Source organism: Blastocatellia bacterium (genome assembly GCA_016713405.1).
Taxonomy (GTDB): Bacteria; Acidobacteriota; Blastocatellia; order Chloracidobacteriales; family JADJPF01; genus JADJPF01.
Map to the genome: position 1 here is coordinate 403,700 of JADJPF010000020.1, position 57,671 is coordinate 461,370.

General features: G+C 34.8%; 45 protein-coding genes and 2 pseudogenes (1 of these 47 cut by a window edge). 22 read left to right on the forward strand and 25 right to left on the reverse strand.

Features of this window, described 5'->3' with window-relative positions; all coding sequences use genetic code 11:
- The 6 genes and pseudogenes from lspA to rpsT all read right to left on the reverse strand — a co-directional run.
- Positions 1 to 81 carry the 5' portion of a signal peptidase II gene (gene lspA / locus IPK14_20085; protein ID MBK7995587.1) on the reverse strand. 426 nt of this gene lie to the left of the window's left edge, so only the first 81 of its 507 coding nucleotides appear in the window; it begins with the start codon at positions 79 to 81; the stop codon falls past the left edge of the window.
- 97 nt (positions 82 to 178) lie between these two features.
- Positions 179 to 2,970, reverse strand: a pseudogene (ileS, locus tag IPK14_20090) (isoleucine--tRNA ligase).
- 101 nt (positions 2,971 to 3,071) lie between these two features.
- Positions 3,072 to 3,788 (reverse strand): hypothetical protein, encoded by a 717-nt coding sequence (locus IPK14_20095; protein MBK7995588.1) that lies wholly within the window; start codon positions 3,786 to 3,788, stop codon positions 3,072 to 3,074.
- 32 nt (positions 3,789 to 3,820) lie between these two features.
- A complete protein-coding gene (locus IPK14_20100) occupies positions 3,821 to 4,231 on the reverse strand; it encodes a YtxH domain-containing protein (GenBank protein ID MBK7995589.1) in 411 nt (136 codons plus the stop codon).
- A gap of 197 nt (positions 4,232 to 4,428) precedes the next feature.
- Positions 4,429 to 5,325, reverse strand: coding sequence for an alpha/beta hydrolase (locus IPK14_20105; protein ID MBK7995590.1), 897 nt, complete (start codon positions 5,323 to 5,325; stop codon positions 4,429 to 4,431).
- Positions 5,326 to 5,442: 117 nt separating this feature from the next.
- Positions 5,443 to 5,718 carry a 30S ribosomal protein S20 gene (rpsT, locus tag IPK14_20110; protein MBK7995591.1) on the reverse strand — a complete coding sequence of 92 codons (276 nt, stop codon included), beginning with the start codon at positions 5,716 to 5,718 and terminating at the stop codon, positions 5,443 to 5,445.
- A gap of 197 nt (positions 5,719 to 5,915) precedes the next feature.
- Between rpsT and IPK14_20115 the strand changes: the two genes are divergently transcribed.
- The 4 genes from IPK14_20115 to IPK14_20130 all read left to right on the forward strand — a co-directional run bounded on the left by IPK14_20115 (position 5,916) and on the right by IPK14_20130 (position 10,779).
- A complete protein-coding gene (locus IPK14_20115; protein ID MBK7995592.1) occupies positions 5,916 to 7,835 on the forward strand; it encodes a histidine kinase in 1,920 nt (639 codons plus the stop codon).
- 5 nt (positions 7,836 to 7,840) lie between these two features.
- Positions 7,841 to 8,620, forward strand: a complete 780-nt coding sequence (locus IPK14_20120; GenBank protein ID MBK7995593.1) for a response regulator transcription factor — start codon at positions 7,841 to 7,843, stop codon at positions 8,618 to 8,620.
- A gap of 78 nt (positions 8,621 to 8,698) precedes the next feature.
- Positions 8,699 to 9,748, forward strand: coding sequence for a hypothetical protein (locus tag IPK14_20125; protein MBK7995594.1), 1,050 nt, complete (start codon positions 8,699 to 8,701; stop codon positions 9,746 to 9,748).
- A 5-nt stretch (positions 9,749 to 9,753) separates the two neighbouring features.
- Positions 9,754 to 10,779 carry a hypothetical protein gene (locus tag IPK14_20130; protein ID MBK7995595.1) on the forward strand — a complete coding sequence of 342 codons (1,026 nt, stop codon included), beginning with the start codon at positions 9,754 to 9,756 and terminating at the stop codon, positions 10,777 to 10,779.
- A gap of 12 nt (positions 10,780 to 10,791) precedes the next feature.
- On the opposite strand, the gene IPK14_20135 is transcribed toward IPK14_20130, so the two are convergent.
- The 3 genes from IPK14_20135 to IPK14_20145 form a co-directional block, all read right to left on the reverse strand.
- A complete protein-coding gene (locus IPK14_20135) occupies positions 10,792 to 11,907 on the reverse strand; it encodes a hypothetical protein (protein MBK7995596.1) in 1,116 nt (371 codons plus the stop codon).
- Positions 11,883 to 12,983 (reverse strand): hypothetical protein, encoded by a 1,101-nt coding sequence (locus tag IPK14_20140; protein MBK7995597.1) that lies wholly within the window; start codon positions 12,981 to 12,983, stop codon positions 11,883 to 11,885. The genes IPK14_20135 and IPK14_20140 overlap by 25 nt, the downstream gene beginning before the upstream one ends.
- Before the next feature lie 157 nt (positions 12,984 to 13,140).
- On the reverse strand, positions 13,141 to 16,107 hold the full coding sequence (locus IPK14_20145; GenBank protein MBK7995598.1) for a hypothetical protein: 2,967 nt from the start codon (positions 16,105 to 16,107) through the stop codon (positions 13,141 to 13,143).
- 517 nt (positions 16,108 to 16,624) lie between these two features.
- On the opposite strand from IPK14_20145, the gene IPK14_20150 reads away from it, so the two are divergent.
- The 3 genes from IPK14_20150 (at position 16,625) to IPK14_20160 (ending at position 18,541) form a co-directional block, all read left to right on the forward strand.
- On the forward strand, positions 16,625 to 17,086 hold the full coding sequence (locus IPK14_20150; protein ID MBK7995599.1) for a rhodanese-like domain-containing protein: 462 nt from the start codon (positions 16,625 to 16,627) through the stop codon (positions 17,084 to 17,086).
- Between the two features lie 249 nt (positions 17,087 to 17,335).
- A complete protein-coding gene (locus IPK14_20155) occupies positions 17,336 to 17,740 on the forward strand; it encodes a MerC domain-containing protein (GenBank protein ID MBK7995600.1) in 405 nt (134 codons plus the stop codon).
- Positions 17,741 to 17,758: 18 nt separating this feature from the next.
- Positions 17,759 to 18,541 carry a response regulator gene (locus IPK14_20160; GenBank protein MBK7995601.1) on the forward strand — a complete coding sequence of 261 codons (783 nt, stop codon included), beginning with the start codon at positions 17,759 to 17,761 and terminating at the stop codon, positions 18,539 to 18,541.
- A gap of 49 nt (positions 18,542 to 18,590) precedes the next feature.
- Here IPK14_20160 and IPK14_20165 read toward each other — a convergent pair whose 3' ends face one another.
- Together IPK14_20165 and IPK14_20170 are read right to left on the reverse strand one after the other, a co-directional pair.
- Positions 18,591 to 18,941 (reverse strand): hypothetical protein, encoded by a 351-nt coding sequence (locus IPK14_20165; protein MBK7995602.1) that lies wholly within the window; start codon positions 18,939 to 18,941, stop codon positions 18,591 to 18,593.
- 13 nt (positions 18,942 to 18,954) lie between these two features.
- Positions 18,955 to 19,264 (reverse strand): annotated as a pseudogene (locus tag IPK14_20170) (helix-turn-helix transcriptional regulator).
- A gap of 844 nt (positions 19,265 to 20,108) precedes the next feature.
- On the opposite strand from IPK14_20170, the gene IPK14_20175 reads away from it, so the two are divergent.
- The 8 genes from IPK14_20175 (at position 20,109) to IPK14_20210 (ending at position 36,140) form a co-directional block, all read left to right on the forward strand.
- A complete protein-coding gene (locus IPK14_20175) occupies positions 20,109 to 20,561 on the forward strand; it encodes a serine/threonine protein kinase (protein MBK7995603.1) in 453 nt (150 codons plus the stop codon).
- A gap of 32 nt (positions 20,562 to 20,593) precedes the next feature.
- Positions 20,594 to 22,549, forward strand: a complete 1,956-nt coding sequence (locus IPK14_20180) for an ankyrin repeat domain-containing protein (protein ID MBK7995604.1) — start codon at positions 20,594 to 20,596, stop codon at positions 22,547 to 22,549.
- A gap of 341 nt (positions 22,550 to 22,890) precedes the next feature.
- On the forward strand, positions 22,891 to 25,251 hold the full coding sequence (locus IPK14_20185; protein ID MBK7995605.1) for a TonB-dependent receptor: 2,361 nt from the start codon (positions 22,891 to 22,893) through the stop codon (positions 25,249 to 25,251).
- A 270-nt stretch (positions 25,252 to 25,521) separates the two neighbouring features.
- Positions 25,522 to 27,840: a serine/threonine protein kinase gene (locus IPK14_20190; GenBank protein ID MBK7995606.1), complete on the forward strand. Its 2,319-nt coding sequence runs from the start codon at positions 25,522 to 25,524 to the stop codon at positions 27,838 to 27,840.
- A 57-nt stretch (positions 27,841 to 27,897) separates the two neighbouring features.
- Complete coding sequence (locus tag IPK14_20195; protein MBK7995607.1) at positions 27,898 to 31,074, forward strand: hypothetical protein; 3,177 nt, start codon at positions 27,898 to 27,900, stop codon at positions 31,072 to 31,074.
- 269 nt (positions 31,075 to 31,343) lie between these two features.
- Positions 31,344 to 32,573 (forward strand): cation:proton antiporter, encoded by a 1,230-nt coding sequence (locus IPK14_20200; GenBank protein MBK7995608.1) that lies wholly within the window; start codon positions 31,344 to 31,346, stop codon positions 32,571 to 32,573.
- A 19-nt stretch (positions 32,574 to 32,592) separates the two neighbouring features.
- Positions 32,593 to 34,494: an APC family permease gene (locus tag IPK14_20205; GenBank protein ID MBK7995609.1), complete on the forward strand. Its 1,902-nt coding sequence runs from the start codon at positions 32,593 to 32,595 to the stop codon at positions 34,492 to 34,494.
- 83 nt (positions 34,495 to 34,577) lie between these two features.
- Positions 34,578 to 36,140: a Na+/H+ antiporter gene (locus IPK14_20210; GenBank protein MBK7995610.1), complete on the forward strand. Its 1,563-nt coding sequence runs from the start codon at positions 34,578 to 34,580 to the stop codon at positions 36,138 to 36,140.
- Between the two features lie 9 nt (positions 36,141 to 36,149).
- On the opposite strand, the gene IPK14_20215 is transcribed toward IPK14_20210, so the two are convergent.
- The 3 genes from IPK14_20215 to IPK14_20225 form a co-directional block, all read right to left on the reverse strand.
- Positions 36,150 to 36,713 (reverse strand): hypothetical protein, encoded by a 564-nt coding sequence (locus IPK14_20215; GenBank protein MBK7995611.1) that lies wholly within the window; start codon positions 36,711 to 36,713, stop codon positions 36,150 to 36,152.
- A gap of 101 nt (positions 36,714 to 36,814) precedes the next feature.
- Entirely contained in the window at positions 36,815 to 37,204 is a 390-nt protein-coding gene (locus IPK14_20220) for a hypothetical protein (GenBank protein ID MBK7995612.1), read from the reverse strand.
- Between the two features lie 121 nt (positions 37,205 to 37,325).
- Positions 37,326 to 37,937 (reverse strand): HD domain-containing protein, encoded by a 612-nt coding sequence (locus tag IPK14_20225; GenBank protein MBK7995613.1) that lies wholly within the window; start codon positions 37,935 to 37,937, stop codon positions 37,326 to 37,328.
- A gap of 235 nt (positions 37,938 to 38,172) precedes the next feature.
- On the opposite strand from IPK14_20225, the gene IPK14_20230 reads away from it, so the two are divergent.
- Genes IPK14_20230 through IPK14_20240 form a run of 3 tightly spaced genes read left to right on the forward strand, consistent with a single transcriptional unit; the run spans position 38,173 to position 40,595 of the window.
- The gene (locus tag IPK14_20230; protein MBK7995614.1) at positions 38,173 to 38,970 is read left to right on the forward strand and encodes a hypothetical protein; all 798 of its coding nucleotides are present in this window, start codon (positions 38,173 to 38,175) and stop codon (positions 38,968 to 38,970) included.
- 23 nt (positions 38,971 to 38,993) lie between these two features.
- Positions 38,994 to 40,235: an endonuclease/exonuclease/phosphatase family protein gene (locus tag IPK14_20235; GenBank protein ID MBK7995615.1), complete on the forward strand. Its 1,242-nt coding sequence runs from the start codon at positions 38,994 to 38,996 to the stop codon at positions 40,233 to 40,235.
- Positions 40,236 to 40,256: 21 nt separating this feature from the next.
- Positions 40,257 to 40,595 (forward strand): hypothetical protein, encoded by a 339-nt coding sequence (locus IPK14_20240; protein MBK7995616.1) that lies wholly within the window; start codon positions 40,257 to 40,259, stop codon positions 40,593 to 40,595.
- Between the two features lie 83 nt (positions 40,596 to 40,678).
- Here IPK14_20240 and IPK14_20245 read toward each other — a convergent pair whose 3' ends face one another.
- From IPK14_20245 to IPK14_20285, 9 genes are all read right to left on the reverse strand, one after another.
- Positions 40,679 to 41,626, reverse strand: a complete 948-nt coding sequence (locus tag IPK14_20245; protein ID MBK7995617.1) for a branched-chain amino acid transaminase — start codon at positions 41,624 to 41,626, stop codon at positions 40,679 to 40,681.
- Positions 41,627 to 41,712: 86 nt separating this feature from the next.
- A complete protein-coding gene (locus IPK14_20250) occupies positions 41,713 to 42,954 on the reverse strand; it encodes a PLP-dependent aminotransferase family protein (GenBank protein MBK7995618.1) in 1,242 nt (413 codons plus the stop codon).
- A gap of 26 nt (positions 42,955 to 42,980) precedes the next feature.
- Complete coding sequence (locus IPK14_20255) at positions 42,981 to 43,250, reverse strand: GntR family transcriptional regulator (GenBank protein MBK7995619.1); 270 nt, start codon at positions 43,248 to 43,250, stop codon at positions 42,981 to 42,983.
- 153 nt (positions 43,251 to 43,403) lie between these two features.
- Positions 43,404 to 43,907 (reverse strand): MogA/MoaB family molybdenum cofactor biosynthesis protein, encoded by a 504-nt coding sequence (locus IPK14_20260; protein MBK7995620.1) that lies wholly within the window; start codon positions 43,905 to 43,907, stop codon positions 43,404 to 43,406.
- Positions 43,908 to 43,910: 3 nt separating this feature from the next.
- Positions 43,911 to 45,143, reverse strand: a complete 1,233-nt coding sequence (locus IPK14_20265; protein MBK7995621.1) for a molybdopterin molybdotransferase MoeA — start codon at positions 45,141 to 45,143, stop codon at positions 43,911 to 43,913.
- 108 nt (positions 45,144 to 45,251) lie between these two features.
- The gene (locus IPK14_20270) at positions 45,252 to 48,014 is read right to left on the reverse strand and encodes a hypothetical protein (protein MBK7995622.1); all 2,763 of its coding nucleotides are present in this window, start codon (positions 48,012 to 48,014) and stop codon (positions 45,252 to 45,254) included.
- On the reverse strand, positions 47,950 to 49,284 hold the full coding sequence (locus tag IPK14_20275) for a hypothetical protein (GenBank protein MBK7995623.1): 1,335 nt from the start codon (positions 49,282 to 49,284) through the stop codon (positions 47,950 to 47,952). Before IPK14_20275 ends, IPK14_20270 begins: the two co-directional genes overlap by 65 nt.
- Before the next feature lie 51 nt (positions 49,285 to 49,335).
- A complete protein-coding gene (locus IPK14_20280) occupies positions 49,336 to 51,084 on the reverse strand; it encodes a hypothetical protein (GenBank protein ID MBK7995624.1) in 1,749 nt (582 codons plus the stop codon).
- A gap of 8 nt (positions 51,085 to 51,092) precedes the next feature.
- A complete protein-coding gene (locus IPK14_20285; GenBank protein MBK7995625.1) occupies positions 51,093 to 51,449 on the reverse strand; it encodes a hypothetical protein in 357 nt (118 codons plus the stop codon).
- A gap of 351 nt (positions 51,450 to 51,800) precedes the next feature.
- Here IPK14_20285 and IPK14_20290 point away from each other — a divergent pair, with 351 nt between their 5' ends.
- Entirely contained in the window at positions 51,801 to 53,951 is a 2,151-nt protein-coding gene (locus IPK14_20290; protein MBK7995626.1) for a hypothetical protein, read from the forward strand.
- 115 nt (positions 53,952 to 54,066) lie between these two features.
- Here IPK14_20290 and IPK14_20295 read toward each other — a convergent pair whose 3' ends face one another.
- Both IPK14_20295 and IPK14_20300 read right to left on the reverse strand, forming a co-directional pair.
- On the reverse strand, positions 54,067 to 54,861 hold the full coding sequence (locus IPK14_20295) for a uroporphyrinogen-III synthase (protein MBK7995627.1): 795 nt from the start codon (positions 54,859 to 54,861) through the stop codon (positions 54,067 to 54,069).
- 14 nt (positions 54,862 to 54,875) lie between these two features.
- Entirely contained in the window at positions 54,876 to 56,225 is a 1,350-nt protein-coding gene (locus IPK14_20300) for an FAD-dependent oxidoreductase (protein MBK7995628.1), read from the reverse strand.
- Positions 56,226 to 56,407: 182 nt separating this feature from the next.
- Here IPK14_20300 and hypA point away from each other — a divergent pair, with 182 nt between their 5' ends.
- Genes hypA through IPK14_20315 form a run of 3 tightly spaced genes read left to right on the forward strand, consistent with a single transcriptional unit; the run spans position 56,408 to position 57,661 of the window.
- Entirely contained in the window at positions 56,408 to 56,755 is a 348-nt protein-coding gene (hypA, locus tag IPK14_20305; GenBank protein ID MBK7995629.1) for a hydrogenase maturation nickel metallochaperone HypA, read from the forward strand.
- Positions 56,752 to 57,414 carry a hydrogenase nickel incorporation protein HypB gene (gene hypB, locus IPK14_20310; GenBank protein ID MBK7995630.1) on the forward strand — a complete coding sequence of 221 codons (663 nt, stop codon included), beginning with the start codon at positions 56,752 to 56,754 and terminating at the stop codon, positions 57,412 to 57,414. Before hypA ends, hypB begins: the two co-directional genes overlap by 4 nt.
- A gap of 4 nt (positions 57,415 to 57,418) precedes the next feature.
- Positions 57,419 to 57,661 (forward strand): HypC/HybG/HupF family hydrogenase formation chaperone, encoded by a 243-nt coding sequence (locus tag IPK14_20315; protein ID MBK7995631.1) that lies wholly within the window; start codon positions 57,419 to 57,421, stop codon positions 57,659 to 57,661.
- Positions 57,662 to 57,671 lie beyond the last annotated feature (10 nt).

Consider the following 57,671-nt stretch of genomic DNA (forward strand, 5'->3'; position numbering starts at 1 on the left):
ATTGTAAGCCCAATACTTAGTTATTTGATCAAGCGAAATTACTAGTAGAGACAAAGGTAAATACTTAAGTATTTGTTTCAAAGTCCCTCCATAATTTTAAGAAATTTTTGTTTGATGAATTGTAACACAGGGATTGCACGATCTTGGCACTAACATGCCATCCCTAAAACCAAAATTTTTAATTAGACCAACCTGCAAGAATATTACTAGCACAACGACCACATACAGTTGGATAATGGGAATCTGTTCCTACAGTCTCGGTAAAATGCCAACAACGTTCACATTTTTGACCGCTGGCTGCTTCTACTTTAACTTGTAGGTCTTCTACAGATTCATCTGCTATTACTTCTGCTTGTGAAGTAATAAAAATAAAATGCAGTTGTGACTGATAAGCTTGTAAAAAGGCTAAATCGTCACCTTTAGCGTGTAATGAAACCTTTGCTTTTAAGGATGAACCACCACCAAAACCACCAGATTCTAAAGCTTTTTTAACTTGATCTCGCACAGCAAAAAGTTTTTCCCATTTAGCTAATAATTCTTTGTCTACTAATGCTTCATCATAGCTAGGAAACTCTGATAGGTGAATGGACGCGCTTTTTGCTGAAGTTTCTGGAAGAAAATCCCAAATTTCATCAGCGGTAAAAGCAATTAATGGAGCAGAAAGTAAAGCTAAAGTTTTGATAACTATATAGATAGCCGATTGAGCAGAACGACGCTCAAAAGATTTTGGGGGATATGTATAAAGTCTATCTTTCAAAATATCAAAATAAAGTGTGGATAGCTCTATAGAACAAAAACTTAGTAATTCTCTATAGCAAACATAGGAAAATCATAGCTATCATAAGCTTGACGAACTTTTTTAATTAACTGCTGAGTTGCTGAGACCGCCCATTTATCGATCTCTAGCATATCGCTAAAGGCTACTGTATCGGTGCTAGGAGAAAAATTAGCTAAATTTCCTAAAGCATATTTAGCAGTATTTCTAATTTTGCGGTAGCTTTCTGAGATGCGTTTAAGTATCTCATCAGAAATACTCATATCTTCTGTATAATCAATACTTGCGGCCCAAAGTCTAAGAATATCAGCCCCATGTTGCTGCATTATTTTCCCTGGTTCTAGCACATTACCTTTAGATTTAGACATTTTGTCAAAGTTTTTATCTAAAACATAACCGTGTGTAATACAGGTTTTATAAGGTGAGGAGTTTTGCATCTCCAAACAACAAACTAAAGAGCTATTAAACCAGCCTCGATATTGGTCAGAGCCTTCTAAATAAAGGTCTACAGGGATTGGAAAACCGCGTCGGCTCATCACCATCCAGCTAACGCCTGAATCTAGCCAAACGTCTAAAATGTCCATCTCTTTCTTAAACTTAGTGCTTTGACACTTAGGGCATTTTGTATCTGCTGGAAGCATTTCTTCTATTGGCCGTGAATACCAAGCGTCGGCTGTCTCTTTTTCAAAAATTGTTGCAATGTGGTCAAGTAAATCTGCTGAGATTATTTCTTGCTCACAATCTAAACAATACATTGCTGCAATTGGCGCTCCCCAAGTACGTTGACGAGAAATACACCAATCAACACGATCTACAAACATATTGTGCATTCGGTCATCGTTCCAGGCTGGCTTCCAATTAATTTCTCTAATTGTTTTTAATGCACGTGCGCGTAAATTGGTTTTATCCATAGATATAAACCATTGTGGAGTAGCACGAAAGATTACAGGTTTATTACATCGCCAGCAATGCGGATATTCATGTTCATAATCTTCATGCTTAAGTAAAACATTTAATTCTTTTAATAACTGGACAATTTCTTTATTGGCAGCAAAAACTTGCTTATCAGCAAATTTTTCTACATCAGCCTTAAATTTACCTCGATCATCAACAGGGCAATAAACTTCCAATCCATAATGTTTACCAATTACATAGTCATCATGTCCGTGTCCTGGTGCAGTATGGACGCAGCCTGTACCAGCTTCCAAAGTGACGTGATCGCCAAGCATAAATAGAGATTCTCGGTTAATAAATGGATGATGTGCAACCAGTTTATCTAGTTTTGTTCCCTTAAATTGGGCTAAAACCGTTGGTTCGTTCCATCCTAGCTTTTCACTTACACCTTTTAACATCTCGCTAGCAACAATATAAACTTCCAAGTCAATTTCAACTGCACTATAGTCAAAATTAGCATTAAAAGAGACTCCTAAATTGGCGGGTAGTGTCCAAGGGGTAGTTGTCCAAATAATGACATTAACTTTTTTGCCTGCTAAAGCTTCATCAATGCTTGCAGGGTCACTTTTTAGAGGGAACTTTACATAAACTGATGGGCTAACATGTTTACTACGTTGGACTTCCGCTTCGGCCAGTGCAGTTTTACAATTGATACACCAATGAACAGGCTTAAATCCTCGGTAAACGCTACCTTGGCGAATAAAATTAGCCAAAGCTCTTAAGGTGTCAGCTTCATATTGATGACTCATAGTTTGATAAGTATCTTCCCACTCACCAAGTACACCTAGGCGGGAAAAATCTTGATTCATATCAGCAATATGACGATCAGCAAAAGCACGGCAACGTTTGCGAATTTCTAAAGCTGAAAGGTCTTGTTTCTTTAGACCTGCTTTTTCAAGTTCTTCTTCTACCTTTTTTTCTATTGGTAGTCCGTGACAATCATAACCAGGAATATAAGGTGTGTCATAGCCCATCATAGCGCGAGATTTTACAACAAAATCTTTTAGCAACTTATTAAGAGCCGTTCCCATATGAATCTTGCCATTAGCATAGGGTGGGCCATCGTGTAGGTTAAAAATTGTTCTACCTGCGCGAGACTCACGCAATTTTTTATAAAGGTCTATCTCTTTCCATTTTGCTAGACGGGCCGGTTCAGCCTGTACTAGATTTCCTTTTTGTGGAAAATTATTATCAGGTAAATTTACAGTTGATTTTAAGTCACTTGGAGCTTGTGTTGACATTTCTTAAATCCTCACTTTATTTTCATAGAAAATAGAAAAGCACCTGAACTAACGACAAGCGTTATCAGGTGCTTTAGTGCTGGCCCACCATTGGCCCGCGATTAAATGAACATTTCTTCGTCTTGATATGCTTCATCAATTTGTTTGCGCTCTTGAGCAAACAGAACCCCTAAAAATGTCTGTACAGCAGAAAGTACAGCAGAAATTTCATGAATTGGTTTAAGAACTCCAGTTTGAACCATTTCTGCTGTTTGGTCTAATCTATCAGTTGTGCGTGTCACCATTTTGTCTACACGTTGAACTTGTAGGTCTGTACGCTCTCTTATACTACCAACCAAAACACGCATTTCTTCAGCTTCTTCTTTAGTTAATTGAGCTAGTTCTTGAGTTGTAGTTTTAATTGCTGCTAAACAGCTTTCAGATTCAACTTTGATAGTTTTGGCTGCTTCTTTAGTTAATTGCGCTGTCTCTTTAGCTAATTGGGTAGCTACATAAGCTTCTGCCAAAATAGGCTTAGCTAATACTAACAACTCATTTATTTGTTCCATTGCTGGACGTGCAGCAATAATTAATTTATGAGTTTCCTCTAGTATTGGTTTACCTTCTGTTTGCAAAAGTTGTAGTTTTTGACGAGCATCTTCTAAAAGTGGCTCTGTGCGAGATTGTAGGCGTTTTAAGTTTTCTTCTACTTTTGCTTGCATTAATGTTGCTTGTGCCATTAGTTGTTTAGACACAACATATAGCTTAAATACTGCAACTAGCAGTACAACAGTAAACATTGCAATAGTAGTAATTAGTATTAACTCTAAATAATTCACCGCCGTAACCCCACCAGGTTTAATTTTTCAGTTTAGCTTTCTTCTGATGATTCAACTAAAGCTGCATTGGCTTCTGCTTCAGCGGCTGCGGCAGCCTTTTTTTCCTGATAAGCACGTTTGCCAGCTTCAATAGCAGCAGCAACACGATGCTTTTGATCAGAAATAACGCTACGACCAGCTTCTACTAAACCAGAAGTTTTTTCTTTGCTTAATCCATAAAGCTCATTTGCTTTTTCTCTACTGCTACTATAAACAGTGGAAGCTTTTTGACTAATAGTTTTAGCACTAGTATTAGCGTAGTCTATACCACGCTTAGTTGCTCCAGAAATATCTTCACGTAGTTCACGCCCAGCTTTAGGGGCAAAAAGTAAAGCTATAACTGCTCCCACTCCAGCACCGACTAAAAAATAACTAAGTTTGGAGCTAGTATCGTTGTCGCCCATTGTTACAACCTCCTAAAAGAGTATGGTAGTTTTTGTTTTATTTGCGACTTTAGAAATTATGACTAATCGCATAACATTTTCTTAATGATCTTAATTAATTGAAAAGCAATGTCCAATATACATCACAAGGGTAATCTCATCAAGGCAGAGAGACAGACTTAACAGCAGATTTGATTTTTAACTATAACTAAAATAACTTATTTATTTAATGATAATTCTTTTATAAAGATTTCAATATCTTTATACCAAAGATTTGGATTTTCAATTACTAAATGCCCATTTAGATTTTTATCTAAAGAGTAAGTAAGAAATTTTCCTCTACCTCCAGCTTTTATAAATTCATCAAAATTTTTACGACTATGTTTAGTGCTATAAAATGGATCATTCTTACCATAAAGCCAAAGTGTAGGTTCTTTAAAAGCCGCTCCACGCTTAAATGTAACAGTATTAATTGCTTCTGAATTAGGGCATTGGTCAGACATCCAGCCACCAACAAAATTAATAGCTCCTTTAAAGATATTTGGTCTTGTGCCAGCATAGGCAATTGAAAGAATACCACCGCGAGATTGACCAGCAATTATCATTTTATTTTTGTCTACATCTTTGTAAGCTTTTAAATAATCAACAACTTGATCAATATCGGCTAAGGCGCGTTCAACACCTGCTAGCGACAAATCTGGAGAACAAGAATATTGTGAGCGATCTTTTTCAAATCCTTCATCATAAAGCCCATCAGAATTTCCTCTCCCGCGTCGTTGAGGAAATACCACTAGCCAACCTTTTTCACAAAAAAAATCAACAATTGCTTTATTTGTATAAGTTTTAGTAAAAATTTGTGGATTATCACCTCTTCCAGTTGAACCATGATTAAAAACTACTGTAGGAAATGGCCCTTTTCCTAGAGGACGAAAAACTACTATTTCTAAACTAATGGCTTTACCATTTTCAATAAATTTAGTTGGAATTTTTTCAATAAGCTTTTCTTGAGCTTTAGTATTTTGTACAAAAAAAATTAGTAGTGTTGAAATTAATATAATTAAATTAATAGATAAGAGATGTTTAGTTTTACTTTTAGCAAAGACATATTTCTTCATAAATTTGCTCTAAGAAAACAAAAAGACAGCAAAACTTTTACTGTCTTTTTTGAAACTTATTTATTTGGAAACTAACAGAGTAACAAAAGCTGAATAATTAATTTATTACCCTATAGGTTAGGCAGCCTTTTGAGTCATAGTATTAACTCTAATTGTTAGGCGAGATTTATAACGAGATGCTGCATTGTCGTGAAGAACACCTTTTTTAACTGCTTTATCTAAAACAGAAACTATTTTTGGTAGTAATTGTGTAGCTTCTGCTTTGTTACCTGCTCCTATGGCAGCACGTAATTTTTTTAGCTCTGTACGCATTTGGCTACGATTACGACGGTTTACTAATGTACGACGTTTAGTTTGACGATCTCGTTTTTCCGCAGACTTATGATTTGGCATTACTAAAGAAAACTCCTTCTTTGCTATATTTAATAAATTAAAAATAACTTTTGTCTCTGTTTAACAAATAGCTACTTTGATTGAACTCTTTATTTTAGACAAGCGAGAAATATAACGAGACAGCTTGACTCTTGTCAAGGTTTTAAGGCAGAAATCTTATTTAAAACTAGTTCTAAGCTAAATAGGTTTAATAAAAAATGAATGCAAAATCTGTTGCTATATTAATTAATCTACTAGGTTTTGTTACAGGAGCAACTCTTTATGCAATGCTTTTAGTAATGGTATTTGGAACGCTAAATTTTAGGGTAAAGAGAAAACAAACCTTAGCTAATTTATCTAATAATAAATTACTGCTTCTAACAGCAATCCTTGGATTTTCTTGGAATATAGGAGCAGTTGCTATTTATGGGCTTCCTGATCTAGGCATAGATAATACTTTTCCTTGGTTAATTGCAGCATCGTTTACTACATTAGGATTTTTACCTGCTGTTGTTGTTCACCTAATATTACTTAGTAATTTAGAAACAAATCAAAAGTTAGCTAGAAAATTTATTACATTTACTGCTTATTGCTTAAGTGCTATTGCAGGATTAATGCACTTTTATGTAACTTTTATTAATGAATCTACCCCATCACATATTGCATTACATATTTTAACTTTTGGATTTGGTAGCTTAGCCATAGCTTTGATTTTTTTAACCCATAAACAACCTGGTTGGCAAAGAGCCTTTTGGATCATAGGTTTAGCCGTGTTTTCTGTTTCAGCTTTGCATTTAAGCCACCATGACGCAGAAAGTTACCCTTGGTGGCTAGAAATGATCGGCCATCATGCTTCACTTCCCCTAGTCATAGCTATTCTTTATCAAGATTATCGTTTTGCTTTTGCAGATATTTTCTTAAAACGTACTATTTCTTTAGTTTTATTAGTAGTAATTGTCTTTAGTGCTTATATGGCTGTTTCGCCTCTACTAGTTTTTGGTAATAGCAAAGAAGCCGAACCTTTAACTATTAGCTTACTGTTAGGTTTGTGGGTTGCTACAGCTTTGTTTTATCCTAAACTACGTCAAATGGTTGTTTGGTTTGTTGATACAATTATTCTAAAGCGGGCCGATTACGATAATTTAAGAATAGAAATAGCCAGAACAATTGCAGGTTATGAAACGCCAGAAGAAATTCTTTCATATATTTGTAAGGTATTAACACCTGTTTTAAGTGCTAAACAAGTAAGTTTTTTTTTAGAAGATGCTTCATTAGGAAACCATACTTTGACTATGTTATTTCCTACTACGGAAATGCCTCAATACTATTTGGTGATAGGTGAATTAATAGGTGGACGACGGCTTTTGTCTGATGATTTGGAAATGTTGGAGGCTGTTGTTTTAATGGTTGCTAGGCGAATTGATGTTGTTAGAGTTGCTCATGATCGTTGCAAAATTAGTTTACGTGAGCAAGAAATTAGCAAGCTAGCAACAGAAGCTGAACTACGTGCTTTAAGGGCGCAACTTAATCCACATTTTTTGTTTAATGCACTAACGACTCTTGGCTATTTAATTCAAACTGCACCAGATAAGGCTTTTGAAACTTTGATGCGTTTAACAGGGTTGCTTCGTGGTGTTTTGCGTCGTTCGGCGGGTGAATTTGCAAGCGTTGGTGAGGAAATAGAGCTAATTAAAGCTTATTTGGATATTGAAAAAACACGTTTTGAAGAACGCTTACAAGTTAAAATCAATGTTGAAGAGGGCTTAAATAATATTCGTATTCCTTCTTTACTAATACAACCATTAGTAGAAAATGCAATTAAACATGGAATTACACCTGCTAAAGATGGTGGAGAAATAGCGATCACAGTTGAAAAATGTTTTGATGAAAAAAAAGCTGAACAAATAAAAATTATTGTTCAAGATACAGGTCAAGGTGTTAGTGAATTTGATTTGGCACGAGGACGAAAAAAGGGTGTAGGTTTAGTCAACATTGAGCGACGGCTAAAATGTCATTATGCAGATGAGGCAATTTTAAAAATTAAAAGTGAGTTAAACAAGGGTACAGCTATAACTGTTAGTTTACCGCTTATTGCACAAACAAATATTAATAGCGAGCTAAAAACGGCTAAAGGTTAAAAACTATGTCAACGTTACGAGTATTAGTAGCAGAAGATGAACGACCAGCTAGATTATTTTTAATATCAATGCTAAATGCCTTTGAAGATGTAAAAATTGTTGGTGAGGCTTCAAATGGTAGACAAGCCTTGGAACTTATAGAACAAGAGCAACCTGACCTTGTACTACTAGATTTGCAGATGCCAGAGCTAGATGGTTTATCAGTAGTTAAATCACTTAAAAAAAATCAAATGCCGCTAATTGCTTTTGTTACAGCTTATGATGAATATGCTGTTCAAGCTTTTGAAATTAATGCTATTGATTATTTATTAAAACCAGTGGCTCGTGTGCGGCTACGTGAAACTATAAACCGCGCACAAGAGCGACTTGACCGGGCAGATTTACGAGCAGAGGAAACAAATAATTTAGAGGAAGCTATCAAAGATTATGAAACAGTTAGTCAGCAACCTAGAATTGATCGAATACCTGTACGCCAAAAGGATGAAATAATTATTGTTCCTGTAAATCAAATAGCTTCAATTATTGCTGATGGAGAGCTTTTACAAATTACTACTAATCGAAATGAAAATTACTGTATTAACCATAGACTTAAGGATTTAGAGCTAAGGCTAGATCCTGCAAAATTTGTTCGTCTAGGTCGAGGTGCTTTAGTAAATATTGATATGATTAGCCGTATTCATCAAATGCCAGGCGGCACCTACACAGTAACACTTAATAACAACCAACAAATTAAAGTTAGCCGACTGCAATCTCGGTCATTAAAAGAAAGATTATTGAAACTATAACAAATGAACCTTCCTAAGTAGTTTATTGTTTAACCATACGATTTGATTTTTACTTTCTTGGGCTTTAGCTAAATAATTATGAAAATTAGGGTTAAACATTTACTAATAGGATTTGCAAGTATTATTTTAATTTTGCTAGCAGTTGGATTGCTTACTTCAACACACTATAGGTATACAACTAAGCGAATATTAAATAAAAGCTCTATCCAGCTAGCATCTTTGCAAGGTGCAGTTCCACAACCAGTAACTTTGCAAGGAAAATTAAAAGGCAAAGGTGCTTTTAGTGAAACCATAAAAGGTGCTTCCATTTCTGCAATAGAAACGACCTCTGGCTATGGTGTTAGTAGTGACAGTGAAGGAAATTTTTCTCTACCTCACCTTACTTGGTATCCATCAGCAACTTACACACTTATTGTTAGCAGTAACTTAGATCAATCACGAATTTTTCATTTAAGAATGCCTGATGAATGTCCAAATTCATTAATTATTGATTTAGGAGAACTTTCTTTTGAACAAGGAATTGAAATAAGCAAAAAAGAACTTCCTATTCGCTATTTAAGATTTGAGCGTGAAAACTACCAGTTTTATAAAAACATTTTTGATGAGCAAACAAAAAATGCTAAAAATGACCATGAAAAATCTGACCTTATAAGTAATTACATTAGCACTAGATATAATCCTAAAGAAGATGCTTGGAGTTTTTATTCTGCACGAGAAATTATTGAACGAGGTGCGCCACATTGTAGCAATCTTGCTTTAGCAATGGCCGCAGTTATGGCAGCAGGCGGTTATCCAAGTCGAACAATCCACACTAGCGACACACCAGATTATGCACACACTCATGTTGCTGTAGAAGTTTTTTATGATGGAGGTTGGCATTTATATGACCCTACTTATGGAGTTTTTTTTCTTAATGATTTTGGAGAGGTCGCTAGTTATAAGCAGTTAAGATTGTCCCCTGAATTAATCAAAGCAGAAGCCTTTAATCAATTAAAACCTGATATGACAGAATATATTATGCAATGGATGCCAGGACTCTATAGTTCAGGTATTCATCAAAGCTACCAAACAGACGATGTTTTATTTGCGGAGTCTAACACCTCAATCAATATAGCTTTAAATAGGTAAAATTTATGAAAGAATGGCTAAAAAGATTTAGCATTGTCCTAAGCTTATTTCTAGTCCTATCTGTCTTATTGCTCTTTCCTGGACTACCTTGGTCTGCTCAATGTAGTCAATCAATAAGTAAGGCTGCTAATAAACTATTTTTGGAACTTTGGATTTGGCGAGGAATTAAACCACAAAACTTAAAGCTTGCTGGAAAAATTATAAAAAATAATCAAGAAATAAATGGTGTAGAAATAGAATTGCTTAACTCTGATTCTGGTTGGGCAGCAATGACCAATGAAACAGGGGATTTTTCTTTACCTTTTGTTAAATGGCATCCACATAGAAACTATACTTTACTAATTACGCTTAATGATTATCAAAGTAGACAAATAACAATTCCAGCACCAAAAAATTACCCTAAAGCAGGAGTTTTAGAACTAGGTACAATTGAATTTGAAAAAACTTTTAATATAGCTGATGTAGAATTACTTAAAAATATAAGCCTGCTTACATTTGATAAACAAAATCAAGCTTATTACCAGGAGATCTTTGACAAATTAACTGCTCAAGCAAAAACAGATGAAGAAAAAATAAGCAATATTTGCCACTATGTTAATAGTAAATTGCTTTTACCTGAGACAGATAATAATGAGTCAATTTATTTTACTAAGTCATCTCCAAAACAAATACTTGAGAGAGGAAGTCAATATTGTGGGAATTTAGCTTTAGCAATGATGACAATTGCTGAAGCAGGGAACTATAAAACTAGGCTTATAGATTTAATAGATGAAAAATCTTTATCTATTTCTCATACAGTTGTAGAAGTATTTTATCAAGATCGATGGCATGTTTATGATCCTGTTACTGGCAATGCGGTAAAAGCTAACTCTAAGCGAGTCTTAAGTTATAAGGAAATAAAATTAGATAAAACATTTTATAGTGCAAATGAAATGCCTAAGCATTTATTTAAGATTGCTGCTGATAAAGATTGGAGTAATCAGTTATATAGCGATAATTTTCATCATTATTATTACTTTAGGGAAAAATAAATAACTTTTTGACTAATTTACTTCTTTTAAGAGATTTACAGTAACTTTTTCACCATCATTTATTTGTTGATTGGATACTCTAACACTAGCTATAGCTTCATCTGATTTTAGTATATAAGGATTTGCAAAAACTCTTGTTCTGCTATTTTGTTCTGTAGCATAGGGAACAACTAAACTAAAATTACCTTCAGCATCTGTTCTAGTGCTAATACTATAAGGAATACGACGATTGTTATTAGTTTTTAATTCTGTGCTAATTGTAATTAAACTATCAGCCTTAGCTTTTCCTCTTATATTAACACCTTCAACAACTTCAAATATTTGGCAACTAGGCACTTCAACACCATAAATAGTTGTAGTTTCATCCGTTTTATAAACTAATCTAAAATTACTTACATCTGATAACGTAGCTCTAGTTTCTTTTGAATTATAGAGCAATAGCTGCCCATAAATACTATCGTAAAATAAATTACCAATTATATCTTGGTTTGATGCAGGGATTTCATTGCCAGCTATTTTTAATAGATAAGCAAAATCATCAGGAGTAACAAAAATATATTTTAGTTTTCGCTCTTTAATTGATTTTATAGCTGTTTTGGGAGGTTGGACAAAAATCTTTGCTGAATCATAAACGGCAGTCTCAAAAAGTAAAGGTGATGAAACCGTAGGCCGTTCAGCAAAATAAACTAGCCAATGTCCTATGCTCCATTCATTAGCTAGCACTCCATAGCTAGGCTGGGTTGAATTTATTGGATGACTATAATTTTTTAACCAAATAAAACTCTCATACAAAGAGAAAAAATTACGGTTTGCTATAACTACCATTGAACTAGAATAATTTAGTCCTGTTACTGAAGGCAATATCATTAATATAATAGCTAAGGTAGTTAATATTTCTCCAAGTCTTTGTTTAGGCAAATAATTTTTAGCAAATAACAAAGCTTCTTTAGCTAAAATAGCACTACCTAAAACAAAAGGCACTGCTAACAAAACTCCAAAACGCATATGAAGCAAGGTAAGCGTTACCATAATTAGTAAACTTGTTCCAATTAAAAGGGCTGATTCCTTACGTCGTTTTGCTAGTAAAAATATTGTTATTGGTGTTAAAAAAGAAAGCCTGAATGCCAAAATAATAAACTGCTAAAACTGTCTGATAGGAGCGAGCGGTTTTCCCTAATAGATGTTGCTAGAACATTGTCACCTTGAGTAGATGTTATTTCTAAGAAAAATTCATTAATTAAACTAAAATTAAATTTTAAGCTTGAAAAAGCAGCAATTGTTAGAATAACTAAAGTTATAGATAATGAAAGTTTTTTTTGCCAAGTTGCAATTGAAGCTAAAAAAATTGTAAGAGCTAAACAACCTAACCAACTACAAGCAAGAAGCGGACTAACTCCATTAGGCTCAAAATAGTTAGTAAAAATAAATGGTAAAAATATTATTGTGTTAGTTAAAAATATTACTAAAGTAGTTTGTAAAATTACCTGCCGTCTTTCACTAGTTGCTAATAGATAAGCAACTGCCACATACACAACATGCATTGCTGCTACCAGTTGCAATTCTGTTGTCCACGTAGAGCCTAAAAACACCATTAAGCTTGATGAAATTTGCCAAAAGAGAGGTTTTTCTTGGGAATTGCTAGCTTTTAAGTAAGTTAGCCAGAAAGCAGCCTGAAAAATAGGCGCAAGGAAATGATGGTCAAGATTACCTATTTGCGAATAATGAATTGTTAAAGGAATCAAAGCACTAAGTATTGCTGCTAAAAAGGCTGTAAATTGATCCGCTATTTCTTTGCCAATTAAGTAAATTATTAGTGGCAACAGTCCACCTATTATTGGTGGAAGCAATGCCCCAATAGCCATTATTAGCCAACTGTCAGCTTGTCCAAACGTTAAAACATAAATTATAGCTGTTATCAATATATCGAATAGATAAGGCCAATGAACAAACAGCCCTGAAGGATAATTTAGGTATAAATCTTTATCTGGAACATGAGGAAAATTAGTAAAAGTAGCTAGTATTCTTCTTAGGTGTAAATAAGGGTCTGAGCCACATAAAAAAACCTGTCCATCGACAAAGACCCCAGCTAAATTATACATTCTAGGTATAATTGCCAGGGGCCAAAGAAGTAACCAAATTGGAGATCGCTGTTTGTTTACAACTAGTTCATTAACTTGAGGTTGTTCAATGTTTGATGAAACCATGTTTTTTAAAGCCCTACAAACTTAATTAATAGATTATTCCACCTAATAGATAAAAAACTTGGTGCTTTGTTAGTAGGCTTTGAATTTTATCTTGAACCAACCTTTAAATAATAGTTGATAGAACGGATAATAAATTTTCTTAGAAAAACTAATAAATCTACTCAATCATAAGCATTAATGTTCCAGTTTTAGCGCGGCCTTGGCTATCTGTAGCAACAAAATTAAGTAATTGTTTTCCTAAAGGAGCTTTTTTCTTAATTTTTAATGAAAATTCTGCATTATTTCCTTGGGTTGATAAAGACGCAGGTTTGGCCTTAATTTTAAGTGTTTTAAGCATATTAGCATCAGGAATAATAGTTATATTTTCGCTAAAGCCACCGCTACGAATTATTCTAACTACTGCTGTTACAGTTTGACCGCGTTTAGCAGTTAAAACGGTAAAACCAAAATCTAAGCCAAAATCAGGAACGCTAGTCATTTCAATAGCAAAATTTTCATCGCTAATATCTATAGTTCTGTTATTAAAACTATCAATAGCTGTGATACGAATTCGAGCTTGAGAGCTTGTTATTAAAGGCACAGACCAAATAAATTCTTGGGTTGTGCCTGCTAGACCATTAGCAATAGATACTGGGAAAGTCGTCCCTCCATCGGTTGATAGCTCAATGTCATGGCTAGTCACCCCTACATCATCATCAGACACCCATTTAATAGTAAATGGGCTATTGTTAGTTACTTTTTCGCCTCCATTAGGAGTTGAAACTGTAATGGTTGGGGCAGATGCGTCGATAAGAAGTTTTAACTGATAAATACCACGTCCATGAGTAGCAGCTTGCAAAATGCCTGTTTTTGTATTGATTGCAAGGTCAAAGACACTTACAACAGGCATTCCAGCTATTAATTGCCAATTATTTCCACCGTCTAATGTTTGAAATACTCCAATGTCAGTTCCAGCAAAAAGATTACGAGCGTTAACTGGGTTAATTACAAGCGCGTTAGTTGGGACATCCGGTAAATTACCACTTATATCTTGCCATTTATTTCCTCCAGAAGTGCTTTTAAAAACGTGTCCAGACTGAAAGCCTCCTAAAGACACATAGACAATATTTGGTGAAGTAGGATCAACTACTACATCAAAAACATAACGAGTAGGCAAATTGTCAGTAACATTTTGGAAAGAATTACCATTTTGGCTAGCAAAAACTGCTCCATCTGATGAACCTGTATAAATGCTATTTGGGTTGTTTGGAGAAACAGCTATTGCAGAAATAGCTGCTCTAGGGATTCTATTGGTAAGTGTATTGCTAATAGGTTGCCAAGAATCTCCTCTATTTTCAGTACGATAAAGCCTTGAAGTTCCATAATAAAGCCTACTTTGATTATTAGGATCAATAATAAAAGGAGAATAGAAAAGCACATCGTCGCTAGGGTTTAAGCCTTCATTAGCACGTCGCCAAGTGCCTAGTCTACCGTTACTTTCTGAGCGAACTAGAGTTATTGCAAAGCCAGTTAGACTAAAATAGGTGTGATACATTATGTTTGGACTGTCTTGGTCTATAGCAGCAAATCCGCCATCTCCATCATCGGAGTGTTGCCAAAGCGGATCGCCTTGATAAAGGTTTGTGCCATTGTCTTGAGTACCACCTAAAGAAATATTTGTATTAGTTGGATGTAGAGCGATACTTTGAAATTGAGTGATATTTAGAGCAGCATTAATGTTATTCCAAGTTTTTCCATCGTCTAATGATGACCAAACACCTCCATCATTACCAATATAAATTTGTTTACCTTCGGCAGAACGGTTTATTTGAATTGCGTGGAAATCTGGGTGCATACTGCTAATTGAGGAAATATCTATCCAACTTTGGCCGCCATTTGTTGAGCGATAAAGTGCGACACCTCCATAGTAAACAGTATCTGGATTATCAGGATCAACAACAATTCTGTTGTCATAAAAACATTGGCAAATATTTCCAAAACCGCTTTGAGGTGGGCGCGAAGTTGCACGCCAAGTGTTTCCAGCATCAGTAGATTTATAAATATCTAGTAAATCTCCTGTTCGAGAATTTCCCGCAGAAGCATAAACAATATTTGAATTACTTGGAGCAATGCCTATATCAACACGACTTACTTCTTGAGTTGGTAAGCCTCCACGAACCATAGACCAAGTTTGACCAGCATCGGTTGACTTAAAAACCCCAATATTAAATATAGAAGCAAAAAGTATAGAAGAATTGCTTGGATCCATTTCTATATCAACAGCCGAAGCAAAAACTGATTCACCTACTTTTAAGACATTTGTCCAGTTTACTCCACCATCAATGGATTTATAGATTCCCGAAGTACCTGCTTGAGGATTTCTGGAACGATTACCTCCAACAGCATTAGCAATTGAGGCATAAAGAATTTTTGTATCTCGTGGATCTATAAGTAAATTGCTAAAAGAAAGCCCTAAAAAAGTACGATTTGCTAAATTAACCCAAGTCTTTCCTCCATCAGTTGATTTAAGTATTCCCATACCAAAAAAAGAGTCACCCGATAAATTACCTTCACCTGTTCCAACATAAATAATATTAGGATTAGTTGGATCAAGAGCAACTGCACCTACTGCTTGAGTCGGTGCATCATCGGTCATAGGTTGCCAATTTTGCCCAGCATCCGTAGTTCGCCAAACTCCGCCTTGAGCCGCACCTAAATAAACTATTTTAGGATCTTCGGGATTAATTGCTATTGAGGTTACACGTCCACTTACTTTGTTACGATTGCCAAATGTTTGTCCATTATTAATTGGGGCCGGGCCAATAGCAGTAAATTCATTAGTAGCAGCTTTTTTCTCTAAGTTAGGCTGGTTTTTCTTTACATGTTCAAGGGCTTTTTCTCGCCAATCCAAAGGAAATATGCCAAAAGGAAATGTTCGTTGGTTAGAAAAATGTAATGCTCGTAGTTTAGGTTTATCTAAATGCTCAGTTTTTCCTTTGGAAACACTAAGTTGATGTTTGCCAGGAGTTATTTTTTTAACTTTTTTAGGGTTGTTTGATTTTTGTGCTGTTACTGTAAGCTGTGTAAATACAATAAGTAATAAGGAAATAAATAAATAAATACTTATATTATAAACTTTAGACATTTAACTTTCTCCTAAACCTGAACGCTTAGATTTATTGTTTTTATTAACTGATTTTTAGACATTACAAAAAAGTTTACCTGAGCTTTTCTAGCCTGGCTATCTGCTATTTGCTAAATAATTGTGGAAATGGCTATTTAATGATTACTCAATAAACAAGGTTTATTACTTGATAGCCCAAATTGACTCAATAAAGCGGTTAAATTTATGAATTCTTAAAAACAGCGATATTTTTTCTTGTTCTTTGACGCGTAAAAAGAAAAGAAAATGTGTCATTGCTCTACCATGCTACTGCCGCTAAATTTATGTTGGGGTGTGTCATTACTCTTAATGCTGTGGAACAACTAAAAAATTTGGCTAGCCTTAACTTATTTAGAATAAGAATTATATAAAGACAAATAGGCAAATTCTTGCTAATTGTTTTCTAGTTTTGTAACCAATAAATAAAATATGACGTTCAAACAAATGAAAACCAAATAGAAAATTTAATGTAGTAAATTAAGATTAGAAAGGTATAGTTATGATTATTAAAAAAGTAAATTTGCTTATTGTATTAGTAGTTTTATGTCTTGCTACAGCTTCTGTTAGTTTAGCTAATACAGCTAACTATCAGTTTATCAATATGTTAACGGATAACAACAACAATACAAGCAATACTGTTCAAATGATTAGTGTTGCAGAATTAAAGGCAAAGTTTGATAAAAAAGAATCAGTAGTTATTTTGGATGTACGCGGCGGAGATTATGCAAGCAGTACAACAAAAATCAAAGGTGCTATAAGAGTTGCACCAGGTGAAGTAGAAAAGCACTTAAAAGATATTCCTAAAGATAAAATGATTATTACTTATTGCAGTTGTCCAACAGAGGGTGGTGCTATTACTGCTGCTCAAGTGCTACTTAACAATGGGTTTAAGCAAGTGTATGTGCTAAAAGGTGGTTGGCCTGCTTGGAATACAGCTAATGGATTAGTTGAGCCAAAATAACAAACTAAGAGATTGTTATTTGATTTCCATAATGCTAAAACTCACTGATTTTTATAGAATTTTATAAAAATTGGTGAGTTTATTTCTTTTGGCAAGGCAAATGAAAACAATCCAACAAAGCAAAACATCAAAATTTCCCACTCATTATTAATTAATATCCACTGATACTTAAATAGCTACCTTTAATTAGACTTAAGTTGCAGACAAATTATATTTTTCTAAAATCGCTAAGTTTAATTAATAAATCTTATGAATAATAATGCTCCAGAAAAAATTAGCAAAATAGGTATTTGGGCTTCTTATGCTTGTGCTGTTCATTGTGTGTTAATGCCTTTTGTTGGTGGGCTACTGCCCTTTGTTGGGCTTGGATTTTTAACAAATCATTGGGTAGAAACAGGGTTTATTTTTTTCTCAATTGTAATAGGAAGTATTAGCTTGATTTATAGCTATGTACGTATTCATAAGAAAATTAAGCCTTTATTGGTATTTTTTGCTGGTATGGGGTTACTTATTAGCTCACAAATATTATTTGAACATGAATCAAAAATAGAATTACCAATAGTAGGTTTAGGAGCAGTATTTATTGCTATGGCTCATTTAATCAACCGCAAATTATCTCGTGAATACATAGTTTGCAATTCTCACATTCCATAAATTTTATTTAGAAAAAATATGTCTAATAGCTTAAGAGTAATTATTGTTGATGATGAACGACCTGCAAGAATGTTTCTAACTTCGTTACTAAAAGAATTTGATGATGTTGAGATAGTTGCTGAGGCTTCTAATGGAATAGAAGCAGTAGAACTAATAGAACTGCATGAACCAGATTTAGTTTTGCTAGATTTGCAAATGCCTGGCCTAGATGGATTTGGAGTAGTAAAAAGCTTAAAAAAAAGACAGATGCCTTTAATTGCTTTTGTTACAGCTTATGATGAATATGCTGTACGGGCTTTTGAGCTAAATGCTATTGATTATTTGCTAAAACCTGTTGAAAAAGCTAGGTTAAAAGAAACTCTTTTGCGTGCTTATGAATTTTCAATTAGTACAAATATACAAAAGCAAGAGGAAGAAAATTTAGACCAAAGCCTAAAAGATTATGAACTCTCTTCGCAATTAACCCCGCTTGAACGAATACCAATAAAAAATAGAGATGAAATTATAATTGTACCTGTTAATCAAATTGCTTCAGTTGTTGCAGATGGCGAATTACTATGTATTACAACTATAAGCAATGAATCTTATGTTATTAATTATAGGCTAAAGAATTTAGAGCTAAGATTAGATCCTGCTAAGTTTGTTCGCTTAGGTCGTGGAGCTTTAGTCAACATTGATACAATTGCTAAAATTAATCAAATTCCTGATGGTACTTATATGGTGACTTTAACCAATAACCAGCAAATTAAAGTTAGTCGTATACAGTCTAGACCTTTAAGAGAAAGACTTCTAAGGCTGTAAATAATAAAAAGCAGTAACAATATTGCTACTGCTTTTTATTAAGGCAAATTTACTGGGCTAATTCTACATTACCATGATTATCACAATGTCCGTTGTGTTGGTGATGAATATGGCCTGCAACTAAATAATCCACATGATCGCCATGTGGAATTGCTTCATGACCGCAATTTAAGCCGTGTTGATGGCTACTGTCATGACTTGTACAACTATGATCAGGTGTACAAGTGCTAGGGTTTTCACTGCTAGCTAAAAGGGTATGTTCATCTATATGATCACCGTGTACGTGGTGAAGATGACCATCGTGTAAATAGTCAACATGACCATCGTGTTTAATAGCTGTATGGCTACAGTCTTTGCCGTGTGTATGATTATGATCGTTATGAGTTGAATGGTCAGACATTATTTTTTAACTCCTATTCTATTTCATCTAAATTTGATTGTGGCTCACTAGCGTGAGCTAAAGCATTAATAACTAAATCAGCAATATGTTGGTCAGAAAGCTGATAATAAATGTGTTTTCCTTCTCGACGACGGCTAATAACGCCGTGAGTACGAAGTAATTTTAAGCGTTGAGAAACTGTAGAAATTTCATCTCCCTAGCTCTTCAGCTAGTTCACTAACACACCATTCTTGATAGAGTAACCTTTCAAGTAAGCGCAAACGGGCAGCATCTCCTAGAGCAAAAAATAAACCAGCAGCCTTTTCAAAATCTGCACTTTTAATAACAGGTACTTTTTTCTTGCTATGTTCATTTGGATTACAAGCAAGTTTAGTTTCCATAATTTTTACCCATCAATTTATCATTTGAACATTTCATAAAGTGTTCAAATGATAAATTGATAAAATATATCTGTCAACCAGCAATTTCCAAGATTTTTCCTTACTTAAAATATAACTCTATGATTGACACTCTAAAGGCTTCAGATTACTGCTGGCGAAGTCTATAAGCCATTGAAAATACATTATATATTGTGTTTATTATCTTTAAACTATTGAACAATTTATAGTTTGCCAGCAGTAACCTAAAGTCGTGAGCTTTCTTGCACAAGATTTGTAAAGAATTGCTAAACAGCTTTATTTTTTATAGTAGTAAAGATAGTCTAAAATTTTTCTGGCAAAAGCTAGAAAGTATTGATCCTACAGTAATAAATAAGTTAATCTCTGATTATTAACTAGTAATATTTTCTAAAAAAACTAGGTGTTATGGGAAAATATATTTGGAAATATATTCAAGTTTATATAAAAGCTTGCTTTGATAGATAAAAAGTTATTTTTAATAAACTATTAATTACAGTGTAAATTAAGTAAGTTAATATTTTTTCAATTTCTTAAGTAAGACCTAAGCTTGGTAATGATACATAATTAGAGTCGCGGAGCGACGACATAATAAACCTGTTAAATTCAACAAATTAATTATGTCGTCACTACATGACTTTGTAAATACTATACTATCATACGTAAGGCTGAAACCCTATGCTACATATATGCCGTCCCGCTGGGGCTTAAGAATTCAAAGTATCAATTTACTTTGTTTACAATCTATTAATTATTAAAGATCAGAACAAATATGTTTGAATCAACTCAGTTTATTGGCTTAGTGATAGATGAAAAATACCAAATCAAAAGTCTACTTGGTCAAGGTGGAATGGGAGCAGTCTATCTTGCTTTACATTTAGGAACAACACGTCTTGTAGCAGTAAAAGTTATTGCTCCGCAATTTATGACTAATCAACATTTTGTTGAACGTTTTAAGCGTGAAGCTCAAGCTACAGGGCAGTTACGGCATCCAAATGTTGTTAATATTACTGATTTTGGATTTTCTTTTCTTGGACAAAAAAGAGTTGCTTATTTGGTAATGGAATATTTAGATGGTTGTTCTTTGGCAGATTTATTAAAGAAAAAAGGACATTTGTCACTAGAATTAACAGTAGAAATAGTTGAACAAATTTGCTCGGCTATTGATAAGGCACATCAACAAGGTATTATTCATAGAGTCTTAAGCCTGATAATATTTGGTTAGAACAAAATTGGCGAGGTAGCTACAATGTTAAAGTGCTTGATTTTGGTTTAGCTAAACTTCGAGATTCTGTCTCTCCAGAAATTATTAAAGCAATTGTAGAAGAACCTAATATAGAAGTTACTAAAAATACTTCTAATGCTTCTAATTCTATTAACAAAGAAATGGTATCTGCTATTACACAGGTGCAAGATGTTGATAGAGAAGCTTGTACAGAAATACATAATGTTTCCAAAGAAGAGCAAAATACAATTATTACTGAAAATACCCTAGATAAAGATATTATAAGAACTAATAAAATTCCAACAGCAAGACTAACACAAGTAGGGATGGTTTTGGGAACACCTCTTTATATGTCTCCAGAACAATGTGCAGGTTCAATTATTGATACTTGTTCAGATATATATAGCCTAGGAATAATTACTTATCAAATGCTTACAGGTGTGACTCCATTTGTTGGAGACTCTTATGATTTGATAGATAAACATATGAAGGTTGAAGCACCTTTTATTAAGCAACATAATGATAGCATACCAAAATCTGTTGCTAATATAGTTATGTCAGCACTTGCTAAAAAGCCTGAACAAAGGCCTATTTCAGCAAAGGCCCTTGCTATTGCCTTACGGTCTAGTGCAGACGGAGAAGTTCCTATACTGGAAAAGGCACAAGAGGTTTATATTAAAAAACGTTTTACTTTTGCCCGTATAGCAATGCTTTTGTATATTCCTGCTATCTTACTCTCATACTTTTTAAGTCTATTACATATATCATTATTTTTGTTATCTTTTCCAATATTGATGTTTGCTAATACATTAAATATAGCTGCTTGTGCTTTAGTTCTTGAAAAATACTCTGACTCTGCTGTTAGTTTACGTTCTCTTTTTAGCACACTTATCAAATATTTTTTGGAACTCTCTAAAAGCTCTATACAAAGTTTTCTTTCTATCTTACTAGGTTTAATAAAATTAATTATTCCTGGTATCCAAACCTATTTTGGAAACGCTTTTTATCCTATTTTGGTTGTGTTGGAAGAAAAAAAAGCTGCAACTGCACTTGCTGATTCAAAAAATTTAGTAAATAGATTGCGCTATATAGTAACAACAATAGAGTTAGGAAATCTCCTTTTAACTCTTTTTACAGTAATTTTAATTTTTTTTGCAGTACGTTTATCAAAGTTAAGCTTTTTTTTCCCCATTTTTACAAATACTATATTTGGACTTTACTTAGCTATAATTGCAATTACTTGTTTAAGTTACTCTCGTTATTCTATTGCGATGTACTTTATCTACTTAAAATCACGTCAAATTAAAGGAGAAGTGTTTAAGGATATTTCTGAGGGCGGTTTTGAATTTGAACAAATAGCAAAACGAACAAAAACGCTCTATAGAAAAACAGGTGAACAGCTAGTTAAAACATTGTTAAAACAAGTGGGTACGTTCATTTCCTTATCAGGAATTGTCTTTATTTTTATTTTTGTTTCATTTATATCTTATAACCTTATTACTAGTGGAAATAGTTTAGTAGCTGCTGCACAAACAGGGAATCTAAATTCTGTTAAGGACATGATAGCTAAAGGAGCAAATGTTAATCAGGAAGGTAGTTTTGGTATTACACCTCTCTTTATTGCAGCACAAGCAGGACATACAGATATAGTTAAGGAACTTCTTGATAATGGCGCAGAAGTTAACTTAACAATAACGACTATAGGTAATTTTACCCCATTAATGATTGCTATACAGTCAAACCGAATTGAAATTACAAAGTTGTTAATTCTTCGAGGTGCAAATGTTAATGCACGGGCTGAAAGAGATATAACTCCTTTAATGTTTGCTACAGAGAATGGCAATATTGAACTAGTGAAAATGCTTGTAGAGGCTGGTGCTGAGATAAATGCAAAAGATAAAGACAATAATACTGCTCTAAAAATGGCTACTCTAAAAAAGAATTTTGATATAGTTAATTTTCTTAAAGCCGCTGGAGCAAAAGAATAAGGTAAAAATTTAAGCTTTCTAAACCGGCTTATTCTGTGGATTTTCAGACCACAGTAGTCAGGTTTTCTTTTAATTATTTTTACTAGATGTTTGTTCTAGAGAAAGTATTACATCCTCAATCTATTTTTTATTCTTTACCCTTTTTCTAATTTTTCCTCAAAGTGTTGTACAAAAACACAATCCATTTATTTGTAAAAATAATCCATTGGTTTGAAATAACAGAGAGCTTATTAAAAAGTTGTGTCCTTTAGTATTTTTATTGGTTAAATATCAACTTCGCCAAAATTATCTTTAATTTATATATTTACAACCATAACTAAAAGAAATCTTTAGGAGAGTTTATGTTGTCTCATTTGAGAAAAAGCACAAGTTTTTTATTTCAAACTAAAAAAGAATGTCTTGGTCTAGCTGCAACACTAGCAATATTACTATATTCATCAACAAATGTTTTTGCACAACAAAAGCCTGGTTTACGAGGAACAGTTACTTTAAGCGAAAATAATCAGCCATTATCTAGCGCGACTGTTGAAATAGTTGAACTAAGACGAACTGTTAGCACTAATGCAGATGGGACATATGAATTTAATGATTTACCTGCTGGTCAGTATACGGTAGTAGCACACTTAAAAAAATTTCCAGATGTTGTTCAAACTATAATAGTTGGTGCAGAGGATACAGCTAATTTAGATTTTTCTATGAGCATCACTTTACAAGAACAAGTAGTTGTTACTGCCTCTGGAACAGATCAAACAATATTTGAGTCTTTTTCTGCTATTAACTCTTTAGGTTCGTTGCAGTTAGCAGAAAAAGGGCAACCATCTCTAGGGGAAACGCTAGATAATCAACCTGGAGTAGCTAAACGTAGTTTTGGCCCAGGCTCTTCTCGTCCTGTAATTCGTGGTTTTGATGGGGATCGTGTTCTAGTTCTAAATGATGGGCTTCGTAGCGGTACACTTGGCGGGCAATCAGGCGATCACGGCGAGACCACAGATGTTTTAGCCGCAGATAGAATTGAAATATTAAAGGGGCCAGCCACCTTTCTTTATGGAAGTAATGCTTTAGGAGGTGTTGTTAATGTTGTAAGTGGTAATGATGATTTTTCTCATAACCATACAGGTTTAACAGGCTATATTACTGGTTTAGGTGCTTCAAATAATAACCAAGGTGGCTTTAATGGTGGCCTTCAATATGGTACAGGTCGCTTTTTATTTTTTGGTAATGGCGGCGGACAACGAACTAGTGACTATGACACACCTATTGGTAAAATACCTAATACAAAATCTCGTACTAGTGGCGGTTCTGGTGGGGTAGCCTTTTATGCAGATAAAGCTTATTTTCGCTTTAAGTATGGTTATCAAGATGCAACCTATGGTATTCCTTTTGCTGCTATGTTTGAAGCTGAAGAAGAGGGTAGGGAAGACGAAGGATTAGCTAAAATAGCTAGAAATAATGCTTTTCCACTAACTCCTAGCACTCGAAAAATGCTTAATCAAGTCTCTACTATTGCGGCTGATGAAGGAGAAGAGGAAGAATTTATTGGTCTAGCTATTCGTCAACATAACGCCCGCCTTAGTTTTGGTTTTAGAGATTTAGGATCAATCTTTAGCACCGCGCAATTTTCAGTAAATTATAGCGATTATAAACATAGAGAAATTGAAACAGCAGGCGACATATCAACTGTAGCTACAACATTTAGCAATCGTGAAACTACCTATCGAGGGCTTTTTACACAAGCTCCAAAGGGGAAATTATCAGGTAGTTTGGGTTTTTCTGGTTATTACCGTAATTATGATGTAGCTGGAGCAGAAGCTTTAACCCCACCAGTAGACGCTAACAACTTTGCTTTCTTTGCTTTAGAAGAATTAAAATATGAAAAAATGCAACTACAATTTGGAGCTAGAGTAGAAACTACTAGATTTGACCCTATTGGACTTCCAAAACGGAATTTTACTGGCTTTTCTGGTGCTGTAGGGCTTCGTATCCCAATAAAAGATAGTTTTGCCTTTGTAGCAAATTATACTAGCTCTTATCGCGCACCAGCACTTGAAGAACTTTATAATAACGGGCCACATGTAGGTAGTTTATCTTTTGAAATAGGAGATGTTAATCTTAAACGCGAGCGCAACAATGGCATTGACACATCTTTTAGATATTCTGGTAAAAAACTTCGTGGTGAGCTTAACTTTTTTTACTATAACCTGGATAACTGTGTTTTTCTTGCCCCTACTGGAAATATTGAAGATGGACTCATAGAAGCTAATTTTACACAAGCAGATAGTCGTTTTGTTGGTACAGAAGCAAATTTTGATTACGCAATACATCCTAACTTTTCATTGAATGGTAGTTTAGATGCGGTTGATGCTGAAGTAAAAAATACTAACTCTCCGCTTCCTCGTATTCCACCCTTACGCGGTAAAATTGGCTTTGAAGCTCGCTACAAAGGCTTTTCTCTAAGACCTGAAGTTGTTATGGCACGCGCTCAAAATCAAATCTTTTCTACTGAAACCCGAACAGCAGGCTATACTACAGTTAATTTAGCTGCGTCTTATACACTAGTACAAAAACATGCTGTCCAAGTTTTTTCTATTAATGCTTTTAACTTAAATGATCGGTTGTATCGTAACCATTTATCTTTAATTAAAAATTTAGCTCCTGAAATTGGACGAGGTGTTAGATTTACTTATACAGTTAGGTTCTTCTAATAGTCAAATCTGATAAATTTACTTAAGCTTTACCTTAAAACCCAGGGTATAAAACTCTGGGTTTTTGTTTTTGCTTTATAAATTGCTCAATCTATGGGGTTAAGCATTATTAAAAATAAAATAAATGGTTGTTTAAGAAGCTTATAATGGGAAAAATAGTAAAATAATGTTTTTATTGGTGTTAGGATAAAATAAATTACGAGAAAATAATTTATTAAAAAGGAGGTGGCGGACTACTCCCTAATCAAAGGGGTATCTGCTGTTACTTTAGTGAAGGAATGTTTTACTTGTAATAGATGTTTTGGTGATCATAATGAAAATTGTGATGTTGACCAAACTCTACTAGAAACTACTCTACCGGGATTACCCTTAATAAAAAATAAATATAGGTTAGATAAACGTATTTCTAGAGAAAATATTAATATTAATTACTTAGGTTTTGATATAGAAAAAAGACATTTTGTTATAGTTAAAATATTTTTAATTTCAGAGCTACCCATTGACCCTAATAATTTTTTATACAAAATTGAATTAGCCACTCAAATAAATCATCCCAATATAGTAAAAATACTTGATTATGGAAAATGTGATAATAGTTTCTTCTATGTAGCTACAGAATATATTGAAGGTCAAACATTAGAAGATATTTTAACTGAAAAAAAACAATTGCCTCTTGCAGAAGTAGTAAATTATATTAATTTACTTTGTGACATAATAAATGTGATTAATGAAAATGAACAGATTCATCAAGACTTAAAACCTGCTAATATAATAGTTACTTCAGATAATCAACTTAAGCTATATCATAGTCTAATTGCTCATCATAAACGCTTATCTAGGATGAAGAATAAAGCAATTACTATTTTTGAACAGCCGTTTTATTTTTCTCCAGAACAATGTCAAAATACAGAAGTTGACGAACGTTCAGAAATTTATTCACTAGGAGCTATTTTATATAGAATGTTGACAGGAGAAGTGCCATTTTCTGGACATAATTACTTAACTATTATGGAACATCATATAAGGCAAAAAGTTAAAGATCCGTGCCTTTTATGTCCAGAATTGCCAGATAATATAGCTAGAGTAATTTTAAGGGCTTTAGAAAAAGAGCCTGATCGACGGTTTCAAAGCATTTTAGCTATTTCCAATTTGCTAACACAGGCTACTAAACAAAAAGTTGTAAACAAAATAGTTGATGAACGTCCGACAACAGAAAAACTTCCTTTAGCTCAAGCAGTGGAAATAGTTAAGACAAAGAAAGCAACTTTTCCTGATATACAAGTACAAGAATTTCCACAAACTAATGTAGAGGGATTTTCACAAACAAGTTTTAATGAATTTCAAGAAACACGAGTGGAACACCCTGTAGTAGGGTTAGAAAACAAGACTTGGTTTGATGATAGTTCTATGAATAGTGTTAGCGAAATAGCAGTCCTTGATGAAACAGATACAAATAGGACAATAGAAGTAACTAGTTTTAAGCTACCACAAAAAAGAAAAAGTGAAATTGTTAGTAGAAAAGAAATAATTGAGTTAGAACAAAAACAACAAGAACAACAGATAGCAGTAAATATAGTAAGTGAACTTGTTAGTAAAAATGATGAAATAGAAAATATAGTTAAAAATATAGAAGATAATATAGCAGAATCTCAGAATATATCTATTAATACAGATCCTTTACCTAATAGTTTACAAGATGGAACAAAACCTTTACCACCAGAACTTCAAGCACTTTATGGTTCTCTTTTATCTAATCCAATATCTAATCCAAAAACAGATAGTTTAAGTGATAAAGAAAGAAATAAAATAGTAAATAATGAAAATAAAGTAACAATAAATAATGAAGTACCAGCACAAGAAGTTACTAATAAAGCTACCAATAATGTTCTTGAAATAAAAACACTTTCTCCCGTGCTTATTGCTTTACTTTTTGCTGATAAAATTTTACCTCCAGCTAAAGATAGTCAATATAAACGTAAGCTACACAATACTTTTGTAGTAGAAAGAGAAACTTCAGCTAGTTTATTATTAGTTTTGTCAATTTTTTCTTTAAGACGAAGAAAAGCTATCAAATTTGTTCCTTTAAGTGTAGTTCCTCAAATTTTACAAAGAAGGTTAATTGTTGGAGAAGATGAAAAAATAGTTATTCAATTAGTAAATGCAGGGGTAAAGCCTTTAGATAGTTTTGAACAAAGTGTTCTAAAAAGTTTAGGAAAAAATAATGCAATTTCTTTATATGGTCTTTACCAATATTTCTTTGTAATTTCTGATGAGCAAAAAATTGCTATAGCTGAGTTAATTAATGATGCTGTAGCCGATGAGTTAGCCAAAAATAAATTGTTAACCTTAGTAAGTAGAGATGCTAAAACTCCAGTTGAGCCAGGAGGAAGTCTTCAAGCTTATGTTCTTGCTCAAGGTTTAGAAATAAATAACTATTTACCACAACATAATGATTTAGTAGAGTTTATGGAAAGCTTGAAAAAAGAGGCTCCATTAAGCATAAATAATGAACAAATACAGCTTTATAGTTATATGTTAAACTATTACAAAGTTTTGTTTTGCCAGCATTCCTATACTTTTGAATACTAATAAATAAAATTAGCAAATATTTTGATTTCTATTACTATTTGCAAGAAAGGTTTAGAAATGTCTACCCCATTTGAGCTAAGTCAAAAAGGTTTTAACCCTTTAGTTGAACGCCAACATGAAAGGTTAATTCAATGGGCAGAACGTGTTTTTGCTCAACCTATAGCTGATGGTAATAGTATTAATCCTCAACAATATGAAATAGGTTTTGTTAGTCGTGAACAAGAAACTGTACTTTATAAAGACCTCTATAGCCGAGATAGCGAAGTAGGCTTAGGACTTGTAACTTGGCGTAAAACTGACCTTTTAGATGCAATAGCTTACTTAAAATCCTCAGTAAAAAAGAAAGAATATAATGCTTCTTTGGCACGAAGTCGGCAAGAATCCTTAGATAAACTTGCTACTAATAATAACATCACTGATGACCAATATTTTCAATCTCGTAATGATATTGCAACTGAACTAGAACGCTTGGACATAGAGTTATCTTTCTTACGGGCTTATAGCTCTAAAATAGATGCCCTAGAAAGAGTAATTAAGTTAATAGGAAATGAAAGCTCCTTAAGAGTTACTCGAACTTCTGAACAAGTTTTGCGGCTTTTTAGTCAGAGTTGGCGAGGGCTAGTTAAAATAAAAGCTTGGGAAGCGCATTTTAGTGACCAAGCACAACTACCAGCCTTACAACTCTATAAACAACCAGGTGAGCCAGCAGGGTTTATCTTACCTTTAGGCGAAAGTATGGGAGCAGTAGCTATAAGTCGAGAAACGGCTGGTTATTTGCTCCATATGCTAAAAGGTATTAATGTTTTAGCAGAAGCCTATCGTAATCAATTAGTTACACAAACTGTTGACTTAAATATTGAATGGGGCTATCCCCATATGCTTGTTAGAGCAATTGTAGAATTTTTCTACTTTTGTAATTTTGAAATGCCTTTTTCTTATGTTGATCTAGCTATAGATCCAGAAGATCCTTCACAACTTTGTGTTTATAACTATAGTAGCGGTCAATGGGAAGTTATTACAGAAGATGCTAACTCTAGCCGTACCTTAAAACGTGTTGGAACAGAAGCCTCTCAACTTCTAGTTAATAGCGGAAAACTACTAAAATGCCGTCAGGATAATGAATTAAGCGATATTATTCGCCGAGAATCAGCACAAATTACAAGTGCTGGAGAATCACATAATTATCGCTTATTTATGTGTTCTGGTCTTTCTGAATTTGATCTAGACCCTGCTAGTCAAAAAGTTAAATTCCGTATGGCTTTTAGTTCTATGTCCCAACTTGTAGAGTCTTTACTAGGTGAAAATACAGAGCTAGTGTTAGTTAAAAGTAGTAACTTAGGAGGAGCTTTACAAACGATTTTAGGAATGGCTTTACTTGATTCAAGAGCTTTTTCTTTGCCTGAAGGAATGAGGGGCTTAGATCCTATAGGACGGTTTCAAATACTTTCTGGCTTTTGGCGTGTTTTAGGTCGCCGTCGGGCTATTTCTATGCTTGGGGATGAGTATGTAAAGCAAGTAACTAGTGGTCTAGCTTCCCTAGGTGAACAAGGGCCTGAACATCCTACATTTTTGACCATGCGAGCCGGTACTGTAATAGGTTTTGGTGCTAATGCCCGTCCAGGGGTTGCTAAAGTTACAAAAGCTGGTGAAGAACAAGAAGAAGAAATACCTGCTGCTAGTCCATTTGCCACACTTGGACTATCTGACCAAATTCGTTTACTAGATCTTGCTGTTCAAACTTGGAAAATGTCTGAAGAACTGTTGCAGAAACTCCCAGAAGTCCATTCACAAGGTAAGCTAAAGCGTATTTTAGAAACTTTACCTGCTTTAGTCTCTACACGTAAAGATGATATTCAAATGCGCTTTAATCCTAAATGGTTAGTTGCTTCACATTGGCAATGGACTTTTATGCGAACTTGCGCACCTGTAGCTTGGGATTTTTGGACTAAAATTAGTAGTGATGAAGCATGGGACGATGTACTACTAAGTTTGCCTCCTTATCAATCTCTAGGGCAGCTAATTAGATTATTTAGCGATGTGGTCAGACTAATTTTAGTGATGGAAATTTCTGGCTCAGAAGTTGCGGAAAGCTTACAAGTTCAGGCTGAATCTGCTGGTCAAACTATCATTATGGGGCTAGAAGGCTTTTTTAGAGAAGGTGAACGTCTCCCACCTCAACTAGCCGAAGCTATTAACTTTTACTATGACCCAGAAATTAGATTTGATTCCTGGCTAGCTTTTACTAGTAGTTTTCGTCATTACTTAGGTCAAATGAAAAAAGACTTAAAACTATTAGGTGTTGACCCTCAATTGTTAAGTTCTATTAGAGGTTTAGTTGAACAAATTGAAATTCTTTATCCTGTTCGAGATGAAAAGGCTAGTAATTTGCCTGTTGCCCAAGTAGAACCAGAAACAGCACTTAGTGACTTAATGATTGATGAAGCAGGTGCAGAAAGAATAGACTATTTATTAAGTAATGTATTAAATGCGTCGGATAAAGATAACTGGACTTTCTTTAAGCTTTTATCTTTAACTATAAGAGCAGAAAAAAGACATTTAGTCACCATTGTAGCTACACATAGCAGCATTATTACCCGGCTTTTACCAGAATTAAGTCATTTAGGGTTACTTTTTAATGTTCCCAATACAGCAAGAACATTTTTTAATTATTTAAGTGGGCTAGATGAAAATAATCCTCCTGAGCAAGAAGCTTTAGTAGAAATGCGTCCAAAAATAACAGAATATTTTAATCAACTAGCTGAACTTTATAGTTCTTTAGTCCCACTAGCTAACCAAATACCTAATCTACTTCCTGATGATAAGAAAAAGTTAACAGATTATTTGATGGCAGCCCCTCAAAAGAGTAGTGGGTTAAATTTTCTAGTTTTGTTAGCTTGTAATCGTTTGGTAATTGATATTGCTGAAAGTAATGAAGTTGCCAGTATTCAAGTAGAGCGAGCCGAAACCAAAGTTCGCACTTATTTACGTGAGCAAATTGGGGCTAGTGTTGAAGAACCTTCTGTAGAAATTTATCCTATAGGCGGAGGGCGCATTTTAGCACGTCGTGGACAAGCAATAATTACCCATCAAGATGAAGGTTTTGAGCCATTTTGGAGCGAAATAACCGAAGCTTATTCACAAAAACTTTATGCTCGATTTGTTACTAAAAAACTGGCTATGGTAGCTCAGTTTTTTAGTCAAGAATTTCCAGAATATCAAATATTAGTGAGGTGAAAAGAAAAAATTTAATTTTGTTGTTTATGTCGTCCTACCATTAAATACACCTATTAACCGATTTTATTGCAACAAATAACTTTATAGCTGTTGCAGTAGTTTTCTTGATCTATTAATGTTTGTGTTGATTTATAGAAAAACAAGACAAAATTTTCAGCCTAGCCATTTGTTAAACGATTAAGAAAAATGCTTAAAAAAATCATTCCTAAATGATTTAGATAATATTGAGGAAAAAAATGCAAAATTTTTTAGATTTTTATCCAATAGCAATGTTTTGGTCTGGCTCTGAAAGTGGGAAAGTAATTTTTAGCTTATTTGTCATTTTTCTAGCTGCAAAACTAAGTGCAGAAATTTTTGAACGTATTCGTCAACCAGCAGTAGTGGGAGAAATCTTAGCTGGTGTTTTAATTGGGCCTAGTTTACTTGGTCTAGTTCAACAAACCGAGCTAACAAAAGCTTTAGCCGAAATTGGAGTAATGATTTTGCTTTTTACTGTTGGACTTGAAATTAGCCCAAAAGCCTTATTTCAAGTAGGTAAAAGAGCTTTTTTAGTGGCTGTGCTAGGCGTTATGGTTCCTTTTTTTGCTGGATGGTTCCTTTTAGAACTTTGGGGAGAGCCAACCATAGAAGGTATTTTTTTAGGTGCTGCTATGGTAGCAACTAGTGTTGGTATTACTGCTAGAGTGCTAGCATCTTTAGGTGTTTTAAGTACACAGACTAGCCAAGTAATTATGGGTGCTGCTGTTATAGATGATGTGCTAGGGCTAATAATTTTAAGCATAGTTAGCAGTATGGCTAAAGGTAAAATTAATTATGGTGAGCTAATTCTTACAGCAGGTCTTTCAATTGGGTTTACTTTGTTTATGGTTTTTGTTGGTACAAAGCTAGTTAATAAAAGTCGTTCATCTCTTGAACGCTTAAAAATTGGACATGCCTTTTTTATCTTTGGATTAATACTTTGTTTAGGACTTTCTTTACTTGCCACTTATGTTGGAGTTGCTGCAATTATTGGTAGTTTTCTGGCAGGAATGGCACTATCTGAATCTACAGAAGACACAGAACTACATCTACAATCAGGCGCGGTAATGGAATTTTTACTTCCGTTTTTTTTAGTTGGAATAGGCTTACAACTAGATTTAACAGTTTTTAAGGATAAACAAGTAATAATACTAACTATACTAGCAACTATTATTGCAGTTATAACAAAATTAATTGGTTGTGGTTTGGCAGCCTTGCCAATGGGTCGGCGACAAGCTTTGCAAATTGGTATGGGAATGGTGCCACGTGGCGAAGTAGGAATAATTGTTGCTCAAATAGGTTTAGGCTTAGGGGTTATGTCCTCTGCTCTTTATGGTGTGGTTGTTTTTATGTCTGTAGCAACTACATTAATTGCACCTCCTTTTCTTGTCCAACTTTTTAAGGATACTAATAACAAAATAATTAAAGAAGCAAAAGATCAAGTAATAGAGTCTGACCAGGATCTTTCACCCATAGAATAAATAAATTTTAGGGGAACTTATGGAAAGTACAGATAATGAAGTAAATAATAATCTAGTCAATGAAGTTATTAATAATGTTGAAAAAAGCAATATTGAAAAAAGTAATTCAAATTTTGCTGGTTGGGGAACAACACAGAAAATTGAGGATATTGGCTCAGAGCATATTAAGGTTACTCATTTGGATTCTGGATTAGCTCATAAACTAGGGGAATGGAAATCTACAGCTATTTGTGGTAATGATATTACTTCAAGTTGTCTTTATGTTTCAGCCCTTTGTGCTATTTATGCTGGCCCCTATGCCCCTGTTGCACTGGCTTGTGTTGCAGTAGTTTTATATTTATTTCGTAATATTTATGCAGAAGTTGGTCTAGCACTACCTCTAAATGGAGGGGCATACAATGTACTACTTAACACTACAACTAAGGCAAAAGCTTCTATTGCCGCTTGTTTAACGCTGCTTTCCTATCTAGCTACGGCTGTAATTAGTGCTAATGAAGCAATGCACTATGCACATAATCTTTGGCATGGATTAAATGTTTTTTGGGCAACTATTATTTTATTAGGTATTTTTGCAATACTTAATTTAATTGGTATTAGCGAATCAGCAATTGTAGCCCTATTTCTTTTTGTTTTTCATATAGCTACTTTGGTTTTACTCTCGTTTTGTGTCTCTATTCTTTTATTTAAGGATTTATCAATATTTTGGTCTAATTGGCAAACTCCTACACCTGATGGAATACTAAAAGCTATCTTCTTTGGCTTTTCTGCTGCAATGCTAGGTATTAGCGGTTTTGAAAGCTCTGCAAACTTTATTGAAGAACAACAACAAGGCGTTTTTCCTAAAACCCTTCGTAATATGTGGATTGCTGTTGCAATATTTAATCCACTAATTAGCCTTCTTTCTCTAGGTATTCTGCCATTAAGTCAAATAGCTAATCATAAAGAGGACTTGCTTGCTCAAATGGGTCTACTTTCTGCTGGTCGATGGCTACAAGTTTGGGTCAGCATTAATGCTGTTTTAGTACTGTCAGGTGCGGTTTTAACTAGTTATGTTGGTGTAACTGGTCTAATTCGTCGCATGGCTTTAGACCGTTGTTTACCTCAATTTCTTTTAGAGGAAAATAAATGGCGTAGTACAAACCATTGGATAATTTTGCTGTTTTTTGCTCTTTGCTGCTCGGTTTTAGTAATTACTGGCGGCAGAATAGAAACTTTAGCTGGTGTTTATACCCTTTCATTTCTTTGTGTTATGGCATTATTTGCTGTTGGTAATATGTTGCTTAAAATAAAACGTGACCGGCTACCGAGGGAAATCCGCGCTAGCTGGGGAGCAGTTGCTATTGCTTTTATTGCTGTGATAATTGGTCTAATAGGTAATTTACTAATTAATCCTGCTTATGTAAGAGTATTTCTTATTTATTTTGGAATAGCATTTTTAGTTGTAGAAATAATGTTTCTACGTGTTCAAATATTAAAAGCCATTTTAGCTATTTCTCAAATGATGGTTGAAAAAGTCAATTATCTTAATCAAAAGATTGCTAACACTATTATTTCAGGAATTAATCAAATTAATAATCAAACTGTAATCTTTTTTAGTAGAGGTGATAGCCTTCCTACACTTAATCAAGCTGCTCTTTATGTACTGCAAAATGAACAAAGTAAAAGGCTTTTAGTGCTACACTGTTATGATACAGAAGAAGATATACCTAAAGAATTTGTAGGACAGCTAAATATTATTGATCGTATTTACCCTGAGCTAAGAATTGATTTGATAATGATTAAAGGAAAATTTGGCCCTGAACTTATAGAAAAAGTTTCTAAACGCTTAAAAGTACCAAAAAACTATATGTTTATAGGTACACCTAGCGACCGTTTCCCACATAATATTGCTGAACTTGGAGGAGTAAGACTAATAATGTAGCTAAAAATAGTTCTAGCTAACTCTACCTTATTGATTATTCTATAAATAAATTAACTAAATAATAAAGATATGGAGTAAAAATAATGGCATCTGGAGAAGTCTTTGTTGCTTTGTTTGCTGTTGCAACTGCTGTCGCAATAATTATTCGCTGGCTAAAAGTTCCTTATACTGTTGCATTAGTAGCAACAGGTTTAGTTTTAGGGACTACTCACACATTAGAACCTCCACATCTTTCTAAAGAATTGCTTTACTCTCTTTTTTTGCCAGGTCTGCTTTATGAAGCAGCTTTTCATTTAGAATTTAAGGATTTTTGGAAAAATAAATTAGCTGTACATTCTCTTGCCATTCCTGGAGTCATTGCTGCAATAGGTTTAACAGCCGTAATTTTAACCCCTATTGCCAATGCTTTGCAGTTTGTTGAGGGTTTTTCTTGGCAACATGGGCTAGTTTTTGCTGCCCTAATTGCTGCAACAGATCCAATTGCTGTAGTTGGACTCTTTAAGACTCTAGGCGCACCAAAACGACTTGCCATTTTGGTAGAAGGCGAAAGCTTACTTAATGATGGTACTGCAATAGTCTTTTTTACTATGATTTTAGGGGTTGTCGCTAGCGGGACTTTCTCAATTGCTAATGTAGTGATGGATTTTATTAAAGTTGTAGGAATGGGGCTTTTAATTGGTGGTGCAATTGGTTATAGCATTTCTAAAATAATTCAAAAAATAGATGACCCATTAATAGAAATTACTTTGACAGTAATTTCTGCTTATGGTTCTTTTGCTGCTGCTGAACATTTTCATTTTTCTGGGGTAATTGCTACAGTAGTTGCAGGGATGCTATCAGGTAGTTATGCTGCTCGAACCGGCATGAGTCCTTCAACAAGAATAGCTGTAGAAGCTTTTTGGGAATATAGCGCGTTTGCTTTTAATTCAGTGATATTTTTACTAATAGGTTTTGAAGTTAGTTTAGGTACTTTACTAGCATCTTGGAAGCCAATAGTTGCAGCATTTTTAATAGTTATAATAGCTAGGGCAATAGTTGTTTATGGGGCTTCGGCTGCTTTGCGACCAACTAAAGAAGCCGTTCCTTGGAGATGGGGAGTAATACTTACTTGGGGAGGACTACGAGGCAGCCTTTCAATGGTTTTAGCTTTAGGTCTAGCAGCAGATTTTCCACATAGAGAGTTAATAATTAATATGACTTTTGGGGTAGTAATACTGTCTATTATTGTTCAAGGTTTAACTATGTCTCCTTTGCTCTACAAATTAGGAATTTTAGGGGTAGAAGAAGGGCAAAAGACTTATGAAATTGAGCGAGCAAATGCCCGTGCTGCGTCTGCTGCTCTAAAGGAAGTAGAAAGAATGGTTAAAGATCGTGCTGCTCATATTGATCTGTTAGAAAAACTTAAAGAAGAATATAAAAATAAACTAGAAAAAGCAGAAAAAATTATTAGGGATCTTCATATTGAAACAAATCAATTGCGTGAAGATGAACTACGAACGGCTCGACGACATTTAATTTTAGTAGAAAAAGATGCTGTTATGCAGGCTTTTCATAATGGGTTTATTGGACAAGAAGCTTTAGACAAAATCTTGTCAGACTTAAACTTAGAGTTATTAACGGTTGAAGAATCAGAAACAAATCATTGATAAAAATAACTATTGTTCCTTAGCTAAAACAATATAAGTTTTTCGCTGTGCTGCAATTTCTGATAAATCTTTAAGGTAAATTCCACTTATTGAACGATGTTTTTTTATTTCATCTACCATTTCTGTTAAAGAAAGTGGTAAATGCTCAAGAAAAACTATTGCCCAAGTAGGCATATGTTTAGCTGTTTCTAGTATTTGCGAAATACTTTGTAAATAGGCTTCTTTTGTTGTAACAAGTCCGCTAGGGCTATCTTTGACCTTTGTAAGTAGTTCATCATAAAAGTAATCTGTTTCACTTACCCAGGCTTCTTTCCAAGCTTCTGAACTATTTAAGAATTTTAGAATTGATGCTGGTATAGGAAGGTTTAAATAAAGTAAATCTGCTTTGGTACGTCTAACAAATTCTGTTGCTTCTAAATTAGTTGCACGGTTATAGCTTTGATTATCAATAATTTGATTAGCTATTTTAATCATTTCTAAAAAAATTTCTGAAAGTGGACGTTTAAGAAATTCTGTTTCTTCGCTAAAAGAAAGCGCGTAATCACCTGTTAAAATCCCTGCATAAATAGCCAATGCTTTACGAGTCTCATTATTAAGCTTATTTATATTAGTTCTTAAGTTGTCTAACCAATAAGCATCAGATTCTTTGAACCAATTTAATAAAATAGGATTATTTAATCCTTGATGAGAGTGTGTATCTGATTTTCCATTTCTTCAAAATTTTCATTTTCTGTTTCATTTATTTCAGCAGTTACTGGGCTAGGTTCAACTAATAAATCTGTTTGAGCCGCAGATAATTCATCTGTTTCTATGTTATTTATAGCAAATAATGGTTTTGTGGCGTTTGTATCTTCTAAAAATTCTTCTAATGGAGCTATTTTTTCTGTAGGGCTTTCAATTTCTTCTGTTTCTAAATCACCAGTATCAACTCTATTAATCTCATTAACTTCATTAACTTCATTAATTTCATTAATTTCATTTATAGTTGTTTCTAGTTTGACTTCGCTAATTTTGCTAATTTCAAGATTATTATTGGGTTCAAATGTCAGGCTTTCTTGATCCACAGGATTTTTTGTAGTTTCTCCTGTAGTTTCTAAAGCTACAGGTTGAATAATGGGTTCTAAAACCAGTTCTTGAGGGAGTTCTTGAATGGAATTTGACGATGTTATTGTTTCTTTTGTAGGTTCAATTTTTTTGTTCTGATGCCAAAGACATCTCGGTTAGCATTGTTAGAAAAATTTTAACTAAAAAAGGATCAAATTCTATGCCTGAATATTGAGCAATAATTTCTTGAGCTTGAGTTTCAGAGAATGCTTGACGATGAGGACGATCAGCAGTTAAAGCACTATAAGTATCAACTAAACGAAGGATTCTAGCACCAATAGGGATAGCTTCGCCTTTTAGCATGTCAGGATAACCTGTTCCATTCCACCATTCATGATGGAAACGAACCAGGAGTTGAGCTTGTTTTGGCAGATCTTTTTTAGCTAATTGTTGTTCTCCTATAATTGGATGTCGCCAAAGATCTATCCTAATTCTAAAATCTATTGCCCCATGAGTTCTCATTACAGGGCTATTCATTACCATTTCGCCTACATCATGAAGTAGTGCCGCAACTTTTAAGCAATTTAAGTCTGAACGATTTAACCCTATTCTTAGAGCTAATGCTTCAGCAAAACGAGCCATTTGGCTGGCATGTGGATAGGCATATTGCTCAAATTGGTCTATTGTTTGAGAAAGCTTAAGTAAACTATCTACGCTTAATAACTCATTATTCTTGAGTTTATTATCACTCATTAAGAAAATCCTAGTAGTTTGATTTGGGATAACTCCCCTATTATAGCTAGTGATGATTTCTCGTCAAGTTATCGAATATGAACAAAAAAATATTTCCTTGCCCTAGTAGCTTGATTGATAAAAGATAACCAAGTTATCATTGCCGATTAGGTCTTAAAATAAATTTCAACTCTATTTAACTAAAATAATAATTTTTCAGCAAAAACATTAGGCTCGTTTTACTAAGGAACAAGTTATGCAGAAAATAAAATTAAAGTTTAATTATGGCAATGATTTCCGTATTTTTGATGTAACTTTGTCAATTGCAGAACAAGTACAAAAAACAGGTTTTGTCATTGCACTTGGACAAATGGAATTGGAACGTTATATATTTCTTGCACCTGGACATTATACGGCTCAAGCCTGTTATGACATACTAGATAGCAATGGTAGGAAGAAAACCTGTCTTTTTGAAAAACAGTTTCAAGCGGAAAATACAGAACGCCTAGCCATTAATTTTAGAAAGCCAACATCTACCCTAGATGGCTTTAATGAAGCAGAACTCTCAGATTTATCACAAATACTGACTTCTACAATAGGTGGTAGACTAAACTTGCGGCCTAACCAATCCTTTGCTACCAATGTTGTTAGTGAACTTAGCCGAAGTGCTAGTTTAGAAGAGCGTGTAGTCATTGATAAAAATGGAAAAGTTGAATATGAATTTAATTATAATGAAATAGAATTTGACTATGAAATTCCTGCTGAATTTTCACAAAATACACAATTAAGCGAAGATACATTAGTGTTTACCTCTAGTGCAGAGAAAAAAACAGAAACACCTAGCCCTAGACCTTATACTATGCACTCTCTTAATTATGGACATTGGAATGTAGGTCTTTATGGGCTTAATTCTAATATTAGTAATCAGCAGAAAAATAACTATCGTAATTTTCGTGCAGTAGGTTATTTAAGACCACGTTCAGAACTTTTTAACCGTTTGCCAAATTTTATTACTGAAAATATGATGGTGGCTCGTAGGCTTAATGGAATTTAACTTAAATTGGAGATTTATTTATTATGGCTAATGGTTCAGTAATAACTGATGAGCAAGTAACAGACGTTGTACTAAAACATCAGTTAATACCATACTTTGCAGAGCTTTCTAAATGCAATTCATTAGAAGAACTTCATAACCACCCACTTTATCAAAAATTAAAGCCAGAAATTGAAAAAGTAACTAATGGCATAGAATATCGTAACAGCAATAATTTATCGCTACCTACAAAACCTTTTTATAGAGCAGTAGCCTGGAATATAGAAAGGGGTATGTGTTATGACGAAATATTAGAAGAGCTTAGAAGTCATCCAATGTTAAAACCTGCTGATTTACTTTTGTTAACAGAAACAGACTCAGGAATGGCACGTTCTAAAAATCTAAATATTGCTAGGGAACTAGCTTTAGCTCTAGGAATGAACTATTATTTTGTCCCTGCTTATATAAATCTTTGTAAAGGTAATGGTATGGAAGTAGATTTTGCAGGCGATGCTGGAGATAATGACCTTGCATTGCATGGGAATGCCATACTATCGCGTTACCCTATAAAAGATTTACAAAGAATCCCACTAAAAAATGCTAAAGATAAAATGGCAGGAAAAGAAAAACGTATTGGAAACCAACAAGCCCTAGCCGCAACTATAGAATTTCCTCAAGGAGATTTAAGAACTGTTTGTATCCATTTAGACGCACTTTCAACCCAAAAACAACGCGAGCAACAAATGATTTCTATCCTTGAACGACTAGAAGTAAATAAACAAATGCCTGTTTTACTTGGAGGAGATTGGAACACTAGCACATATAATTCAAGTCATGCTTTTTATGCTATTTGTGGTTTTTGGTATCGGGTTTTTATGGGTGTTGGCAATGTGATTGCTAATCATTATCCTTATCCAGACCGATATTTTGAACGAGGACTATTTGAGTCATTAAAAAAAGCTGGTTTTGAATATGAAAAATCTAATGAACTAGGCGCAGGAACTAATCATTATTCTAGCGATGATATGAAGAAATATAAAATTTTAAGAGATTGGGTTCCTCATTGGTGTTTTGCTTTTATTGAATGGGCTTTGCGTCCACATGGCGGGCGTTGCTCACTAAAATTAGACTGGTTTGCTTCACGAAACTTAAATCTTGTAAAAGCTACAGATAAGCTAGAATATAATGGTTTAACGGCTACTGCCCCTAAAGTAATTAATGGTCTAAAGAGAGATGGAAAAGAACTTTCTGACCATGACCCAATTGTAGTTGATTTTGTTTTATAAACCATTTTAGGAGTTATTTATATGGAACAAGTTGTTGCTGACACAATGAAAAAACTAATAGAACTCACTAAAAAAGGGACTTTACGCTGGCACGCTAGTATGTTTTGGGGAACAGGCTACACTACAGTTTATCGTAATGTTGTTCTACGTATTCAACCTGATAAGCTAGAATTAAGTAATGCTGAAGGAGATGTTGCCCGTTTTGAAATTGCTACTTGTGGCAATTCCATTACTCCTTATTTAGCAGATTTACATGCAGGGGCCCGTCGTGCAATCTCAAATTACCAATCTGTGCAAATTAAAGGCTTAGATAATATGATGGAAGGGATTTGTCAGACTATTTTGGCTGAAGAAGATTAAGCTAAATTATTGATTAAACAAAAAATAACCCAGTGTTATTAATCTTTAATAGCACTGGGTTATTTTTATCTAATCAAAACTATTTATGCGCTTACCTTTGTAGCAGCTTCAGTTTTATAAATTGGAGTACACCAATCTAAATATTTTTTATTATGCCCTCTAACTACATCAGTATAAAGCTTTTGTAGTTTTAGTGTAATTGGCCCAGGATTACCATCACCTACTTTTCGATGATCAACAGAACCTATTGGAGCAATTTGCGCACCTGTTCCACAGAAAAACAACTCATCTGCAATATAGAGTTCTGAACGGTCAATTTGTCGGACTTCCATTTCTGTATTTATTTCTTCTTTGGCGATTCGTGCAAGAGTAGTTCGGGTAATTCCTTCTAAAATATTAGCTGTAATTGGAGTAGTAATTAACTTACCCTCTCGTACCATAAAAATATTCATTGCCGCACCTTCAGCAACATGACCATCATTATTTAGTACAACTGCTTCATCAAAACCATTGTCACGCGCTTCTGTTGCCGCTAAAGCAGAATTTACATAAGAGCCACAGATTTTTCCTCTAGGTGGAATAGAATTATCTTCTACTCTACGCCAAGATGAAATACAAACTTTTAATGCTCGATTTGTAGCAATATAGTCATCCATTGGTACAGCAAAAACAGTAAAATCAATACCTGGAGATAGCTTAGTACCTATTTGACAAGCGGTTTTATAAGCAAGTGGGCGAATATAAATATCACGACGGAAATTATTTCGCTTTACTAAGTCACAAGTTAAATCAGCTAGTTCTTGCTCATTAAAAGGTAGCTCGATTTTGATGATTTTGCAGCTTTTTAGCATACGTCGATAGTGTTCTACTAGACGAAATAAATACATTTCTTCTTCATCAGGGTTATAGTATCCACGGATTCCTTCAAAAATTGCAGTTCCATAATTAAAACCATGTACCTGCACACTTATTTTAGCGTCAGAAAGAGGAACAAATTTCCCCTCAAAAAAAGCAATTGCACTATCGGTCATAAATCCTCCTGAAAAATATAGGGTCAATAGTTAGTTGTTAAAATTTAGGCTTTTTAATTAAATACTTAAATTGGTTAAAGGTTTTGCTATATCAAAGGTAAAGTATTTTGCTTAAAATTATCACTTGCAGATGAGTAAGAACGATTAAGCAATTTAATAGCTGTCTGTCCTAATATCTTAAGCCCTCGATCTAGCTCTGTTTCTGTTAAATTTCCAAAACTAAGCCGCAAAGTATTATGGCCGCTACCATCAATATGAAACAAATGTCCACGAGAAAAAACTACTCCCGCTTGCCTAGTTTCAAGCAATAACTCTGTTGTATCAATTTGATATGGTAATTTTACCCAGCAAAAAAGACCTCCTTGGGGTTCACTCCACTGAGTATTGGCTGGAAAATAACTTTGCAGACGAGAAATTACAAAATCCCTCCGTCGCCTATAAATTGCCCGTACACGTTCTAAATGTGCTTGATAACGACGACGATGACAAAAATCCCATAATGCTGCTTGTAGTAATGGGGATGTTGTAATATCTCCAATTTGCTTAAGAGCTACTAATCTAGTAAAAACTGGAGCAGGAGCAACACACCAGCCAATGCGGATGCCTGGTAGTAAATTTTTAGAAAAAGTGCCGAAGTAAATTACTTGATCAGTAACGTCTAATGCTTTAAGAGAGGGTATTTCCCGACCTTCATAACGTAAATCTTCACCATAAGCATCTTCTAGCACAGGAATTTTATATTTTCTAACAATTTCCATTAACTGATGACGACGCTCTAAAGACAATGTGTAGCCTGTAGGGTTATGAAAAGTTGGTATTAAATAAATTAATTTGGGGCGTTGTTGGACTATTATTTGTTCTAAATTGGAAACCTGCATGCCTTGATTATCTACAGGAATACCAATAAGTTTTGCTCCTAAAGCAGCAAAGGCGTTTGCTGCACCAGGATATGTTGGGTTTTCTAAAATAACTTTATCCCCAGCAGAAATAAAGCTACGCGCTAGTAAGTCTATAGCTTGTTGTGAGCCATTTGTAATTAAAATGTTTTCTGTATTTGCCTTTATATTACGCTTACGCATATCTACAGCTAGATATTCTCTTAAAGCCTGCAAGCCTGCTGCTTGTTCATATTTAAGGACTGATTTGCCAAATTCGCGTAAAGCGTGATTAAGTGAACTCTTAAACTCTGCAATAGGAAAAGATGATTCATCAGGGAATGAACCAGAAAAAGAAATTACATCAGCTATTGTGCTAACTTGATATAAATCTAGTAAGGCTGAGATTGTGCGTCCTTCTGATTCTCCAGCAAACAGGCCATCCCAAACCATTTTTTGCCAAGAAATAGCTTCTGTCTTTATTGGCTCACTCTTAAATTCAGGAATTTCTTTTTGTTAGCAACAAAAGTGCCTTGCCCAACATGTGAGCTTAATAAACCGTCTGCTAGCAGTTCATCATAAGCATTTGTTACTGTACTGCGATTAATACCAAGGCGACGTGCTAAATCTCTAGTGGCAGGCAGCCTATCACCAGGTCTAAGAGTACCAGCTAATATTTGCTCAATGATTCTATTTTTTATTTGCAGATAGAGAGGAACATCACTTTTGCCATCAATTTTTAATTCCATTTTTCTACCTTTTAGCTCTAGAAGTGGCCTAGTCCAATTTCAAATTTTAGAAAATTAAATTAAAAATGAAAACATCCAATTTTAGAATTTTATTCCATCCAAACCATCCAATTTTAAGTTTTGTGCTTTAGTTAGGAATAAAAATAGCAAAAACTAGCGTGATAACTCCCAAACCATATGATTTATTTCTGGTAAAATTAGTTTTTCTAATGCTAGTTTAACCGCTGCTGGTGAGCCAGGTATTGAAATAATAACTTTTCCTTGATAAGTACCAGCACATGCCCGCGACATAATCGCAGATGAGCCAATATCTAAATAACTTAAATAGCGGAAAATCTCCCCAAATCCTGTTAATCGTTTTTCAAGCATAGAATCAATTACATCAAAAGTGCGATCTCGGCGGGAAATACCTGTTCCACCATTAAAAATAATGGCTTGACAATTTTCTAACTTAGCTAGGTTTAATAACACTTCACGAATTTCTATTGGCTCATCTTTAACTATTTTGTAATGAATAACTTCATGACTATTTAAGACAAGTTGTTCTTTAATAATTTTTCCACCCATATCAGTTTCTACTGTACGAGAATCACTAACAGTAATAACTGCACAACTAACACATTTTTTAGCTTTTTCTTTATGTTCTGTATGACTCATAAATTAACCTCTAAAAATTTCTCCAATGACTAAAGCCTCTATTTCTTGGCCTTTTTTAACTTCTTTTATACCTTCTTCTAATATTACTAAAGCATTTGCCCCTAACATAGAGCTTAGTACACCTGAGCCTTGTTTTGCAGCTAAATGGGCATAAAAGCTGCCTTGATTGTAACGAATATTAGCACGTAAATAAGTACGACGATCTCCTTTTGAATGTGCATCTGCATCAAGAATTACTTTTATTTTAGGTGCGTCCCAAGGGGTAAGTGAGTTCATAGCTTTTTTTAAGGCTGGTTGGACAAAAAGTAGAAAAGAAAGCATGCTGGAAACAGTATTTCCTGGAAGTCCAAAATAGGGCTTTCCAGCTAATAACCCAAAAGCTAAAGGTTTGCCAGGTTTTATTGATACCCGCCAAAACCTTAAATCTGCTCCAAGTGACTCTAAAACCGCTTTTACATAATCATAATCTCCAACAGATACCCCACCAGAAGAAATAATAAAATCTGCTGCTAAAGCTTGCTCTATACTTGCTCGAATTTCTTTTTCATTATCTCTTGCTATTGGTTGAATTATGGGGATAGCTCCAACAGATTTAACTAATGTTGCTAAAGAGTAACTATTAGCATTAACTACTTTACCTGGGGCTACGGTTTCTTCTACTTCTACTAGCTCATCTCCTGTAGAAAGAATTGAAACAATGGCTTTTCTACTTACTTTTACAAATGGACGTTGAACAGATGCTAACACCCCAATTTCTGCTGCGGTTAATTTAGTCCCTTGTGTAATTAATAAATCTCCTGTTTTTAAGTCTTCTCCTTTAGATCGAATATGATCACCTGGCTTTGCTGCTTTATAAATTTTTACTAGCTCACCTTCACTTTTTGTTACTTCAACCATCACAACACTATTAGCCCCATCAGGTATTGTTGCACCCGTCATAATACGAATAGCTTCACCTTCACCAACTTGAGATTTAGCTAAATATCCTGCTGGTAAGTCTTCTATGACTTTTAATAATACAGGGTTGTCTATAGAAGCTTTTTGAGTATCTATTGCCCTAACTGCATAACCATCCATTGCCGAATTATCAGTTAAAGGTACATCCATAGGAACAGTAATATTTTCTACAATTACTCTATCTAAAGCTGATAACAAATCTACTCGTTCAGTACCTAGCGGTTTTATAGGTTCTAGGACTTTTGCTAAAGCTTCTTCAACGGTTAATAAATTAGTCATTAAGGTTTTTCTCCAAAAATTAAAATTACGTTTATCTTAAAATAAAATCAAAAAGGGTTCTGGAAAACTTCCAGAACCCTTTTGTTTATCTATCTTAGATAAAATAGATTATTTATTTTGGTTACGTCGGCGTTGACGTGAAAGCATTACTGCAAGTGGCAAGAAAATAATCGCAAATCCAACTGCTGGAGCAGCAGAGTTGACTCTATTAGGATCATTGCCTTCATTAGTAGCATTCTTAGCTGCTTCTGGTCGGACAAATTTCTTTGGCTTACCATTCTTAGCAGGATCGTCATTTACCTTAGTTTGTACTCTCTTAAGCATTTCCATAGGTACTGGGCCAGCACCACGACGGTTGAATACGGAAAGTTGATTACCACTTTCATCAACGCCACGGTCACGGTCTAAACCTTTGGAAAGAGCTAAAGCTTCGCCGGCTGTATGGTAGGTAGCAATAAGTTTTGGTCTTGGTCTTGGACTCCAACCATAAACATCTGGATTTTCATCTGGCCCAAATAATTGGACAACACGAAGTCCATGATGACCATCTGCTAAGTAAGCAAATGCACTATTAGCAACCATACCAACTTTAACATCATGTGTATCATTGATTTCACCATGTTCATTGAAGGTTTGATCTAAAACAGGTTCTTCAGGTTTGGTGACATCAATAATTGCTAAACCATCTTTACCTGCTGCTACATAGGCATAGGTACGAGCAATATAAAGTTTATGAGCATCTGCTAAAGGAACTACTACAGTATTCTTTTGTTTGTCTTTAACAACTTTTGGTTTAGCTAAATTAGAAACATTAAGAACTTTCAAACCATCTTTATCAGTTACAAAAGCATAACGGAATTGTACTGCAACATCATGTGGATGATGAATTCCATCTGCATCGCCTAATTCAGCAGTGATTTGAGGATTGGTTGGGTCATTAATGTCAATGACATATAGACCATGATCGGTTGATACATAAGCATATGTACCAGCAATTGTGACGTTTTGCGCGCCTTTTAATTTACCATCTGGATTGAAAACTTTCTTACCTTTATCAATAAAGTTATTACGGGTTTCACCATCTAGTAATGTACCAACAGGGCCAATTATAACGAAACCTTCTTCTGAGTCAGTACCATAGAGGAAAGCATACATTAAGTGAATTGGGCCTTCTTCATTTTCTGGGAAGCGTTTACGTGTTGGGTCAACGCCTAAAGTAGTTGGAGATGCAATTGAGGTTGCATTCTTACTACGAACATAGAATCTTTGACCTAATGGAGACACTGGAGCAGTAACAAAACGCTCGGAGAAGTCTTTAATGTCTACAGCATTAGTATCATAAACTCGGAAACCACCAGTACCATTAGCAGTATAGAGATATTCGCCTCTTAATTGTAAGCTACGAATTTCTGAACCATTAGCACGGTGTTCGTAAACATCAGTCTTAGGATTATCAAATCCTCCATGTTCACTCTTCTTAAGTTTCTTAAATTGCTCTGGATAAGCTAGTTCATGTAGTTTGCTACCAATTACGGCTTGTGGCTCCTCACGTTCTGTTACTGCAATAGCTTCAAAACCATGATGACCAGTTGCTACATAAACAAAGCGATACATAAAGTTAACAAGGTTTGTACCTTGTAGGTAAACTTGAGCAAGCCAAGCATTGTTGTTATTGTCACTAGAGATATGACATTCACTACATTTCTTGGTTTCTTCTGTTCTAACTGTATGAGGCACAAAGGTAGAGAAAGCTTGACCTGAGAAACCTTCACCAGAAATTGTTTGTTGTTGGCTATAAATCCAGTTACGTAAAGCGTTTTGTGAACCTACTAAGATTGCACAAGTTGAACGAACTGGAGCAATACGATGTCCACTTACTGTACTATCAATACCTAAGAAGAATATATCATCACGTAGGGTTTGATAGTTGTAGTTAGTAAAGTTACGGAAATTTTCTCTACTAGCAACTTTATTTTTTGTTTGATCTTCATAGTGGAGTAATGGTTTTTGTTTGTTAGCTTCCATTGGTAAATGGCAACCAAAACAACTAGTTGTCCAAGCAGTATGACAAGCATAACAAGTCATCTTGCTGTTAGAGTGGGCTAAAGTTTTAGCTTCATCAGCAGAATCTTTAGGTAATGCACCCCAACTACCACTACGAGTGTAAGTTTTAGCCATTGCAGATTCAGGATCGTAATCCTTATGTTCTGGGTCAATGGTATCAATTGTTTGCATTACTCTCCAACGCAAGCCTTTTGTCACCATTGAATTTTGATAAACGTCTCCTGTTGCTTTATCAACTTCAAAGAGTCTCTTACCAAAAGGAGTACGAATAGTAGCCATGTTAAAGCCATCTTTTTTATCAATGACTTTACCATTAAAGCGTCCTTGACCGGCTGCTGGGCCAGAAGTACGTAAATTAGCTTTAGAATAAATTGTACCGTGACAATCTATACAATCTAATTCAATTGCTGCACGACCTTCATCATAAAGATTACCATTACCGTGAGAATCATTACGGAAGTGACAATCTACACAGTGCATCCCTTTATCTAAGTGGATGTCACGCATTTGGACAACTTTCTTAAATTTTTCAGGGTCATCAAAACTGACTTTTTCACCTTTTTCATCTAACAAGTTGCCTTTAGAATCTTGTTTATAAACAGTACGGAATACCCAACCATGTCCGTGGAAATCAGCAAATTGAGTATGTTTGAGTTTTGGATTAACTTCTTTCCATAATTCCGCTAAAAACTGAGGGTCTTGTCCCCAAAGACCACGAACAGCAGAACCTTCGGGATTACGTTCACGAATGGCTTCTTTTTTGTTCTGGGCTAAGATTTTGTTCTTTAGGATACATATGTTCGCCATCAGTTTCGTTATCCCACCACATCATACCAAAGTAACCAAGTACCATATTACCACCTGGGTGGATATGGCAAATCATACATTGGCTAGAAGGGATACCATTTGTCATAGCATGCTTAATTGGATGACCAGATTCATTTTTAGCAATAGTTGGGTCTTCTGTTGCAGTATGTCCCATATTGCCAAACTTAGCAAATTCAGCAGAATGAATTGGGTCACGATCATTAGCATAAACTACGTGACAAGCAGTACAACCAGCACTTCGGAAATCGCCTGGTTGATCATTTGTACCTAAGAATGTAAGTAATGGATCAAGAAGTCGGGTTTTTTGTAACCCTTGGAAAGTTGGATCTGTACGTAATTTTGTACCAAAACCACGATCAGACAACTTAATATTTGGTTTGCCTGGATCTTCTAATGGATCAGGATCGCCTACATCTGAAGGTAGACCAACAAAAAGACTACCTCTTTCAAAAGCACGTAGAACGTTACCTGGTTGGGTAATTTCATAACGTGGTAATGGATTTAAGAATGGCAACACACCTTTAGTACGGGTTTCTTCAGGTGTTGGCATTGGAATAGTTTGGATACGTTGTGGTCGTCCATCTGGACTATAGCTTTCACCAAAACGAGTAGACTTAAATGGTACTGCACCATTGTTATAAAGTGCTGCTCCCCAAAGCATACCACCGTGAGTCATCATGCTTTTCTTTGAAGCATAAACTTCTTGTGGATGGCATTCTGAAGCACCACAACCAATAGATGCTACTCGTAAATCACCTGGATTAATAAAACGAATAAACTCTGGGCTTTCTCGGTTGAGTAAAGAGTTAGTTCGTTCAGGGTTACGAGAAGAATCACTATCTTTTTGAGGCTTATTTTTACCCCAAGCTTCTGGGAAGCGGGGTTGAACGTGAGCCTTATCTTTAACTTGATTATAGCTAGCTGAGCCTTTTGTATCACCTGCTGTGATTTCAAGCGTCGCATCGCCGCCGTGACAATCAACACAACCTATGCCTAATTCATGGTCTGAAGAAGCTTGGTGCATTGATTCTGAACCTTCATGACAGGATAGACAACCTTTAGCTTTAGGATCCTCTAAACGAGTTTTACCTCGTTTTTTGTACTGAGACTGAGCATTAATAGCAGTGTTAGCACTACTATCAGCGTCTGCAACACCCGGACCGGAACTGAAGGCGGCCACAATGGCGACCCAAGCAATCACAGCAATGCACACCACTTTGATGCGATTGTTACGAGTTTGCTGAGCCATATATTTCCTCATCTTCCTTAAAATTTATTGGACACTTGGTCCAGGATGAAATTAATAGTTAATCTTCACAGTAGCGAACACATTAAATAATGTTTTATTACCTGTTTCTCTACCACATTCTACTGGGCCGGCAGGCTTACAATTTTGGTCAAAAATAGAAGTAAAACCTGCGCCTGGTCTAAAAGCAGATACACCTGAGAAAATAACAATATTTTCAGTTAAAATTGGGCGGTATTTAAGTCCAGTGCTAAAGTCAACACCTAAGCTTTTTTCAATAAATGGTTGTCCTAAAGCTTGTTCTAAAGCTTGTGGAGCAGCAAAGCTTAAGAAATTAACATTGCTGATAACACGAAGTTTTTGTGTAATATCAAAGTCAGCACCAATATTATATAAATAAAGCCCTGGGTTAACGTGGTTTGCTTGTCCTTGAATCTTGCTTGAGCGAAGATCTGGAATCAAACTATGGGGGTTAGAAAGCTGTGTAGTTGTACCTAAGAAAGGTATTCCTACTTGGTTAAAGAAGCTAAATTCACCACCAGCAAAATTATTGTTATCTAAGATGTGGTCAAAACCTCTAGCCGTACCATCAGTTGGGTTACTATCACCAGAAGAATAAAGGAAAGAGGTACGAAACCGTTTCCAATCACGATCTACTGATAGTTCAACAGCAACTAATTGAGCATTAACATCTACTTTACGACCAGCCAAACCATTAAAATCATCTTCTCCAAGAACTTGATAAAATGCAGTGCTAAGATTTAAGCCACCACCAATTTTGTTTAACCATAGGAAACTTGGTAATCTTTCTCCAAAGTGACCATCAGAGGTAAAACCAAAATAATGGGTTCTAACTTTATGTGGAACTACTCTTCCAATGACTGCTGGACGAATTGGAAAACCATTATTGTCAACCTTACGATTAACACCATCATCACGGTTATAATGATAACTAAATTGAATAGTGTAGCCTTTCTTTATAGTATCTTGACGATAAAGGTTAGCTATTAATACTCTTTGTGCGCGTGAATCCAAGGTATTTAAGCCACTATTAGTGTCTTTTTCTAACATATCAAAGTAAGCAACATTATATTGGTAACGATTAGAAGCAAAATTACCAAATAATCTTGCTCCAAGGTTAGAATCATTAAAGATAAAACCTCGGAAATCGCTATTAAAATGTTGGATACCTGCACGAAATGAAGTTGTATCAAAGAACGGGCTATAACCGCCTTTGCTGCCTTTACCACGTAGGAATGGGAATATTTTAGTTGTATCACCTAAACGATATTCTCCATAAGCTTGTTGTAGAGCAACAATACCATCTCTACGAGTATTGCCTCGTCGAGGGTCAATTCTAAGGACTACATTTTCACGAGCATGGGCATAATTTATATTGAATATAACTTCAGCATGAATACGCCAATCAACAGGTTTAAAGTTAGCAGCACCTTTGAAGAAATCACCTTGGATAAAGAAGTTTTGGTTAAAGAGGAAAAGACCCCCGCGACCAAAAAACTCTCTACTATCAGGACGTTGTGCGCTAATGTCGCTAGGTAGCGGAATGCGTCTAGCACTTAAGAATGTTTCACTACCTAAGGTTAAAGTAAAGAACTTGTCTGTACCAAGGATTGGATAATCTCCTTTAAGTACATTCTGTCTATACGGGTTAAGTAAACTACCTTTGGTATAAGGATAGTTCGCTTTGGTTGGGTCACCGTGTCGATCCCATTCAGGGAAGCCGACTCGCCACCGATCATCAACAGGGATGAAATCTCCACTATCTTGTTCATCTGTTCTCATTGGGTTACTTACTCGAACAGCAGATTTGGGCCAACAAACCCAAGAGGTGGATCTTCTGCACCTGGTGGAGTAGGTGGAGGATTACCGCCAGAAGCGGGGCTATCGCCTCCAGAATCTACTTTCTTTTTAACGTCTGGCTCTTTTTCTGATGAAGCTTTCTCTGTTACAACCTTTTTTTCGTCCTTTTCATCACTGGCAACATTAATAACAGAGTTGCTAGCGACCAAATTAAACAAGGTTGGACTTGTTGAATTTGAAGAACTATTTTGTTGGCTACTTTGAGCAAAAACTGCGGTCAACAAAAAGCAAAAGACTATAGGCAGAGCAAACCCTCTCCAAACGATGTGTCGTTTACACATTTTCATAGTCCTACTTCCTATTAGAATGAAGAGTTTAACAAACTTAACTTAGTTCTAGTTTTTTATTCTATATAATTTTTATAAGCACTCGCTGACAGTCGCGTATTATAGGATCTTTAAAAAGCCTGGATTGCGGGATACTCGCCAATGGTAGCACAAAGAGAAAAGTACAAGCAAGTAAGCAAGGGTCGGAAAAATTCCTAAATTAGCAGATTTATTGGGCTAGACAAAAAACCAAGCAGCGTGCTATCTTAAACCCATTCACTGTCTCGCGTTATAAGGACCTGGAAGCCCTGCAGATACAAAAATAATTTTAATACTATATAAGTAAGAGTAATATCTTGCCGGAGGAAGATTATGGCAACCCAAAAAAAGAGATCCTTTTGGGGTCTGGTCTTGTGTTGTGGTCTAGTCTTGGCAATTTCAATGATTTGGGGTTATAAAAACCCTACCGCTAATACAAGTTCTGATCCTACGATAGATCGGGAAAAAACAGTATTAAAACCTGGCAAGAAGCAGCTAGTAATCGTTGGTCAAAATTTCGAGTCTAATATGTCCATAGAGATAGCAGGCAAGAAAGGAATTTTAACCAACGGCCAGGCTAACTTCCAAAATTCAAACACAATTATTATTACAGGAGTCAGTAAAACCGATTTTCCTGATGGTGTTGCAACCATAAAAATGCGTAACTCAAAAGGTGTTGAAGTCGCGGAAAAAGTAGCTGTTATTCCCAGTGTTATCGGGCCTAGTCCACTAACAGAAGCTGATATTAGGCAAATCATTGGTCAAGGTGTAGCACAAGCTCAAAAATTAGGTGTAGCAGCAACCTTTACAATCGTTGATCGTGAAGGCAACATTTTGGCTATTTACCAAATGAAAGGAGCTGCTAAAACTATAGTAGTTCGTGATGTTGGTAAACAAGGGGTACCTGGAAATCTACAAGGTTTAGAAGGTTTAGGTGGTTCAGTACTTCCTGGTGCTGTTCCAGCCATAGCAGCAACAATTTCCAAAGCAGGTACAGGGGCATTCTTAAGCACTTTTGGAAATGCTTTTAGTACTAGAACAGCAGCTTATATTATTCGTGAAAACTTTCCTCCTTTCATTACTAACTTAAGTGGTGGCCCACTCTTTGGAGTGCAAGTTTCCAGTTTAGGTTGTAGTGATGTAAAACAACCAGGTTTACCATTAGGTATGTCTGGAGACACTGGTGGCATACCAATTTACAAAGCTGGTATTCCTTCAGGTGGTTTAGGGGTTGAAATTAATGGCGAATATAACGTTGCATTAAATAGACCTGAAGATTTTGCAAAACGCATGGATCCAAATAACGAGCTATTTTTTAGAGAAGGAATAGAAGAAATTACTGCTTTTGCCGCTACTAGAGGCTTTGAAGCTCCAGATGGTATTACAGCAGATAAGATTTTTGTTAATGGTTTCCGTTTTGTATACCGAAGTGACTTTGATATTCCTGCTGTTCAAGCTGCATCTTTAAATGGAGTAGGTAATTTTTTACCAATTCCACCTTTAAGCACTAATCCAGCAGATGTACGTATTAGAACTAATGTTCCAACAGAATTTAGAGATATCACTTTACGTGGTAAATCTGTTCGTGTTGTACCTCGCTTTTTCCCATTTAAGAATGGTACTTTGTTAACTTCTTCTGATGTTGAACAAATTTTAGTCCAAGCTGTTACAGAAGCTAACCGAGTTAGAGCCGCTATTCGTCTTCCAAGAGACGCACCAGCAGAAGTTAATATGACTTGTGTTGATGTAAATGGACAAATATTAGGTATTATCAGCACTCCAGATGCACCTATATTTGGTTTTGACGTTTCAGCAGAAAAAGGTCGTGCTGCAACTTTATTTAGCCGTGCAGGTACAGATCAAATTCTTAATGCTGCTGGCTTAAATAAATATACAAGAGCCTTATTTGCTGAAGGTCTAAGATTAGATGGTTCATTTGCTTTTGCTGCTCGTTCTGTAGGGTTTATTCATCGTCCATTTTTCCCAGATGGAATTGATGGTGCTGCTGAAGGCCCACTTTCAACACCAATTTCTACCTTTAGTCCTTTAAACAATGGTTTCCAAACAGATTTCTTGTTACAAGGTGCTAATAAAAATCCAAATTACCAAGTTGGCAAAAATGACCTTTCTTTTGTAATTGGTAGAAGTATTGTAAATGTTTTAGCTGGTAAAGATAGAGATACTCAGTTTAAACAACAAAATAACTTCTGTGATCCTACTAATGGTAGATCTGGTACTAGCTTGCTAAATAGCACTGTAATGATTTTCACTGGCAGTAGCCCACTTTATAAAGGTGGAAGACTAGCTGGTGCAGTTGGTATTAGCGGTGATGGTATTGACCAAGACGATATCATTGGTTCTTTTGGTAGTGAAAATTTTGAAGCAAATCCAGAAATTAGAATTGACCGCTTCTTTATGCGTGGTATTCGTATACCTTTTACTAAATTCCCTCGTCACCCACACATTGGTGAAGAAGGTGATTAATTAGTTAAATTTAACTAATCAAAAATTAACCTAAAAGCCTGACATTGAAGAAATGTTAGGCTTTAGTTTATTAATGGGTAAAATTTTTCTAAGTGTTTAAACTGCAATCTGTTCTTTAAAAATAGTCTTTAATAGCTATTGCTAGTTCTATTGCATTAGACTGATTTGGGCAAATATCTACTTTTAAGCCAAAATCCTTAGCAGCTTTTGCTGTTACTGGGCCAATACAAGCTATAGAAATTTCTTTTAATAAATCTTTTAAGCTTTTTGGTGTTACTAATTCAGCTAAATTACTTACTGTAGATGGACTTGTAAAAGTAATTAGATCTATCTTTTCTCTGCTGAAAATATTTAGTAAATCTACTTTTGCATTAGCGGGAATAGATGTTTTATAAGCGGTAACTAAATCTACTTTTGCACCGATTTTTGCTAACTCCGTAGGCAAAATATCCCTCCCTATTTCAGCACGAGGAAATAAAAAATTACACTTAGACAATAAATCATTATTTTGATAATACTTTTGTAAACTGTCCAAAGCTCCTTCAGCATGAAAATTTGTAGGAATTAAAGTTGGAGAAATTTGAGCTTTTTCTAATGCCTTAGCCGTTGTTAAACCAACTACAAGTATTTTTAAGTTCCTTAAATCTGATAACTCAAAATTTAATTTTTCCATTCTAGCTAAAAATTTTTCTACCCCATTACGACTAGTAAAAATTACCCAATCATATCTATAGAGATTACTTAAAGCTTCATCAAGAGGGGAATAATCTTCTGGATCAATAATTTCAATAGTAGGGGAGTAAAAAACTTTAGCTCCATAGTTTTCCAATTGGATAACAAGCTCATCTTCCGCACGTTTTGCACGAGTTACTAAAATTCTTTTATTAGATAAAGGTTTTTCTAAAGACATAATAATTTCTTAACTTATTTAGAATCTTGTGTTTTGCGGGCAGTATAAAGTAGTGGTTCCCAAACAGGGGCAAAAGGTGGAGCATAACTTAAATCTAGTTGTAAGACATCTTCTATTCGTAATTTAGCGTAAAGAGCCGTAGCTATTACATCAATTCTTTTTGCTACTGATTGGTGTCCTAGCATTTGACCGCCAAGAAGTTTTCCTGTTCGTTCATCATAAACTAGGCTAGTGTAAATCTCTTCAGCACCTGGATAATAGCCAGCACGGGAAATAGAACGAGAAGAAATTTCTTTAGCTAAAAAATTAGCTTCTAAAGCTTGATTAAGTGATAAGCCAGTAGTAGCAACTTCTAGGTCAAAAATTTTTATTGCTTGTGTTCCAACAATACCAGCAAAACTAGCACGTCCCCCTACAGCATTAATTCCAGCTACTCGACCTTGTTTATTAGCTGTTGTACCTAAAGGTATATAACAGGGTTTATCTAAAACTAAGTGGTGTGCTTCTGCACAGTCCCCCGCAGCATAAACATTAGGAAAATTTGTTTGTTGATTGTTTTTAACAGCAATTGCTCCGCTTGCTCCAAGCCGGATATTAGTTGCTTTTGCTAAATTAACTGTAGGATTAACACCTATTGCAATAATTACTAGATCTGTGCTGATTGTTTGCGATTTTGTAATGACCTGTTCAACTTGGCTACGACCAACTATTGTTTGAATTGTCTCTCCAAGTATTACATTAACTTTTTGATTAGCTAGTTCTTCTAAAATTTTATCTTTTAGTTCACCATCGAAAGTATTAAGTAGTTGATTGGACTGATCAATAACAATTACCTCAAGACCTCTTGTCTTTAATGCTTCGGCCATTTCTAAACCAACATAGCCAGCACCTAAAATTACAGCACGATGAGGGCTAGCAATTTTTAAGTAATTATCAATAGCACGTGCTTCTGCCATATGACGCAAAGTAAAAACTCCTGGAAGTTTAGCACCTTCAACATTTAATTCTTTAGCTTTTGCACCTGTAGCCATAACCAGATAATCAAAAGAAAGTTTTTCCTCTTTTTTGTCAATTAAATTATTTATTTCTGCATACTGTGCTGAAAGATTAAGCCCTACTACGCTACTATTATTAAGAATTTTTATTTGATATTTTTTTTCTAAATCTTGTGGCTGATAACGGACAAGATGATCTAAGCTAGGGACTTGACCACTAAAAACATAAGGCATTCCACATTCAGAGTAAGAAACTTCTGCGCTACGTTCTAGAACTATAATTTCGGTGGTAGATGAAAAACGACGCGCCCAAGTAGCGGCTGTCATACCACCAGCGACCCCACCAATAATAAGCAACCTCTCTGACATTTAGCCTTACCTCACTTTTGGAACTATTACTTTTTGACAATGCTCAACATTTTAGCATAGACCAAACTGCTAGCGTGATTGCTTGGTGTTGATTAACTAGCACTAAATTTTTTGTTATAAATAACTTCTTGGAATTAAGGTTAATATAAAAAATAATTAAAATAATTATAAGGAGAGTTATTATTCACGAATTATCTATTGTTTTAAGCATCATAGAGATAGCAAAAGAAGAGGCTGAACGCCAAGAAACTAAACAGGTTCAAGCTGTTCATCTTAAAGTAGGGCAACTTTCTGGAGTTGTAAAAGAGGCTTTGCTTTTTTCTTATAAACTAGCTTGTGAAGGAACAATTTTTCAAACTTCACAACTGCTAATTGAAGAACTGCCTGTTATTGTATATTGTTATGTGTGCCAAGAAAAAAAAGAATTAATTTCTATTCAAGATTTTTCTTGTCCTACCTGCAAAACTCCTAGTTTTGAAATTCTACAAGGTAGGGAATTAGAAATTGTTGCCCTAGAGATCCAAACATGAATACACCAAGATTAGTTGAAGTTAGAGAAAAAGTATTAAAGCAAAATGATATTTTAGCCCGTGTTTTAAGACAAAATTTTAAGTTGGCGGGAGTTTTTGTAGCAAGTTTTGTTTCAAGTCCTGGTTCAGGAAAAACTAAACTGTTGGAAAAAACTCTTTCTGCTCTAAATAAAAAATATTCTATGGCGGTTCTTGTAGGGGATTTAGCTACAGATAATGACGCTGTAAGACTTGCTGCGACAAATGTTCCTGTTAAACAAATAATTACAGGAACAATTTGTCATTTAGATGCTGCAATGATTGATAATTCTTTGAAAGAATGGGACTTAAATAAACTTGATGCTTTATTTATTGAAAATGTAGGAAATCTTGTTTGCGCATCTAGCTATGATCTTGGTGAAGAGCTTCGCTTAGTCTTAATGTCTGTTACTGAAGGTGAAGACAAACCACTTAAATATCCAACTATTTTTAATACTGCTGATATAGCAATAATAACTAAGATAGATTTAGCGGAAGCAGTAGAGTTTGATTTTTCTTTAGCGCACAAAAACATCCAAGCTGTACGCCCAGGAATAAAAGTTTTTGAGTTATCTGCAAAAACTGGTGAAGGAATGGACAAGTGGTTAGAATTTGTTCAAGAAAACTTAAAAAAAGGTTAATTTTATGTGTTTAGCAATACCAGGAAAAATTATTGAATTTATTGATCTAGAAAACTCAATAGCAAAGGTTGAAATAGGTGGAGTAAAACGCAATATTAACACTGCATTACTTGATCCAACAGAAATAAAAATAGGCGATTATGTTTTAATTCATGTTGGTTTTGCTATGAATAAAATTGATGAACAGCAGGCACAAGAAACTTTAAAGCTTTTACAAGAATTAGGCGAATATGAAATAGATGAATAAAAAACTAATA

Excerpts from the sequence above, each read along its gene's own strand:
- IPK14_20100 (MBK7995589.1), bottom strand. The coding sequence starts at position 4,231 with ATGGGCGACAACGATACTAGCTCCAAACTTAGTTATTTTTTAGTCGGT.
- IPK14_20105 (MBK7995590.1), bottom strand. The coding sequence starts at position 5,325 with ATGAAGAAATATGTCTTTGCTAAAAGTAAAACTAAACATCTCTTATCT.
- rpsT (MBK7995591.1), bottom strand. The coding sequence starts at position 5,718 with ATGCCAAATCATAAGTCTGCGGAAAAACGAGATCGTCAAACTAAACGT.
- IPK14_20115 (MBK7995592.1), top strand. The coding sequence starts at position 5,916 with ATGAATGCAAAATCTGTTGCTATATTAATTAATCTACTAGGTTTTGTT.
- IPK14_20120 (MBK7995593.1), top strand. The coding sequence starts at position 7,841 with ATGTCAACGTTACGAGTATTAGTAGCAGAAGATGAACGACCAGCTAGA.
- IPK14_20125 (MBK7995594.1), top strand. The coding sequence starts at position 8,699 with ATGAAAATTAGGGTTAAACATTTACTAATAGGATTTGCAAGTATTATT.
- IPK14_20130 (MBK7995595.1), top strand. The coding sequence starts at position 9,754 with ATGAAAGAATGGCTAAAAAGATTTAGCATTGTCCTAAGCTTATTTCTA.
- IPK14_20140 (MBK7995597.1), bottom strand. The coding sequence starts at position 12,983 with ATGGTTTCATCAAACATTGAACAACCTCAAGTTAATGAACTAGTTGTA.
- IPK14_20145 (MBK7995598.1), bottom strand. The coding sequence starts at position 16,107 with ATGTCTAAAGTTTATAATATAAGTATTTATTTATTTATTTCCTTATTA.
- IPK14_20150 (MBK7995599.1), top strand. The coding sequence starts at position 16,625 with ATGATTATTAAAAAAGTAAATTTGCTTATTGTATTAGTAGTTTTATGT.
- IPK14_20155 (MBK7995600.1), top strand. The coding sequence starts at position 17,336 with ATGAATAATAATGCTCCAGAAAAAATTAGCAAAATAGGTATTTGGGCT.
- IPK14_20160 (MBK7995601.1), top strand. The coding sequence starts at position 17,759 with ATGTCTAATAGCTTAAGAGTAATTATTGTTGATGATGAACGACCTGCA.
- IPK14_20165 (MBK7995602.1), bottom strand. The coding sequence starts at position 18,941 with ATGTCTGACCATTCAACTCATAACGATCATAATCATACACACGGCAAA.
- IPK14_20175 (MBK7995603.1), top strand. The coding sequence starts at position 20,109 with ATGTTTGAATCAACTCAGTTTATTGGCTTAGTGATAGATGAAAAATAC.
- IPK14_20185 (MBK7995605.1), top strand. The coding sequence starts at position 22,891 with ATGTTGTCTCATTTGAGAAAAAGCACAAGTTTTTTATTTCAAACTAAA.
- IPK14_20195 (MBK7995607.1), top strand. The coding sequence starts at position 27,898 with ATGTCTACCCCATTTGAGCTAAGTCAAAAAGGTTTTAACCCTTTAGTT.
- IPK14_20200 (MBK7995608.1), top strand. The coding sequence starts at position 31,344 with ATGTTTTGGTCTGGCTCTGAAAGTGGGAAAGTAATTTTTAGCTTATTT.
- IPK14_20205 (MBK7995609.1), top strand. The coding sequence starts at position 32,593 with ATGGAAAGTACAGATAATGAAGTAAATAATAATCTAGTCAATGAAGTT.
- IPK14_20210 (MBK7995610.1), top strand. The coding sequence starts at position 34,578 with ATGGCATCTGGAGAAGTCTTTGTTGCTTTGTTTGCTGTTGCAACTGCT.
- IPK14_20225 (MBK7995613.1), bottom strand. The coding sequence starts at position 37,937 with ATGAGTGATAATAAACTCAAGAATAATGAGTTATTAAGCGTAGATAGT.
- IPK14_20230 (MBK7995614.1), top strand. The coding sequence starts at position 38,173 with ATGCAGAAAATAAAATTAAAGTTTAATTATGGCAATGATTTCCGTATT.
- IPK14_20235 (MBK7995615.1), top strand. The coding sequence starts at position 38,994 with ATGGCTAATGGTTCAGTAATAACTGATGAGCAAGTAACAGACGTTGTA.
- IPK14_20240 (MBK7995616.1), top strand. The coding sequence starts at position 40,257 with ATGGAACAAGTTGTTGCTGACACAATGAAAAAACTAATAGAACTCACT.
- IPK14_20245 (MBK7995617.1), bottom strand. The coding sequence starts at position 41,626 with ATGACCGATAGTGCAATTGCTTTTTTTGAGGGGAAATTTGTTCCTCTT.
- IPK14_20250 (MBK7995618.1), bottom strand. The coding sequence starts at position 42,954 with ATGGTTTGGGATGGCCTGTTTGCTGGAGAATCAGAAGGACGCACAATC.
- IPK14_20255 (MBK7995619.1), bottom strand. The coding sequence starts at position 43,250 with ATGGAATTAAAAATTGATGGCAAAAGTGATGTTCCTCTCTATCTGCAA.
- IPK14_20260 (MBK7995620.1), bottom strand. The coding sequence starts at position 43,907 with ATGAGTCATACAGAACATAAAGAAAAAGCTAAAAAATGTGTTAGTTGT.
- IPK14_20265 (MBK7995621.1), bottom strand. The coding sequence starts at position 45,143 with ATGACTAATTTATTAACCGTTGAAGAAGCTTTAGCAAAAGTCCTAGAA.
- IPK14_20270 (MBK7995622.1), bottom strand. The coding sequence starts at position 48,014 with ATGGCGAACATATGTATCCTAAAGAACAAAATCTTAGCCCAGAACAAA.
- IPK14_20275 (MBK7995623.1), bottom strand. The coding sequence starts at position 49,284 with ATGGCTCAGCAAACTCGTAACAATCGCATCAAAGTGGTGTGCATTGCT.
- IPK14_20280 (MBK7995624.1), bottom strand. The coding sequence starts at position 51,084 with ATGAGAACAGATGAACAAGATAGTGGAGATTTCATCCCTGTTGATGAT.
- IPK14_20285 (MBK7995625.1), bottom strand. The coding sequence starts at position 51,449 with ATGAAAATGTGTAAACGACACATCGTTTGGAGAGGGTTTGCTCTGCCT.
- IPK14_20290 (MBK7995626.1), top strand. The coding sequence starts at position 51,801 with ATGGCAACCCAAAAAAAGAGATCCTTTTGGGGTCTGGTCTTGTGTTGT.
- IPK14_20295 (MBK7995627.1), bottom strand. The coding sequence starts at position 54,861 with ATGTCTTTAGAAAAACCTTTATCTAATAAAAGAATTTTAGTAACTCGT.
- IPK14_20300 (MBK7995628.1), bottom strand. The coding sequence starts at position 56,225 with ATGTCAGAGAGGTTGCTTATTATTGGTGGGGTCGCTGGTGGTATGACA.
- hypB (MBK7995630.1), top strand. The coding sequence starts at position 56,752 with ATGAATACACCAAGATTAGTTGAAGTTAGAGAAAAAGTATTAAAGCAA.
- IPK14_20315 (MBK7995631.1), top strand. The coding sequence starts at position 57,419 with ATGTGTTTAGCAATACCAGGAAAAATTATTGAATTTATTGATCTAGAA.